General features: G+C 55.3%; 54 protein-coding genes and 1 riboswitch (1 of these 55 running past the window's edge). Of the genes, 32 read left to right on the top strand and 22 right to left on the bottom strand.

From position 1 onward, the window contains the following. Nucleotides 1-2,087: 2,087 nt before the first annotated feature. From trxA to EYR88_RS10780, 5 genes are all read right to left on the bottom strand, one after another. Complete coding sequence (trxA, locus tag EYR88_RS10800; protein ID WP_131089644.1) at nt 2,088-2,411, bottom strand: thioredoxin; 324 nt, start codon at nt 2,409-2,411, stop codon at nt 2,088-2,090. 29 nt (nt 2,412-2,440) lie between these two features. Continuing rightward, nucleotides 2,441-3,409: a thioredoxin-disulfide reductase gene (gene trxB, locus EYR88_RS10795; protein ID WP_131089643.1), complete on the bottom strand. Its 969-nt coding sequence runs from the start codon at nt 3,407-3,409 to the stop codon at nt 2,441-2,443. Between the two features lie 100 nt (nt 3,410-3,509). Then, nucleotides 3,510-5,252, bottom strand: coding sequence for a hypothetical protein (locus EYR88_RS16060; protein ID WP_165477327.1), 1,743 nt, complete (start codon nt 5,250-5,252; stop codon nt 3,510-3,512). 126 nt (nt 5,253-5,378) lie between these two features. Next, nucleotides 5,379-7,139 (bottom strand): lipid II flippase MurJ, encoded by a 1,761-nt coding sequence (locus EYR88_RS10785; RefSeq protein WP_242632524.1) that lies wholly within the window; start codon nt 7,137-7,139, stop codon nt 5,379-5,381. Then, nucleotides 7,123-7,662 (bottom strand): NUDIX hydrolase, encoded by a 540-nt coding sequence (locus EYR88_RS10780; RefSeq protein ID WP_131089642.1) that lies wholly within the window; start codon nt 7,660-7,662, stop codon nt 7,123-7,125. Before EYR88_RS10780 ends, EYR88_RS10785 begins: the two co-directional genes overlap by 17 nt. Nucleotides 7,663-7,786: 124 nt before the next feature. Between EYR88_RS10780 and EYR88_RS10775 the strand changes: the two genes are divergently transcribed. Both EYR88_RS10775 and EYR88_RS16375 read left to right on the top strand, forming a co-directional pair. Further along, a complete protein-coding gene (locus tag EYR88_RS10775) occupies nt 7,787-9,238 on the top strand; it encodes a CCA tRNA nucleotidyltransferase (protein WP_131089641.1) in 1,452 nt (483 codons plus the stop codon). A 584-nt stretch (nt 9,239-9,822) separates the two neighbouring features. Further along, nucleotides 9,823-9,945, top strand: a complete 123-nt coding sequence (locus EYR88_RS16375) for a hypothetical protein (protein ID WP_262198890.1) — start codon at nt 9,823-9,825, stop codon at nt 9,943-9,945. Nucleotides 9,946-10,084: 139 nt separating this feature from the next. On the opposite strand, the gene EYR88_RS10770 is transcribed toward EYR88_RS16375, so the two are convergent. The 7 genes from EYR88_RS10770 to EYR88_RS10740 all read right to left on the bottom strand — a co-directional run bounded on the left by EYR88_RS10770 (nt 10,085) and on the right by EYR88_RS10740 (nt 18,268). Then, nucleotides 10,085-11,170: an inositol-3-phosphate synthase gene (locus tag EYR88_RS10770; RefSeq protein WP_131089640.1), complete on the bottom strand. Its 1,086-nt coding sequence runs from the start codon at nt 11,168-11,170 to the stop codon at nt 10,085-10,087. A 295-nt stretch (nt 11,171-11,465) separates the two neighbouring features. Then, complete coding sequence (locus EYR88_RS10765; RefSeq protein WP_242632523.1) at nt 11,466-12,698, bottom strand: DUF6716 putative glycosyltransferase; 1,233 nt, start codon at nt 12,696-12,698, stop codon at nt 11,466-11,468. An 8-nt stretch (nt 12,699-12,706) separates the two neighbouring features. Further along, nucleotides 12,707-13,732, bottom strand: a complete 1,026-nt coding sequence (locus EYR88_RS10760) for a hypothetical protein (protein ID WP_131089638.1) — start codon at nt 13,730-13,732, stop codon at nt 12,707-12,709. After that, complete coding sequence (locus EYR88_RS10755; protein ID WP_131089637.1) at nt 13,729-15,075, bottom strand: polysialyltransferase family glycosyltransferase; 1,347 nt, start codon at nt 15,073-15,075, stop codon at nt 13,729-13,731. The genes EYR88_RS10760 and EYR88_RS10755 overlap by 4 nt, the downstream gene beginning before the upstream one ends. Further along, nucleotides 15,072-16,070 carry a glycosyltransferase family 2 protein gene (locus EYR88_RS10750; protein WP_131089636.1) on the bottom strand — a complete coding sequence of 333 codons (999 nt, stop codon included), beginning with the start codon at nt 16,068-16,070 and terminating at the stop codon, nt 15,072-15,074. The genes EYR88_RS10755 and EYR88_RS10750 overlap by 4 nt, the downstream gene beginning before the upstream one ends. Before the next feature lie 111 nt (nt 16,071-16,181). Continuing rightward, nucleotides 16,182-17,075, bottom strand: a complete 894-nt coding sequence (locus tag EYR88_RS10745) for an N-acetylneuraminate synthase family protein (protein WP_131089635.1) — start codon at nt 17,073-17,075, stop codon at nt 16,182-16,184. 11 nt (nt 17,076-17,086) lie between these two features. Further along, nucleotides 17,087-18,268, bottom strand: a complete 1,182-nt coding sequence (locus EYR88_RS10740; protein WP_131089634.1) for an acylneuraminate cytidylyltransferase — start codon at nt 18,266-18,268, stop codon at nt 17,087-17,089. 229 nt (nt 18,269-18,497) lie between these two features. Here EYR88_RS10740 and EYR88_RS10735 point away from each other — a divergent pair, with 229 nt between their 5' ends. The 6 genes from EYR88_RS10735 to EYR88_RS10710 all read left to right on the top strand — a co-directional run bounded on the left by EYR88_RS10735 (nt 18,498) and on the right by EYR88_RS10710 (nt 25,330). Further along, nucleotides 18,498-19,961 carry a glycosyltransferase 87 family protein gene (locus EYR88_RS10735; RefSeq protein WP_131089633.1) on the top strand — a complete coding sequence of 488 codons (1,464 nt, stop codon included), beginning with the start codon at nt 18,498-18,500 and terminating at the stop codon, nt 19,959-19,961. After that, nucleotides 19,958-21,391, top strand: a complete 1,434-nt coding sequence (locus EYR88_RS10730) for an NAD(P)/FAD-dependent oxidoreductase (protein ID WP_131089632.1) — start codon at nt 19,958-19,960, stop codon at nt 21,389-21,391. Before EYR88_RS10735 ends, EYR88_RS10730 begins: the two co-directional genes overlap by 4 nt. A 133-nt stretch (nt 21,392-21,524) precedes the next feature. Beyond that, nucleotides 21,525-22,451 (top strand): ATP-binding cassette domain-containing protein, encoded by a 927-nt coding sequence (locus EYR88_RS10725; RefSeq protein ID WP_131089631.1) that lies wholly within the window; start codon nt 21,525-21,527, stop codon nt 22,449-22,451. Nucleotides 22,452-22,456: 5 nt separating this feature from the next. Next, nucleotides 22,457-23,299, top strand: a complete 843-nt coding sequence (locus EYR88_RS10720; protein WP_131089630.1) for a hypothetical protein — start codon at nt 22,457-22,459, stop codon at nt 23,297-23,299. A gap of 34 nt (nt 23,300-23,333) precedes the next feature. Beyond that, nucleotides 23,334-24,629, top strand: coding sequence for a histidine kinase (locus EYR88_RS10715; protein WP_131089629.1), 1,296 nt, complete (start codon nt 23,334-23,336; stop codon nt 24,627-24,629). Further along, a complete protein-coding gene (locus EYR88_RS10710; protein WP_131089628.1) occupies nt 24,626-25,330 on the top strand; it encodes a response regulator transcription factor in 705 nt (234 codons plus the stop codon). Before EYR88_RS10715 ends, EYR88_RS10710 begins: the two co-directional genes overlap by 4 nt. 60 nt (nt 25,331-25,390) lie before the next feature. Here the strand turns inward: EYR88_RS10710 and EYR88_RS10705 are convergent, their stop codons facing one another. Beyond that, nucleotides 25,391-25,768 (bottom strand): LapA family protein, encoded by a 378-nt coding sequence (locus EYR88_RS10705; RefSeq protein WP_131089627.1) that lies wholly within the window; start codon nt 25,766-25,768, stop codon nt 25,391-25,393. A 230-nt stretch (nt 25,769-25,998) separates the two neighbouring features. Between EYR88_RS10705 and EYR88_RS10700 the strand changes: the two genes are divergently transcribed. From EYR88_RS10700 to rplI, 14 genes are all read left to right on the top strand, one after another. Then, nucleotides 25,999-27,279: a M18 family aminopeptidase gene (locus EYR88_RS10700; protein WP_131089626.1), complete on the top strand. Its 1,281-nt coding sequence runs from the start codon at nt 25,999-26,001 to the stop codon at nt 27,277-27,279. Nucleotides 27,280-27,370: 91 nt separating this feature from the next. Next, nucleotides 27,371-27,919 (top strand): LURP-one-related family protein, encoded by a 549-nt coding sequence (locus tag EYR88_RS10695; protein WP_131089625.1) that lies wholly within the window; start codon nt 27,371-27,373, stop codon nt 27,917-27,919. Nucleotides 27,920-28,111: 192 nt separating this feature from the next. After that, a complete protein-coding gene (locus tag EYR88_RS10690) occupies nt 28,112-28,603 on the top strand; it encodes a helix-turn-helix domain-containing protein (protein ID WP_131089624.1) in 492 nt (163 codons plus the stop codon). A 77-nt stretch (nt 28,604-28,680) separates the two neighbouring features. After that, on the top strand, nt 28,681-30,771 hold the full coding sequence (locus tag EYR88_RS10685; protein ID WP_131089623.1) for an acyltransferase family protein: 2,091 nt from the start codon (nt 28,681-28,683) through the stop codon (nt 30,769-30,771). Between the two features lie 348 nt (nt 30,772-31,119). Continuing rightward, complete coding sequence (locus EYR88_RS10680; protein WP_131089622.1) at nt 31,120-32,535, top strand: FAD-linked oxidase C-terminal domain-containing protein; 1,416 nt, start codon at nt 31,120-31,122, stop codon at nt 32,533-32,535. Nucleotides 32,536-32,575: 40 nt separating this feature from the next. After that, nucleotides 32,576-34,219, top strand: coding sequence for an ABC transporter substrate-binding protein (locus EYR88_RS10675; RefSeq protein ID WP_131089621.1), 1,644 nt, complete (start codon nt 32,576-32,578; stop codon nt 34,217-34,219). Then, on the top strand, nt 34,216-35,187 hold the full coding sequence (locus tag EYR88_RS10670) for an ABC transporter permease (protein ID WP_242632522.1): 972 nt from the start codon (nt 34,216-34,218) through the stop codon (nt 35,185-35,187). Before EYR88_RS10675 ends, EYR88_RS10670 begins: the two co-directional genes overlap by 4 nt. Continuing rightward, complete coding sequence (locus tag EYR88_RS10665) at nt 35,184-36,035, top strand: ABC transporter permease (RefSeq protein WP_131089619.1); 852 nt, start codon at nt 35,184-35,186, stop codon at nt 36,033-36,035. The genes EYR88_RS10670 and EYR88_RS10665 overlap by 4 nt, the downstream gene beginning before the upstream one ends. A 4-nt stretch (nt 36,036-36,039) precedes the next feature. After that, on the top strand, nt 36,040-37,722 hold the full coding sequence (locus tag EYR88_RS10660) for an ABC transporter ATP-binding protein (protein WP_131089618.1): 1,683 nt from the start codon (nt 36,040-36,042) through the stop codon (nt 37,720-37,722). Next, complete coding sequence (locus EYR88_RS10655; RefSeq protein ID WP_131089617.1) at nt 37,719-38,912, top strand: PLP-dependent aminotransferase family protein; 1,194 nt, start codon at nt 37,719-37,721, stop codon at nt 38,910-38,912. Before EYR88_RS10660 ends, EYR88_RS10655 begins: the two co-directional genes overlap by 4 nt. A 187-nt stretch (nt 38,913-39,099) precedes the next feature. Then, complete coding sequence (gene rpsF, locus EYR88_RS10650; RefSeq protein WP_060703203.1) at nt 39,100-39,396, top strand: 30S ribosomal protein S6; 297 nt, start codon at nt 39,100-39,102, stop codon at nt 39,394-39,396. Between the two features lie 55 nt (nt 39,397-39,451). Continuing rightward, on the top strand, nt 39,452-40,030 hold the full coding sequence (locus EYR88_RS10645) for a single-stranded DNA-binding protein (protein WP_131089616.1): 579 nt from the start codon (nt 39,452-39,454) through the stop codon (nt 40,028-40,030). Between the two features lie 61 nt (nt 40,031-40,091). After that, a complete protein-coding gene (rpsR, locus tag EYR88_RS10640) occupies nt 40,092-40,331 on the top strand; it encodes a 30S ribosomal protein S18 (RefSeq protein WP_013350683.1) in 240 nt (79 codons plus the stop codon). Between the two features lie 20 nt (nt 40,332-40,351). Beyond that, a complete protein-coding gene (rplI, locus tag EYR88_RS10635; RefSeq protein WP_131089615.1) occupies nt 40,352-40,810 on the top strand; it encodes a 50S ribosomal protein L9 in 459 nt (152 codons plus the stop codon). A 169-nt stretch (nt 40,811-40,979) separates the two neighbouring features. On the opposite strand, the gene EYR88_RS10630 is transcribed toward rplI, so the two are convergent. Both EYR88_RS10630 and EYR88_RS10625 read right to left on the bottom strand, forming a co-directional pair. Further along, nucleotides 40,980-41,366, bottom strand: a complete 387-nt coding sequence (locus EYR88_RS10630) for a hypothetical protein (protein WP_131089614.1) — start codon at nt 41,364-41,366, stop codon at nt 40,980-40,982. Between the two features lie 9 nt (nt 41,367-41,375). Further along, a complete protein-coding gene (locus EYR88_RS10625) occupies nt 41,376-41,678 on the bottom strand; it encodes a PadR family transcriptional regulator (RefSeq protein WP_131089613.1) in 303 nt (100 codons plus the stop codon). A 327-nt stretch (nt 41,679-42,005) separates the two neighbouring features. Between EYR88_RS10625 and EYR88_RS10620 the strand changes: the two genes are divergently transcribed. Beyond that, entirely contained in the window at nt 42,006-43,523 is a 1,518-nt protein-coding gene (locus EYR88_RS10620) for an acetyl-CoA hydrolase/transferase family protein (RefSeq protein ID WP_207306490.1), read from the top strand. Nucleotides 43,524-43,526: 3 nt separating this feature from the next. Here EYR88_RS10620 and EYR88_RS10615 read toward each other — a convergent pair whose 3' ends face one another. Next, nucleotides 43,527-44,288 carry a hypothetical protein gene (locus EYR88_RS10615; protein WP_131089612.1) on the bottom strand — a complete coding sequence of 254 codons (762 nt, stop codon included), beginning with the start codon at nt 44,286-44,288 and terminating at the stop codon, nt 43,527-43,529. Nucleotides 44,289-44,331: 43 nt separating this feature from the next. On the opposite strand from EYR88_RS10615, the gene EYR88_RS16055 reads away from it, so the two are divergent. Continuing rightward, on the top strand, nt 44,332-44,496 hold the full coding sequence (locus tag EYR88_RS16055) for a hypothetical protein (protein WP_165477326.1): 165 nt from the start codon (nt 44,332-44,334) through the stop codon (nt 44,494-44,496). A gap of 78 nt (nt 44,497-44,574) precedes the next feature. On the opposite strand, the gene EYR88_RS10610 is transcribed toward EYR88_RS16055, so the two are convergent. The 3 genes from EYR88_RS10610 to EYR88_RS10600 are packed head-to-tail and all read right to left on the bottom strand — an operon-like array spanning nt 44,575 to nt 47,246. After that, the gene (locus EYR88_RS10610) at nt 44,575-45,159 is read right to left on the bottom strand and encodes a dihydrofolate reductase family protein (RefSeq protein WP_131089611.1); all 585 of its coding nucleotides are present in this window, start codon (nt 45,157-45,159) and stop codon (nt 44,575-44,577) included. 45 nt (nt 45,160-45,204) lie between these two features. Continuing rightward, nucleotides 45,205-45,621 (bottom strand): PaaI family thioesterase, encoded by a 417-nt coding sequence (locus EYR88_RS10605; protein WP_131089610.1) that lies wholly within the window; start codon nt 45,619-45,621, stop codon nt 45,205-45,207. A 17-nt stretch (nt 45,622-45,638) separates the two neighbouring features. Continuing rightward, nucleotides 45,639-47,246, bottom strand: a complete 1,608-nt coding sequence (locus EYR88_RS10600; RefSeq protein WP_131089609.1) for an acyl--CoA ligase family protein — start codon at nt 47,244-47,246, stop codon at nt 45,639-45,641. Between the two features lie 342 nt (nt 47,247-47,588). Further along, nucleotides 47,589-47,706: riboswitch (SAM riboswitch) on the top strand. A gap of 96 nt (nt 47,707-47,802) precedes the next feature. Here EYR88_RS10600 and EYR88_RS10595 point away from each other — a divergent pair. The 4 genes from EYR88_RS10595 to EYR88_RS10580 all read left to right on the top strand — a co-directional run bounded on the left by EYR88_RS10595 (nt 47,803) and on the right by EYR88_RS10580 (nt 52,500). Further along, complete coding sequence (locus tag EYR88_RS10595; protein WP_131089608.1) at nt 47,803-48,303, top strand: flavin reductase family protein; 501 nt, start codon at nt 47,803-47,805, stop codon at nt 48,301-48,303. A 650-nt stretch (nt 48,304-48,953) separates the two neighbouring features. Next, nucleotides 48,954-50,309, top strand: a complete 1,356-nt coding sequence (gene dnaB, locus EYR88_RS10590) for a replicative DNA helicase (RefSeq protein ID WP_131089607.1) — start codon at nt 48,954-48,956, stop codon at nt 50,307-50,309. A 38-nt stretch (nt 50,310-50,347) separates the two neighbouring features. Continuing rightward, entirely contained in the window at nt 50,348-51,091 is a 744-nt protein-coding gene (locus EYR88_RS10585; protein ID WP_131089606.1) for a ZIP family zinc transporter, read from the top strand. Between the two features lie 23 nt (nt 51,092-51,114). Continuing rightward, nucleotides 51,115-52,500 carry an MFS transporter gene (locus EYR88_RS10580; protein ID WP_131089605.1) on the top strand — a complete coding sequence of 462 codons (1,386 nt, stop codon included), beginning with the start codon at nt 51,115-51,117 and terminating at the stop codon, nt 52,498-52,500. Here the strand turns inward: EYR88_RS10580 and EYR88_RS10575 are convergent. Both EYR88_RS10575 and EYR88_RS10570 read right to left on the bottom strand, forming a co-directional pair. Beyond that, a complete protein-coding gene (locus tag EYR88_RS10575) occupies nt 52,497-52,829 on the bottom strand; it encodes a GNAT family N-acetyltransferase (protein WP_131089604.1) in 333 nt (110 codons plus the stop codon). The genes EYR88_RS10580 and EYR88_RS10575 overlap by 4 nt on opposite strands. A gap of 17 nt (nt 52,830-52,846) precedes the next feature. Beyond that, nucleotides 52,847-53,848, bottom strand: coding sequence for a pirin family protein (locus EYR88_RS10570; RefSeq protein ID WP_131089603.1), 1,002 nt, complete (start codon nt 53,846-53,848; stop codon nt 52,847-52,849). 106 nt (nt 53,849-53,954) lie between these two features. Here EYR88_RS10570 and EYR88_RS10565 point away from each other — a divergent pair, with 106 nt between their 5' ends. From EYR88_RS10565 to EYR88_RS10550, 4 genes are all read left to right on the top strand, one after another. Further along, entirely contained in the window at nt 53,955-54,416 is a 462-nt protein-coding gene (locus EYR88_RS10565; RefSeq protein WP_131089602.1) for a MarR family transcriptional regulator, read from the top strand. An 86-nt stretch (nt 54,417-54,502) separates the two neighbouring features. After that, a complete protein-coding gene (locus EYR88_RS10560; protein ID WP_131089601.1) occupies nt 54,503-54,760 on the top strand; it encodes a hypothetical protein in 258 nt (85 codons plus the stop codon). 105 nt (nt 54,761-54,865) lie between these two features. Continuing rightward, nucleotides 54,866-56,092, top strand: coding sequence for a histidine kinase (locus EYR88_RS10555; RefSeq protein ID WP_131089600.1), 1,227 nt, complete (start codon nt 54,866-54,868; stop codon nt 56,090-56,092). A 46-nt stretch (nt 56,093-56,138) separates the two neighbouring features. Next, a complete protein-coding gene (locus EYR88_RS10550) occupies nt 56,139-56,810 on the top strand; it encodes a response regulator transcription factor (protein WP_131089599.1) in 672 nt (223 codons plus the stop codon). Between the two features lie 22 nt (nt 56,811-56,832). Here EYR88_RS10550 and EYR88_RS10545 read toward each other — a convergent pair whose 3' ends face one another. Next, nucleotides 56,833-57,465, bottom strand: the 3' portion of a protein-coding gene (locus EYR88_RS10545; RefSeq protein ID WP_131089598.1) for a hypothetical protein. It continues 285 nt past the right edge of the window; the window shows 633 of its 918 coding nt (coding positions 286-918); the start codon falls outside the window, past its right edge — the gene reads right to left on this strand; its stop codon occupies nt 56,833-56,835.

Genomic DNA, 57,465 nt, shown 5'->3' with positions numbered 1-57,465 from the left:
TTATTGGAGGCTCAGAAATTTCCTGTTCGATGATTATGTATTGGTGCTGATCAGTATCAGTGTCTCGTACTGTAAAGCTGAGCATCATGGGCGCTGCGGGTCTGTTGTTGAAACACGATCCATCCGTTGCCGCCTGTTCCTTGGCGTAGCAATGAACAGCAGGACTGTGAACAGAAGGGCGCGCCTCGAGTCGGTTCCATCCAGGCTGAGCAGTGCAAGTATTGGATGGGCACGACGAACTACATTGATGTTTCACGTGAAACAGTGGTGAAAAGTGCGTAATTGCGCAGGCACTTCCAGCGACGGATTGCCGTACGTTTCACGTGAAACATCCAAGCGGACTGGTGGCATAGTTCTTTAGAAATCCTGGAATGCAGTTTAGGTCGCCACGAGATTGGTATCCATCCAAGACAACATAGTGCTCACATTGTTCTGGGGAAGCCAAGTGAAGCTCAGTTAGCCATTCAACTGAGGACGGCAGGCTATATGGTGTCGAAGAATGAGAACAGGAAACGTGTCCAGAAGAGACGGCTTAGTACATAGAGACATGCGAGTATGTGACGGATGCGCGCTATGCCGAGCCCACGCTGAGTGACGGTCTCGCAGATCGAAATCGACGCCTGCCGCGCGATCAACGTTGTGGCCTCAGCGGTGGTCCCGACCTCATGTATTGACCCTTCAGAAGCGACAGGAGCTGATGCCGGAGTAGCCCCGGATCGGGCGACCATGATCGGGTGCGCCCAGAGAGACTTGCGCGGTTCATGGGCCGATAACTTCTGCTGTACAGCGTGACCTAGATAGAAGTTCGAGCTCGTAAGGAATGGATACCACTGGCCTGGTTTTATGCGAACAAAAGCGCCGAAGACACGTGTTTCAAGTGCCTAAATGCCCAACAGAACTCCTCTAGGGCAACCGAGCACCCCTTAGGTGCTCTACGGCCCCCTCAGGGGCCTCCAGAGCCTCCTCTCTCGTGAGAGGTTCCCCCACGTTTCCACGTGAGGCCCCTACGGCCTCTAGAGGCCGATTCTAGGCTGTCCAGTGATCCAGAGAGGTTCCGGGATGACTATAAGAACGAGTTTTGGGCCTATCGAGCGCATACTCTAGGCAATTGGTACCGCGATGAGTGCATGTCATGTCGGCAGAACGCATCAGGAGGCTGAACTCGCGGCGCTTGACGATGTATATCGAGCGTCGAAGGAAAGCTCACGAATTCTGGGGGAGAGCGAGCGGCTAGCTGACGTATGGCTCTCTAAGATCTAGTGAAGATCCGCTGAGTTTCAGGTGGGGTGTAGAGACTGTGTCCGGTCTTGAGGGAGAGCTCCTATGAGCGTGATGATCTCCTCGCCACCAGGTTGGTTGGACTGAAACTTGGACTAGATAGCTCCTATGGGAAATTTGAAAAGATTCGTTCAGTTGACTCTGTCCGTATGCTCCGTGTGGGTCGCGGACAGACACCGGGGCAGCAAGCTGAAGCTATAGACACTGAGGGCACGGACATTGCGAAGAGGATGTGTCTTTGACAGCTTGGGCGTTCAGGGGAGGAGCTATCGTTGTCAGCATCGGTGGCCAGGAACTCAAGATTCCATCTCGGTTCACAACATTTCCATGCGGGACTCGGAGAGCAAAAAAACCGACGTTTTAATCGATAACTACACATAGGTCTAACGCGTTGGTCTGAAAGAGTCGTGAATACAAAAACTGACGGGATCTACAAAGCAGACTTACACCGTGGAAGGAGGAGCTAGTTTTCCTCCCGAGGGAACCAACTGCAGTTCAAGGGGTTGCTCTGGCTGATTCGAGAGAAATGCAAATACCATTTTCGATCGTAGAGGATGCATCTTTGGCAATCACCGGCAGGCGCTTTGAACGAACCGCTCTCCTGAGCCCGGTGAGGACAGAATTCTAGTTTCAAGTAAGAATATCTAGAAAAACAAAGTAAATAACTTTCATACCGCATATCGTGCTCCAAATAGCTCTCAGGAGAGGCACCTAGTTCACCCTAACCCCAGCTAGGGTCTGAAAACATGCTGAGACAAGAAAAGGGGGATCGGCCGATGGCCGATCCCCCTTCTGGTAAAGCTAGTGACTTACAGGTACTCTGCAAAGTCCTTTTCGATGACAGCCTTTGGCTTAGCACCGATCGAGGTAGCTACGTGCTCGCCACCCTTGAAAACGTAAACAGCAGGGATGCTGGTGATGCCGTACTTAGCGGCGATGCCCTGGTTCTCGTCAACGTTGATCTTTACAACGTCTACCTTTTCAGCGTGCTCTTCAGCAATCTGATCCAGTACTGGACCAAGCTGGCGGCAAGGACCGCACCACTCTGCCCAGAAATCGACGATGACTGGCTTTTCGGAATCCAGAACTTCGCTCTGGAAGGTTGCTTCAGTTACTGCTTTTGCGTTGCTCATGAGAGACAACCCCTTTCTGAGAAATCTACTTAGACGGTAGCTACGGTTTCGGTGGTGATGTTGGCCAGGTAGTGCTCCACGTCCTGTGCAGCGGCGCAGCCGGAACCGGCTGCGGTGATTGCCTGGCGGTAAGTGGAATCGATGACGTCGCCTGCAGCAAATACGCCTGGCAGCGAAGTCTTCGAAGTACGTCCTTCGACGGCGATGGTGCCCTCGGAAGTCAGCTCGAGCTGATCCTTGACGAGATCAACGCGTGGGTCATTGCCAATGGCAACAAAGATACCGGTGACGTCCAGGGTGCTCTCGGCGCCGTTGACGAGGTTCTTCAGTGCAATGCTCTGAACCTTATCCTCGCCGTTGATGCCGACAACCTCTGAGTCCCAAACGAAGTCAATCTTCTCGTGGGCCAGGGCGCGATCTGCCATGATCTTTGATGCGCGCAGCTCACTGCGACGGTGTACAACGGTGACCTTGGCAGCAAACTTGGTCAGGAACAGTGCCTCTTCCATGGCTGAGTCGCCACCGCCGATGACGGCGATGTTCTGCTCGCGGAAGAAGAAACCGTCGCAGGTAGCGCACCAGGAGACGCCGTGGCCGGAGAGGCGCTTCTCGTCTTCTAGGCCCAGCTCGCGGTATGCGGAGCCGGTGGAGACGATGACGGCATGTGCACGGTAGGTGGTGCCATCAGCCAGCGACAAGGTCTTGATGTCGCCTTTCAGGTCCATTTCGGTAACGTCGTCGAACAAGATTTCAGCGCCAAAGCGCTCTGCCTGCTTCTGCAGGTTGTCCATCAAGTCTGGGCCCATGATGCCCTCTGGGAAACCTGGGAAGTTCTCCACCTCGGTGGTGTTCATCAGTTCGCCACCAGCTGTAACCGAACCTGCGATAACCAGAGGTTTAAGGTTCGCACGGGCGGTGTAAATCGCAGCTGTATAACCCGACGGGCCGGAGCCGACGATGATTACGTCGCGGATTTCGTCGTTCTGTGCTGAAGTCACGGGGATAGAACCCTTTCGTCCTAAAATTGCGAGGTGGATAGCGAGGCTTTACCTCACTATCCACCTCAACGTATGGCTTTGCTAAAAAATTCCGCTACTGTTACTTGGCGGAGAATTCACCGATTTGCAGACCGTATGGTCGCGATGAGTTGCTGCCCGATGCCTTACGAGGCAGGTCGGTGACATCGAGGAAGACGTAGGAGCCTTCCATGGAATCCTTATCCCCGTCCTTCACGGCCACGGAGACCGATGGGCCGGAGAATGAGCCCTTGGCTACAGACTTAGCATTGCCCAGATCATCGGAATCACCAACGAGGATCTCGTAGTCACCGCCGGTGCCATTCAAACCTTCCAAGTTCACCTCGGAGATGGCCGCCTTGTCCTTGAGCTCGAGGATGAAGACCATATTGGAGGCGAAGCCACCGAAGTTGCTGGTGGTGTAGGTGAAGGTGTCATAGGTGCTCGAGGCGTTGCCGTCGACCATGTTGGCCAGCTTGCCATCGGTTTCAGCATTCAACTGCTGGTTACCAGGAACCAGTCGTGAAATATCCGAAATTACAGGCTTTGGCAAGGCCGGCTCGGAGGATTCCTTCGGCTTGGCCGACTCGGAAGGAGCAGCGGACTGCTGAGGCTCGTTGGAGGTATCGGCAGTAGTTTCCTTATCGCCACCAAGGAAGTTGAAGGCGAAGACCACGGCAAGGATCAAGATGATCAGCAGAACCGCGCCAACCACAATGCGAGTGCCCTTGGACGTCGACTCATCATCTTCTTGCCCGGTGGCCGCAGCCTGGTTTGGGACGACAACGTTTTTGGCGGCGGCTGGGAAAGTTGATGCCTTGGCTGCAACAGCGGCTGCACCAGTAGCAACAGCGCCCGCGGCACCTGCTGCGGCACCGGCTACACCGGCACCCTTCTTCTTGGCGGGCTTCTGCTCGTCCTCAACAGGCTTGTTATCCGCAGCTGGCTTCTGAACTGGCTGCTGAGCTGGCTTTGCTGCAGCGGCACCTGCTGCGGTTCCGGCGGCGGCGCCAGCAGCGGCCTTAGGCTTGGTGGAATCTGATTTGGCGGACTCGGACTTGGCCGAATCAGACTGAGTCGAATCCGACTTTGCGTCAGCTGGCTTTGCAGCCGCTGGGGTATCACCCTTTGACTGGGCGGCGGCAGCTAAGGCTGCGGTGGCGGTGACGTTTGGCTCGTCGTCCTGATCATCAAGACGGGTAACCGCTGGCTGACCCTCGGTGGTCGGTGGCTCGGTGGAAGCCACAGGGTGGGCAGTGGTAGCCGGAACCTGCTCGTTAGGAGCGGTCTGGTCCGACTGCTGGCCATTGGCCTGGTCTTGGTTTTTCTTGCCGAAGCGGTTCTTCAGACCGGCAAAACCGCTGGAGAAGGCGGTGCCGAACTTGTTTTGTTCAGCAGGCTCGACCTCGTACTGGTTGTCGTCCTCGTAAGACTCTGGGGCGGACTGACGGGTCACGCCGAAGATCTCAGTGCCCAAGGTGTCGGTGAAGAACGGTTCAACGTAGGGTGCGTCGTCGGACTCGAGAACTAGGTCCAACAGGTCCGAAGAGCGTGCCACATTGGCCACGAGGTAGCTCTGGTTGGTGTCGGTGATGCCAAGGTCCAGTACCTGGACGTTGGAGGCGCGTTCACCCATCGCAATTTCGCGGGCACTAGCGGCCAGCTGAGAGGAGTTCTCGGCCGAAGCCACCATGATGCTGACGGAGCGATTAAGTACTTGGTCAATGCCTGCAAGTACCAAGTCACCTTCAGCTGATGAAAGGACGGTCTCAGTGACCTGGTAACGGCCGCTGAGGACAGAGCCGACATCGATTGGCTGCGCCACGTGCATCTCCAAGGGTTGATTGTTCTTCGGTAGCAGTACTCAGACCACCACCTGTCATGTTACCTGTCAGCGGGGCCGATTTGGTGCCAATCTTGCGCAGAATCACTGGCAAGTTTCCAAGGTTTTTTAGCGCTTGAATCCTGGGATTCTTCGAAGGATCGGACCGAGGAAGCCATCAAGCTCCGGCACCTTGGTTTTGTGGAGTAATCCGATGTAGACAACGCCCATGGTTCCGGCCACCGCAATGATCGAAATTATGGCGTTAATCAGCGAGGAGTAGGCAAATCCGAAGCTGAATCCACCCAGTAGCCACAGCACCAAGCAGCCCACTGCGCCGGAGAGCGTAGCCATCCAACCGATGCGAACATAGGTATCGATCACCGACTGCACACCGTAGTTTCCGTAGCGGCGCTTAACCAGGAAGTGGGTGCCGATGCAGGAGAGCACGTTGGTCAGGCCGTAGATGAAGGCAATGGCCGCAGCGATGTGCATTGGGTCAATCACGGCTGCTGCGGTGAAGGCCAAGATTAGGCCAACCGCCGCGGTGGCGGACTGGATCAGCATCGGGGTGCGGGTATCTTCTTCGGCGTAGAACACGCGCAGCATGAAGAACTGCAGGGACTTAAATGGCAGGCCCAAGGCGGTGAGAACCAACAACTGGCCCAGTGCTCCGGCGGCTTGCGCGGCGTTCTCCGAGGAGCCAGCAAACAGTCGACCCAGCGGACCGGCAAGCACGATAAACACGATGGTGCAGAAGACGATTGGGATGGCGGTAGAGCGCATGCCGCGGTTCAGTAGCTGGCCAACATCGGCGTAGCGCTTTTCGGTGAAGGCTCTTGCGAAGTCGTTAAACAGCACGGTGGCCACGGTCAGCGCGAACAGCGAGTGTGGCAAAACGGTGATCAGCTGCGAGGTATTCAGCGCGTACTCACCGGCCACCGACGCGGCCTGTTCGGGAGCCATGGAGGCACGAGCTGCGGTGGCACCAGAGACGATCTTGGAGTACAGCAACGAGGAGAGGTTGCCGATGACCATGGCGCCCAAGGTCCAGATGGCCAGCTTGCCCACGTGGCGCAGGCCCATGCCGCGCCAGCCAAAGTCAAAGCCCAGCTTAATGCCGACCTTCTTCAGTGGCCAGAAGAGCACCAAGGACTGCAACACAATGCCTAGGGTGGCGCCACCGGCAAGCCACATGGTTTTGACCGCGCTCCAGTCCTGCATCGGATCGCCCGAAGAGTAGGCGCCGAAGGTCAGGATGAAGGCGCCAATGACTAGTAGCTGAATGATGTTGTTGACCGCCGGGGCCCACATAAAGGCGGCAAATCGCCCGTTGGCGTTGAGTACCTGGCCTAGTACCGCGTAGAGCCCGTAGAAGAAGATCTGTGGAAGAGACCAATAGGCAAACGCGGTGCCCAGCATGATCATCGGGTCGGTCCAGTTGTTGGTCAGCGCGATGATCAACGGTTTAGCGCAGATGGTCAGAACCAGGGTGAGCAGCCCCATCACCACCACAACCAAGGTCAAAAGCTTTGAGGTGTACGCAGCACCTCGGTCTTTAGCTTTGGACGCCTTGATCAGCTGCGGGATCAGCACCACGTTGAAGACGCCACCGGCGAGCAACATGTAGATGATCGTCGGGATGACGTTGGCTTTTTCGAAAATATCGGCCACCGAGGTGACCGAACCAATAGCCATCGCCAGCAACGCGGTGCGAGCAAAGCCCAACAGACGCGAAACCATGGTTCCCGAGGCCATCAGGGCGTAGATCTTAGAGCGTGAGCGTCCCTGCTGGGTATGCAGCTGCTGGGGAGGTTCGGCGACTAAGTCCATGGCCCCGGTCATTGGCTGCTGATCGGAGCCCGCAGAAGAATTAGGAACCTGAGACATGCTTTGTAAGAACCTCGCGTGCCAGATCAGCGATCCGGCGTTCATTAGGGAAGGACAGGCGTTTGCCTAGGGCATCAAGAGGTACCCAGGCAACATCGACGGCTTCGTGATCGGGGTCGTTCTCGATCGTTAGTTGTCCGCCAGTAGCTTCCAGCAGGAAATGGTGCACAGTTTTGTGCACCCGGTAATTGGTCACGGTGAACCAGTAATCGACCGAACCCAACGGGGCAAGGATCTTTCCGGCGATGCCGGTCTCTTCCTCGATTTCGCGGATAGCCGCTTCCTCATTGTTTTCTATTCCCTCGGGGTGACCCTTGGGCAGGCACCATTCCAGCCGGCCGCCACGGTTATACCGGGCGATAATTGCGACGGGGAGTTTGGGTGCGTTGAAGTCGATCACAATGCCGCCGGAAGAGACTTCTTCCACCGTTGGCAAGCTTGTATGACCGCCAGTTGCCTGCGCACGAGCCATTGACGCAGTCAATGGGGTGCGCTTTGGGGCAGACGGGATCGGTCGGTTCATGGATCCACTCTATCGAGAAAGTGGCCTCGTTCGCTTTATCGACGTGGACAAGTAAGTTATATCGCAAGCAATTTCAGCGCATTTTCAAGCATTTTGCCCAGATTTCTGGCACGCTTAAGTAACTATGCATGCACTTCCCTCACCTGACGTATTACGTCAAATCCTGCCCTCGGTTATTTTCGACTTGGCCGACCGTTTTGTGGCGGCGGGCCATGAGTTGTCTCTGGTGGGTGGACCGGTCCGAGATCTCTACTTGGGTCGAGTATCCCCGGACCTAGACTTCACCACCAGCGCGCGCCCGGAAGAAACCATTAAGGTGATCTCCGGTTGGGCCGACAATATCTGGGATGTGGGTCGAGAGTTCGGCACTATCGCCTTCAAAAAGGGCGAGCATACTTTGGAAGTCACCACGTATAGGGCAGATGCGTACGACAGCCAATCGCGTAAGCCAATTGTTGCCTTTGGCGATAACCTGCACGATGACCTGTTCCGCCGTGACTTCACCATGAACTCGATGGCACTTCGATTGCCAGATCTTGAACTGGTGGACCCCTTTGATGGGGTGTCCTCGTTGAGAGATCAGTCGATCAGGACTCCAGGTGCTCCGGATATTTCCTTCTCGGATGATCCATTGCGCATGATGCGTGCAGCGCGTTTTGCTTCGCAGCTGCAGATTGAAGTCAGCGCCGAGGTTCGTCAGGCCATGAGCGAGATGACCGAACGTATTGAGATCATTTCCGCGGAGCGTGTGCGTGACGAATTGGTGAAGCTGATCAAGGGAGCAGATCCTCGGGCGGGCATCAACCTGCTGGTTGAGACCGGGTTGGCTGACAGAGTACTGCCTGAAGTTTCAGCACTGCGCCTAGAAATTGATGAGCACCATCGGCACAAGGATGTCTACCAGCACTCATTGACTGTGCTCGAGCAGGCCGTCTCGATGGAAACGGATCAAGATGGCCCAGTGCCTGGACCCAACTTTGTTCTGCGCTTTGCAGCGTTGATGCATGACATTGGCAAGCCGGCCACACGCAAGTTTGAACCTAACGGCGCGGTGTCTTTCCGCCATCACGACATGGTTGGCTCCAAGATGGTCAAGGCGCGCATGCGGGCCCTGCGTTTTGATAAGGAAACCACCAAAGCTGTGGCTCGGCTCGTTGAGCTGCACATGCGGTTTTATGGTTACGGCGAAGCAGGCTGGTCTGACTCTGCGGTGCGCCGCTACGTTACCGATGCCGGTGACTTGCTTGAGTACCTGCACCGCCTGACCCGTTCGGATGTCACCACGCGCAATCGCAAGAAGTCGGATCGACTGGCCTTTGCCTACGATGATCTCGAGGCACGCATTGCGCAGATTGCTGAGCAGGAAGAGCTGCAGTCGATCCGTCCAGACTTGGACGGGCAACAGATTATGGGCATCTTGGGCATTAAGCCTGGGCCGGTAGTTGGTCGTGCCTACAAGTTCTTGCTCGAGCTTCGTTTGGATGAAGGCCCGCTGGGTGAAGATGCTGCCATTGAGCAGCTACGAGCTTGGTGGAGCGAGCAGCCTGAAGCGCAGGAAGCAATTACCGAAGAGTAACTGCTGACAAGCACAGAGACAGAATGAGCACCCGGCACCCTCAAGGGGCCGGGTGCTTTTTCATGCTCGAAAAAAGTTCTTAAACTTTTTGACCTAATTAGTGGCGGAGCCTGTGCAATCAATGTATGCTGAATACTGTGATTGGGAAGTCTCAATGAGACTTGCGGATCGATGAAACTTATTAGCAGGCCCCGTGGCGATTCGCGGCTGGCCAACAAATAGATCTTAGGAGGTGGAGAAACGATGAATATCAATCTGGATATTTCAACTCATCGCACATGGCGAATTGACGGTGGCTTTATGTCTACCGGCAATCACGGCCTTTTCTCTCCAACCTCCGGAACAGTGGATTCCTAGAACACGGTGATCCCCACCCAAATTCCTGAGGTTGAAAGTCAGTAATCGACTCCCACCTTAGGAACTTTTTTCATGTCTAGCCTCCTGTTTTCCTCATCCGCTCAACAGGCTGTTCGCACCTCGGAACTTATCTTCGCAGGACCCGAAAGCCTCAAGGCTCGCGCAATCTCCACGACGCGACAAGATCTTCCCAACCCTTCGAAAGTTAACGAAGGGAGGGAAAACAAATGAAAAATCGACAAGCCAGTCGCAAGTTGAAAAACCTCGACAGCACAGAATTTAACCGTCGCATGCGTGAGCGTGAACTGAAAAACCATGTGCCCGTAGAGATGTACCTACGTATTCGTTGATCCGCGACAACGCCATTACCGTTGTCCGTCCGTCGAATCAGAGGTACCCCATAATGAACTCGCATATTAATGCTCAGAGGCCCGCCGGCCTGCAAGCCGGCGGGCTTCTCCGCATCTAAGGGTGTTTTGGTAGTGAGAACTAGCGTTCCACGTCGCCGCGGATGAAGGCCTCGACTTTGTTGCGTGCTGTTTCATCGTCGTACTGCTCGGGTGGCGACTTCATGAAGTAGCTCGATGCAGACAAAATTGGGCCACCGATGCCGCGATCCAGGGCGATCTTGGCTGCGCGTACCGCATCGATGATGACACCTGCAGAGTTTGGTGAGTCCCAAACTTCTAGCTTGTACTCCAAATTCACTGGAGCATCTCCGAAATTGCGTCCCTCGAGGCGAACAAAAGCCCACTTCCGGTCATCCAACCAAGCAACGTAGTCGCTCGGGCCGATGTGAACATCGTCAGCGGCCAGTTGAGCCGAAGTATTTGAGGTGACTGCCTGAGTTTTGGAGATCTTCTTTGATTCCAAACGGTCGCGCTCGAGCATGTTCTTGAAATCCATGTTGCCGCCAACGTTCAGTTGGTAGGTGCGGTCGAGCACTACGCCTCGGTCTTCAAACAACTTGGCCATCACACGGTGGGTGATAGTCGCACCGATCTGGCTCTTGATATCGTCGCCAACAATTGGGACGCCCGCTTCGGTGAATTTCGCAGCCCACTCGGGAGTGCCAGCGATGAACACTGGCAAGGCATTAACAAAAGCAACGCCGGCATCAATCGCGCACTGAGCGTAGTACTTGGCGGCCTGCTCAGATCCAACGGGAAGGTAGCAGACTAGGACGTCCACCTTGTTTTCCTTTAGCTGCGCAACGATATCTACCGGCTGCGCATCAGACTCTTCGATGGTCTCGCGGTAGTACTTGCCTAGCCCATCAAGGGTGTGACCGCGCTGCACCGTAACCCCGGTCGTAGGAACATCAGCGATTTTGATGGTGTTGTTTTCGCTGGCCAGAATTGCTTCTGCGAGATCGAGGCCGACCTTCTTGGCATCAACGTCAAAGGCAGTAACGAACTGAACGTCACCAACGTGGTACTGGCCGAACTGCACATGCATAAGACCTGGAACGCTGACCGCTGGGTCCGCATTTCGGTAGTACTCAACACCTTGGATAAGTGAAGTGGCGCAGTTGCCTACTCCAACGATGGCAACACGGATCGAGTTTGCTGACACATGGGCTCCTTTGAAAATGTGTAAGACCTTCGGACTTTAGGGCGCATCAAAAGCACATGCTGGAGATTGCCCTTGAAGCTATTAAGCCTTATGAAGACCAGAACATTCCCAACCAGCCAAGACATTACAAATCTAATGCTGAGTAGGGCGGACCCTGGCGACTACGGTCAACGGTTGATGGTCGAAGCTGAGCTAACAAGGACGGCCATTTTGTACAGAAGTAAAAAGACTTTTACTCGTGTCTCCTAGCTGGAAGTCAGGCCAAAATGTATGTCAGTATCAATTTAGCAGACACTCATGACATAGTTCTAGTGTTGCTACCACGTGAGCGTTGGTAGCTACGACGAACCTTCAGTAACACCTTGACCACCGGAGATGGCAAAGACGTGCGCAGGCGATGACGCAGAGGCTGTCGGCGAATAAAGGCCAACATCTCAGGGTCAGTGCGTAGCTTGCCCTCGTTCGCCCGCTGTGCCAACACCTCGAGGGACTGAATGAAGCTGCGATCCATGCGGTGGAAGTAGTTTTCCCTCAACCAAGCTTTGCTGGGTTCACCGAAATTCAAGGAAACAACGTCATTCAAATTCCCGATGATTCCCGAGGCAGTAAATACGGTATTGATCATCTGAGTACTGACGCCAAAATCAGAGAGCACCATCGTGGGTAAACCTCGATCAATGGACTCTAAAGCGGCAGTAGATGACACTGTGACCAATGCACTGCCCGGAACCAGGGCTTCGCTCATTGATCCCGCATCAAAGCGAATCCGTGATTCTGAACTGATCAGCTTTTGAGCTTTGAGGTTATCGAACAGACTGTCATAGGGATAGGCCTCCATATGCGTCTGCGGTTCACCCGCCTTGGCACGAAGCTTGATTAAAACCTCGAGGCCCGGATTCATCTGGCTAGCCTTTTCCAACGCTAACAAGATGGATTCACGCTGCTGTTCAGTCTCTGGAACCTTGGCCTGAGGTGCAAACACCAGACGACTGAACTGGTGCTCCTGGACCGGAGGGAAACCAATGGAGTGCAAGAACGGCAGCTTGCTGACCATGATGGTTGGCTGATGCCCCTCGCTTAGCTCGGTCATATAGGAAAAATCGCGAGCTTCGGCATGAGAATGACAAATAAACGCATCGCCGGCGCGACGGTAATTCCAGCCCTTACGAGTCGCAGGGTAGGCGACACCAGGCAGAGCAGAAATTAGTGCGGTGCAACGTCCGTCAATTGGTTCGGTACGTAGTATCCGTGAGTAAATTTCAGCGACAACAGGGCCAGTTGCCGAGGCAAAAACAAGGTTTTGCGCCACCGTATCGGCGTTGAGCTGAGAAAGCTGAATGACCTCGAGCGCAGCTGGATCTAAATCGGTTCCTTCGAAGGCTGCCGCGATTTGCTGCGCAGTTGGCATGACCGGGGTGCGTGCCAAATAGATTTTCCGGTCCCATTCAGGGCCTAGACGGTGCAAAAAACTTGTTGCCATTTTCAGATATGAATCTGAGTCGGCAATAGCAAGAATAGAGGGTTTCATTAGTGTCTTCACACCTTCAACGAACTGGATAGGTGCTCACGAAGTTCAAGTTCTGTATCGTCGGTCCACCAATGTTCAGGAACCGCCTGCGGGTAAAGGAATCGCGCATCAGATCCCAGCAGCAATCGCAGTGAAGGGATGACCGTGGAAGGAAGCGCCCGGATTTCCTGGCCGGGACGCAGCACACGAAGGCGCATTTCAATGGGCACCGTATGTTCCTTGAGTACTACTTGATCAATCTTGGCAATCTTTTCCAGCAACTGTGGGGTCTCACGTCGGTGCGGGAAATAGGCCACCGGACCTTCCGAAGCGATCTGTTCAACCCACTGCAGGTAGGGCTGTTCGTGAATCAACTGATCGGCAACCATGGCTGAACCGATCAAAAGGGTTGGTTCAGTGAAACTTTCGGCCACCGGCTGAGTAGCGAGCCACTCAAACTTGTGTTGAGCGAACTTGATTCCCAACGCGGTCATCTTCTGACGAGTCGGAGGATCAACAAAAAGCGCCGAGACGATCAACAGTCGCTCTTCACGTGCCAGCTGGCGCAACCGATGCCAGGTAGCAAGACCCATGGCAACCCGTGCTGCCGAATTCTTGGCTCGAGCGCGGACCAAGGGCACCGGAGTATCGCTAATGAGCTGCTTGATCAGTGCCAAGGTTGCTAGCCCGTCATCGATGATGATGATTTCTTTGGCTTTAACTCCGGCCAGCAAACTGCGCTGCACCTTTCCCGAATAGGCATCTCCGGTCACATAACGGTCCGAAGAGCTTTTAGGATGAGGTGGTTTGCGTGCGGCCGGTTCAAAGTGAACACCATCCGGTGCACGAGCCAGCAACGCTTCGGTGGTTGCCTCCAGAGGCATGCCCAAACGTGGGACGACCCTAATGTTCGTACCAAGGAGCCCTGCCGCGTGAGTTTCTACGGCAGAGAGTAACTGCAAGGGGGATTCAACCCACACGTGTGCCGTGCCAAAGCGAGGCCGTGGAACTTCGTGAGTATCATGCTGGGTCAGTTTCATCATGGTGAGGGTCATTTTGCCAGTCGGCCCAGGGATCTGGACAATTTATCAAGTCTCTTTGACCCTTTACGCAAGACTCGACGCGAGGCTGAACGAACCTTAGACGGCAAGGTACGTCGCGCAGGGGCCAGATGAACGAAGCGTGGTGGTAGATCCAACTTGGTGATGCGACGGCGCTTGAAGTGCTCAGAGAAATCAAGGTAGTTGGAAGCCAAGAACTCTTCAGCGGCCTCACGCAATTCAGACAGCTGATTAGGCTGCATGCAGTACGCCACGGCTGTCAGCAATGCCGAAAGTTGGTCATCAGTTTCGCTGTGTGTAGGAGCTGGCAGGCCCTGAACAAACAGGGCATGAATGATCGAGAGTGGAATACGGTTCGAATTCTCATAGGGAGCCAGCGCCTGGAGCATCATGCCGGTGCCCACGGCATGGACCTCGGTATCAAGAATGTATCTGGCCGTGGCCAGGCCGGTAGAGAAGCAAGAGATAACAACCTTCGGTCGCACCGCAGTGATCACCGTTTCTGCCAGATGATCTGTGTTCAACACTCGGAAATCTAATCCCAATTCGGCGCCGACAGTAGCCAACCGCGCAGCCGAGGTGGCACTGGCTGAAGGGTGCGCCTTAAACAAGACGGTACTCAGCCCACGGTCTATGGCAACTTGGAGCATCTGGACGTGAAGATCAAACTCCTCTTCGGAATCCATCAATCCAAGGGATCCGAGGTACTGTCCGAGGATCAGCGCCGAGGACGCAGGCAAATCAAAATGAGCATCGGTAGCGAGTTCAGTGAAAACTTGAGCCAACTGCTCGGTATGAAGTTCTTTGCGTGCTGGCTCGAGCTCGGCGAGCAGGTGCGGTTCCAATCCAGGAACTAGATCCACATGGATTGTTCCCATCAAACGTTGGCGCAACGGCATAGCTAGCCTGGAACGGGTTGGGCCATAGGACATGAGCCCGTCCGAGTGAACCCATAATTGTGCATCAAAGAAGATGCGAGCCAGGGCGCGGGCAGGGTTGACCTGAATCGATTCCAAAACCAAGGTCAGTGGTCCGTCACCGAGGTCCCACGCTTGGCGCAGCAGGCGCTCAAAAATGTGTAATTCGTCTTCACGCGGGTTGAACTGAAAAGGGCGGCGCGGGGCCAGCAGTGCAGCGAAGTCCACCACGCGATCAAAACGCGAGGCAAGTTTTTCGAAGCCTGGAACCTGATCTAACGCTGTGGTTAGCTCTGGAACCTGTGAGCCATTAACCAAAACTAAAACGTACTCATCTGCTTCTGGAAACAGTCCTGCATCGGCCATCGCGGCCAAAGAAGCGAGCTGGAAGTAGCTGCTGGCTTCAATCAGTGCGATCACTTGCTGACCCCGATCTTCCCTGGCTGGAGGTAGGAAAGGATATGCCGGCGCCGGGCAACATCCATTTCGAGTACTACTTGGTGGGCAACGGTGACGTCGATGTCGCTGAAGATTTCTCGCAGCTGCTGCTTGATGGTCAGTCGCACCTGCGGTGGATAGTTCTTGGAACGCTTCTCGTGGTGGCACACGATGGCGAAGAACTGCCGCAAAGCCTTGGGAAGATGGCGGGCGGAATCTGGGTGTTCTCGTACGGCAGCGAGCACTTGTTTGTAGGCCTCGAGGAAACCTAACTGGCGCTCGTCAAAAACCTGGCTGAGGGAACTTGGTAGTCCGCGTCGGTAGAAGACGCTGGGGGAGGAGATGACTGCATAGCGTGAGGTATCGAGGTGCAGCTTCCAGATCCACGGACGGTCCTCGGCAGATTGCAACTGCTCATCAAAGTAGAAGCAGCCGATGCTGCGCATGAGCTCGGTGCGGTACATCCCGGCCCATGAGTAGGGGTAGTCCACCATGGACGGTGAATCGATTGGCTCAATGTCATCAGCAGGATTTAGCACGATGCCACGCAAGGCTTGAGGAGCACGGAACATCACGCGGGTGGTGCCACTGACGCGGACGTGGTCGCAGCGTACAAAATCAACGTGCAAGTTGCTCAAGGTGTCCGCAAGGGTAGCCAGATGCTGCGGGCCATACCAATCATCTGGATCCAAGAAAGTGTAAAACTCGCCAGTGACCTGTTCCAACGCGATATTTCTGGCAGCTGAAACTCCGACGTTTTCTTCCAACGTGATCAGCTTAAGCCCGGGGACTGAGTCCAGGTACGACTGGACTAAGGCGTCGGTGGCGTCGGTGGAAGCATCGTCAACCACGAGCACTTCCATCTCCCAACGGCCCAGCTGTTGGCGTGAAAGGGAAGCCAGCGCGTCGCAGATGTACGCCTCCTGGTTGTAGGCCGGGATGACCACGGATATGCGGCCAGGGATCGGGCTCGTCATGGCGGGACTGGCTTCCTTTGGTTGGTGCTAAGTGATGAAGTGAAAACTAATGACACTCGGCGGCCGGACCGGGAAGGTTCGGCCGCCGAGAAGTCACGGGGAGAACTGAGATTATGCGTCGACGCGGCGCAGGCGGCTCAGTGGAGCCAACTCGCCTGGGAAGACCTTCTTCACGCCGTCACCCATGGCCTGCTCGAGGATGCGGATGTCGCGGATCAGCGACTCGAAGCCCTTTGGCTCAAGTGAGGAAGCCTGATCCGAACCCCACATGGTGCGGTCCAGTGTGATGTGACGCTCTACGGTCACAGCGCCCAGTGCCACGGCTGCCAGCGAGATCTGCAGGCCGCGCTCGTGGCCCGAGTAGCCCACTGGAACCTGGTAGCGATCGCGCAGGGTTTCGATCATGCGCAGGTTAGCCTCTTCTGGAGGCAGTGGGTAGGTGCTGGTGGCGTGCATCATGACCAGGTTGGAAGTACCCAAGGTCTCAACGGCCTTGTCGATCTGCTCGATGGTGGACATGCCAGTGGAGAGAATGATTGGCTTGCCGGTTTCTGCCAGGGCCTTGAGCAGCTCGATGTCGGTGACCGATGCCGAAGCTACCTTGTGGGTGACTGCACCCTGCTCTTCCATGAATTCAACCGAAGGAACGTCCCATGGGGAAGCAAAAGCGTGTAGACCCTTGGAAGCTGCGTAGGAGATGAGCTCCTTGTACTGAGCTGCATCAAACTCAACGCGGTAGCGGTAGTCCAGGTAGGTCATATCGCCCCATGGGGTGGAGCGGATCTTGTCACGCATATCGGTGGGGGTGGAGATTTCCGGGGTGCGCTTTTGGAACTTCACTGCGTTGGCGCCGGCCTCAGCCGAAACATCAATCAGCTGCTTGGCGATTTCGATGTCACCATTGTGGTTGATGCCGATTTCGCCGATGACGTAGACCTGCTGGCCTGCGCCGAGCTGGGATTCGCCGATGGCTACTGGCTTGATATCGGTGGTCACGGAGGTCATTGACTTGCCTTTCATTGGGTGAAACTTGGGAAATTTGTGGTGGAGCGTGCCGCGATCACTAGCTCTGCTAGTTCTCGCACCGCCCCATAGCCGCCCTTGCGGGTCAGGCGGTGGCGTGCAGCTTGGTGCACTTGGTTGTTGGCGTCGGCCACGGAAATGGGCCAGCCAACAAGTTTCATGGCGCCGAGGTCATTGATGTCGTTGCCGACATAGGCCACTCGTGCCGGGTTGATCGATTCATCGGCCAACCACTGGGCCAGGTATTCGGCTTTATTCTCGATACCGTGGGCCACTTCAACTTTTAGTTTGGCTGCACGGGCGGCAACCACCGGGTTGGCCTCCTTGGAGAGGATCAGGAACTTCACTCCTGCGGCCCGAAGCCGAGCCACGCCCATTCCATCGGAGCGTGAAACACGAACGGATTCGGTGCCGTGCTCATCCACATAGGCGGTATCCGGGGTGTGCACACCATCAAAATCGGTGATGACAGCGTCAACCTCGATCGGTGCCGGCTCATCGGTGACGCTGAGTTCGGCGAGCTTGAGATCTGCCTCGGTATCAATGTCGATACCGTGTTCGGCGGGAACCTCATGGACTCGAACCCGGCCGAAGAACCGGTGTCCGGCAGCTAAGAAGCCTGCGGTTTCCATCGCGTAGAACGCTCCGGTTTCAAGGAAGCGTGGTTCGCGGTCCTGGCGGCGTGGGCGGTGCAGCTTTTCGTGCCCGATGGCCACCGCCTCGCCCTGCTCATCAAGTCCCCAGTGGAATCCGTGGTCGGACACTGCTGCGAAGCTGACCTCAGCGCGCCCGGAGGTCACCGTGGTGATGGCAGCGTCGAGATCGGCTGGGTCGATAAACGGGCTGGTGCACTGAATGAACAGGGTCACCGCTGGCAACGTGTTGGTGTTTGCCAAGACATGTTCTAGGACTGACTCACTGCTGGCCGTATCCCCGGCGATATCTGCCGGTCGGTCAACAACTCGCGCCCCGTAACGAAGTGCTTCGGCTTTGATCTGTTCATGATCCGTGCTGACCACGACGTCGCTGACAGTCGCCGCAGCCTTTGCTGATTCAATGGCTCGACCGAGCAGCGACTTGCCGCCGATCTCACGCAGGTTTTTGAGCCGGATGCCCTTGGACCCTCCCCGTGCGGGGATGATCGCCATGGCACTTGGCTGATTGGTTTCGTTCACAAATACGACGCTATGGGCCTTAGTTAACTAGCCGGGAGTATTTAGGTAAACGAGGGGTGAAGTCACGGTGTAATCACCTGCAAATTTGCTGAATGTGAGGTCAGCAAGCGGTTTACGTGAATCTTATGACTGAGTTTTTGCCGCTTCGAACATCGTCGGCACTAGGTATTGGGATGAAACTTTGGTGTTCAAAGCTGTGAGCAAGGACAAAGCATTTAGGCTGGAGAGTATGCACGAGCCTAACCAGTCACCACCCAAGCGTGGACCTCTGCGTATCACCGTGCCATCACGGGCCGACGGTTTCCTTCGCCAATTCACCGCACTCATCGGTGGTCCCTTAGGACGGCGCAGTGATCCCGGACGAGTAGATCCAGGGTTCTTCAGCGTGGAAAGAGTCATCATTTTGATGACCACCGTGGGAGCATTGCTGATGCTGCTGGCCAAGAACCCCTGCCGAGTTAGCGGTTGGGGTGGCAATAATCCCTACGTTTATGCCTGCTACAGCGACTGGGTGCCACTATTTGGTGCTCGCGGCTTTGCCGATAATCCTTGGGCACCCTTTAGTTCCGGTGCCGAATTTGAATACCCGGTTCTAATGAGCGCGGTGGCTTCCGCCGTGGCTTCGATTGTTCCCCACTCGGTGGCTAACCGCTCATTGATGTACTTCGACATCAATCTCTTGCTGGTCGCGATTTTGTGGATGCTCACCGTGATTTGCACCGTGCGTATGACCGGACGCCGACCATGGGATGCGGCGATGATCGCCATTGCCCCGGGCATCATCCTGGCCGGAAGCATCAACTGGGACATGTGGGCTGTAGCCCTGCTAGCCGGAGGCATGCTTGCCTTTGCGCGTAAGCACACGGTACTTGCCGGAGTCCTGATCGGGCTTGGCGCGGCGATGAAGATCTATCCATTCTTTATCCTTGGAGCACTACTGGTTCTAGCCGTCCGCACCGGGAAATTCAAAACTTTCTGGGTTACCGCCGGTACTGCGGCTGCCACGTGGGTTCTGGTAAACCTTCCATATGCGTTGGCCTTCCCAGACTCGTTTATGCACTTCTTCAACTTCTCCTCAGAACGTGGTGCGGGTTTCTCTAGCTTCTGGCACGCCTGGAATGTAGTGGCAGGCAAGAACCCTGGTCTTCCAATCTTTGAAGCGGACCAGATCTCGCGCTACGGGCTGATCCTCTTCTTCCTGTGCTGCGTAGGGGTGGCACTGCTGGGGCTGTTGGCTAAACAGACCCCACGGCTAGGTTCCATGGCATTTTTGATCATTGCTTCCTTTGTCATGGTCAACAAGGTCTACTCACCGCAGTTCATCGTGTGGCTGATCCCGTTGTTCGTTCTGGCCTTGCCACGCTGGAGAGAATTTGTGATCTGGATGCTGGTGGAAATAGCGCACTTCTACGGGCTTTGGAACTATCTGGACTCGTTCTCCGCGGAAGATCCCATCAAGACCTTCCCGGAAACCGGGTACGTCTTCCTTGTGGCCGCGCATATGCTCATGCTCGCGTACTTGATGTATTTAGTGGCCCGCTCAATTCTGGACCCACGACGAGATCCAATCCGTGCCGTTGGCCAATTGGATCCGTTGGCCGGAGAGTTCGCTGGTGCACCAGACCGATTTACCCTGCGCGGATTGTTCCCGGGGGAAAAGAAAACTAAAAAATTTGCAGGGAGCCAACAGTGATTGACGTTGCCGTAATCGGTGCTGGTCCTAACGGGCTGGCGGCCGCCGCTGTGGCGGCTCGGGCTGGACTGAACGTTCAGGTGTACGAAGCTAATGAAACTATTGGCGGTGCTGCCAGAACCCAGAGTCTGGATGGCTCTGAAGCAAAGTTTGATTTGGGTAGCGCCGTGCATCCGATGGCGCTTCAATCTCAGGCCATGCGTGAATTGGGTGTTCACAACAAGGTGGACTTCATTGTCCCGGAGCTCTCCTTCGCCCATGTGCTTGATCAGGGCACAGCCTATGCCTACAAGGACTTGGACCGCACGGTGCAAGAACTGGGCGGCGAGGACGGGAAGTACTATCAAAAGCTAATTGCCCCGTTAGTTGAGCAGATCGACTCGCTCAGCGATACCTTGCTGAACCCGCTGCTCAAAGTCCCTTCTCACCCATCGTTACTGGCCACTTTTGCGCTTAGCTCGCTGGGCGGGATGGCGTTGAAGAACGTACGCTCCAGCAAATACGAGCGGGCTGCCGCCTTGTATGCCGGATGCGCGGCTCACGTTGCCGGTGGATCACGAGGGCCAGCCAATGCCGGAGCTGGGTTGTTCCTAGCTGCTACCGCGCACGCCAAAGGCTGGCCAATCCCACGAGGTGGCTCCCAAGCTATCAGCGATGCGTTAGCAGCCGAAGCCACGGCTCATGGCGCGCAAATTCACACCGGTGTACGAGTGAACCATATTGATGATCTGGCAGCACAGAACATTCTTTTTGATACCTCGGCCGAAGAAGCCGCAAAGCTCAGCGCAGGTCATCTTTCGGATCAGCTCTCTAGCGCTATGAGCGCCACCCGGCGCTCGCCGGGTAGTTGCTTGGTGCACTTTGTGCTCTCTGAGCCCGTGCCGTGGAGCGACCCGGCACTGGCAACGGCAGGCACCGTGCATCTCGGTGGAAGTGCAGCGCAGGTCGGCAGAGCAGAGCGTGCCGCGGCACGCGTTGGCTCGCAAAAGCCGTTTACCATCGTGGCCCAGCCTTCACTCTTTGATGACTCACGTGTGCCTGCTGGCCAGCACGTTATCTGGGCTTATTGCCACGTTCCGCTGAACTCACCCGCAGATATGAGTCAAGCGATTGAAACGATGATCCAACGGGCGGCCCCCGAGTTCTCTGACATCATCCACGAAAAACACTTGGTCAACGCGCAAGAACTTGAAAAGCAGAATCCAGCACTGATCGGTGGAGATCTCTCTGGCGGCACCATGGATCTTCTGGGCAGTATCAAACGCCCACGAATTTCGCTGGACCCGTGGTACTTACAATCCAAGGGACTGTATCTGATTTCCTCCGCAGCCCCTCCGGGACCATCGGTTCACGGCATGGGCGGATTCCTCGGGGCCAAAGCCATGCTCAAGCGCGAGTTTGGTATCAAAAACTGGAAGTCAGCAAAGTAAAACCTAGAGAAGGGCATGCACCATCTGGTGCATGCCCTTTTGGCTATCTGGCTGCGGTCTCACCCTTTGGAGGGAGACAAAGATCAGCACTCTGAGCGGTTCAATGCAACTGTATTTTTCGTAGGCTGGTTAAATGATCCAGGCACAGCAGTTGACGAAGACCTACGGTTCCAAAACCGTAGTAGATCAGGTGTCATTCACCGTCCAACCCGGACAAGTCACCGGTTTCCTCGGCCCCAACGGGGCTGGCAAGTCCACCACCATGCGAATGATCGTGGGACTGGCCGCGCCTACCCAAGGCCAGGTGCTGGTTAATAACCGGGACTTTAAAAAATCAAAACATCCAATCACCGAGGTTGGCACGCTGCTAGAGGCAAAGTCAGTACATAAATCGCTGACTCCTTCCTCGCACTTGCGTTCGATCGCCGCCACGGCCGGACTACCCAGCTCCCGTGTCAGCGAAGTCTTGGAATTGACCGGACTAACTGGGGTTCGCCGCAAGAAGATCGGCGGCTTCTCTTTGGGCATGGGGCAACGTCTTGGCATTGCAACCGCACTGCTAGGTGACCCGCAGGTCTTGATCCTGGATGAACCAGTGAACGGACTGGACCCTGAAGGTGTTGCCTGGGTGCGAAACCTAGCCCGACAGCAGGCCGCCGCCGGCAAAACCGTCTTCATCTCCTCTCACCTGATGAGCGAAATGGCGCAAACAGCTGATCATTTGATCGTTATTGGTCGAGGACGCATCATGGCTGATGCGCCGATTAGTGAATTCATTGATAACGGCCTTGCTCAGACCATCGTGAAATCGAGCGATATCGAAGTGCTGATGAACGCCCTGAGCAGCCAAGGTGTGCAACTTCGCCGGATTGACGCACAGACTCTGGAAGTCACCGGACCAGATTCTGAAGTTATCGGACGCCGCGCTTTAGAAACTGGTGTGGCCCTTAGCGAGCTACGCCCGCTGCAGCGCACTTTGGAAGATGCCTACATGGAATTGACCCGAGACGCCGTGGAATACCACTCGAACATTGTTGCCGAGAACAGCGGCGGGAAGTAATAGCCATGACAACTCAGATTCAAACCCCGCTACGCGGCAAAGTAACTCTGGCTGGAGTCCTGCGCAGCGAAGCTATCCGCATGTTCTCGCTGAAATCCACCGGGATCTTGATTGCCCTTTCCATCGTGCTCTATGTAGGCATTGCCGTCATCGCCACTTGGGCTATCGGATCTTTGCTTCAAGACATGAGCGATCCAAGCCAGATGGAAGGCATGGGAACTATGTCCCAGCCAGGCTTTGCCAGCGAAACGCTGGGCTCCGGACTGGTCTTCAACCAGTTGATTCTCGGAGTGCTCGGCGTACTACTCTTCAGCGGAGAATTCACCACAGGGTCCGCCGTCAGCACCTTTTTGGCCAGCCCGCAACGACTTCGGGTGATGACAGCAAAGATTATCTTCACCGTTGTGCTCACCGGTCTCACGCAGCTAGTCTCCACCCTGTTGGCGTTCATCATCGCCAAGCCGGTCGCTGAAAACTACAATCTGACCTTGGAGTTTAGCAGTTCTTCATTCCAATCTGTGCTCTGGTACGGCACCTTGGCCGTGATCATGGCGGCCCTGATCGGTTTGGCGCTTGGCGTTTTGCTCCGCAGCTCCGCCGGGGGCATTACGGTTCTGGCCGCAGTGTTCTTTGTCCTGCCGATCATCACCGCCATCTTTGGCTCATATGTGGACTGGCTACCAAACGTATCGGCATTCCTGCCAGACCAGCTGGGTCTGTCTCTGGCTACACCGCTGAGCGCGCCAAGCGATCTAGAACTGTGGCAACAACTGTTGGGCGTTGCCGGATGGATCATTGTTCCGTTGGCTCTAGGCGCGGTCTTGCTTGCCAAGCGAGATATCAAGTAATCAGCGGTTACTGAGAGAAAACTACACTGGAATCATGACCCAACAGACGCTGCAGGAAACTGTCGCTTCCTTTGATGCACTGACCGCCAAGCGAATGGGACGGTTGCGCCTCTACTTGCGCACCCATCCTCGCTTGGTGGTTGTTGGCGTCGTCGTCATCTATTTGTTGATCACGCTGCCTAGCGTCCTGATTATGGCAGCAATGCCGGACACCAACGCGACTGGTCTGTTGGTGGTCACTCTGGCCGTAGGCGCCGCACTGCTCTATCGGCGAAAAGCGCCGATGACCGTGATTATCTTGGTCTTCGTCTTTGAATGTGTTGCCCTGGTTATTGCCGGTCCGCAAGGCGGACTGGGCGGCGTGGGCATGATGATTGCACTGTACACGGTCGCCACGAGCTATTCGGCCAAACGCACCATTCCGTTGGCTATTCTTGCCGCCAGTTTTCAAACGGTCCTGATGGTATTGATGGGCTTCCCGGAAATGACCGACATGGATTTGGATCAAAGCGACGGAATTGATGAGACCACATTCAGCCGGATTCTCATTGGCGTTGCCGGAAGTTTCATCATCGGCTTCTATATCTCCGCAGCCGTACTTGGCTTGATTGTGCGCAATGCGCGAATCCATGAAGCAGAACTAAATCACTGGGCACGGCAGGTTTCCACCTTGGCCCAGGTTCAAGAACGAAACCGCATTGCCCGAGAAATGCACGATGTAGTGGCCCACTCACTCTCGGTGATGATTGCCCTATCCGAAGGTGCCCGCGTCGTGGCTAAACGGGATCAAACCCGCGCCGACGAAGTGCTCAATGAGCTCTCGGGCACCGGACGAGCCGCACTGGCAGATATGCGTCGCATGCTTGGGGTACTACGTCAAACCGAAACCGGTGAGCTGGAGCCACAACCTACCGGCGGAAATGTCGAGCAGCTCTTGGAGGGCTTTAGAACAGCGGGGCTTCCCATTACGTTTACCCAAACCGGGGGAGCACTGCCAGAAGACACCACTTTCCAGCTCACGGTCTTCCGGATGATCCAAGAGTCTCTAACCAACTCATTGCGCTATGCCCGTAACGTCAGTGATGTGCGAGTACGTTTGGAACGACGGCGTGATGAACTGAGACTGGAAGTCATGGACAACGGGGACGCCACCAGAGTTCCTAGTGTTGGTAGTGGTCGAGGGTTGCGCGGCATGCGTGAGCGCGCAGCGCTCTTTGACGGCACCGTAGAAGCTGGGCCGGTAGCCAGTGGCGGTTGGATTGTTAAAGCGGTACTGAAGCTACCCGAATGCAGCGTGAACAATGAGAAGCAGAAGACGGCGAAGGAATAGACGTGGACGAAAAAATTAAAGTCTTGCTGGTCGATGACCAGCCGCTGTTACGAATGGGATTCCGACTGATTCTCGAAGGCGAGGATGACATTGTCATTGTCGGCGAAGCCGCAGATGGGTTAGATGCCTTGACGCAGACGGCCGTGCTGAAACCTGACGTGGTGCTCATGGACGTACGCATGCCAAAGATGGACGGTCTCGAAGCGACCGAACGCATTGCCAAGGCGCATCCGGAAACCAAGATCATTATTCTTACAACCTTTGACCTGGACGAATACGCATTCTCCGGACTTCAGGCCGGCGCCAGTGCATTCCTGCTCAAAGATGTAGCCCCTGAAGAACTAGTGCAAGCTGTGCGTTTGGTAGCCTCGGGCGACGCGGTGGTTGCCCCGCGGGTGACCGCTCGACTGCTGGAAACCTATGTGCGTAATGGCGGTAAGTCAGCTGCTGGTCAGAAGCAAGAAATACCTCGAGATCCCTTGCTTGATGACCTGACTCCGCGCGAACAAGAAGTGCTCCGAGCGCTCGCCGAAGGACTATCAAATGCGGAAATCGCTCACCGCTTCTTCCTTTCAGAAGCTACGGTAAAAACTCACGTCCGCCGAATTTTGACCAAACTGCATTTGCGAGACCGTGTGCAGGCTGTGGTTTATGCCTACGAAACGGGTCTAGTGATCCCGTCTCAGGGTCTGGACTACTGATTCTGAACGCAAAAAATGGCCGCCAAACGTAGAACCTACGTTTGGCGGCCATCCGCGTTTTTAGCGTTTGCTAGTTTTGCGTTGCTTGCGTGCGGTGGCGCGTAATTGAATAACGCGGGCAACCCCGGCGATAGCCACGACTAGGGCTCCGCCGATCGACGCGATGAACAACGCCAGCCCTAGGTTAACTTGGCCCTCATAGGCGAAGTAGCGCAGGGTGACCTGATCTTGATTTTGCGCGATAAAAATAATCAGCAAGATCAGCACAATGATGCCTAAGACCGTGGCGGTCCAAATACGACCCAGCTTGGTTGCCGGAAGCTTTTCCTTAGCCGGTGGCACTTCCCGCTGGGAGTTGCTTGGCCTCGCCGTGCCCGGTTCGGCCACGGGCTCCACAGGGAAACGCTCCGGGTCCGGAGTTTGATCAGATGTAGCCATGATGATCTCGCTTTCGTAGTCTTCAAGTCTGCATTCAGCTTTGCCCACGCAAGGCGCCAAGTCAAGCATCAGATCAAGGTGTCCGGCTGGTTCGTCACCGGGCTGGCCGGAACTGAGCCATTAGTAATTACGCAGTGGGCTACTAAGCTGGAGAGCAACCCGAGAATTCAGGCGGGAACCGCATCCTGGATTTCAGTAAGACGATGACAGAAAGAAGTGAGTAACCAGCTATGGCACAAGCCGCAGCAATGGCCCACATTGCAGACCTAGCCGAATACGTCGCAACTTCACCCTCCAGCTACCACGCGGCAGCAACGGCTGCGAAGCGGCTAGACGCTGTCGGGTTCACCGGCCTGAACGAAGCTGATGCGTGGAATCTAGGACCAGGTTCTTACTATGTGGTTCGTGATGGTGCGATCATCGCGTGGGTGCAACCTGAATCGGCCACGGCTACCAGCGGATTCCATATCCTCGGTGCACACACCGACTCACCAGGCTTTAAACTCAAGCCCAAGCCGACCACCGGATCTAACGGCTGGTGGCAGGCAGGCGTAGAGGTCTACGGAGGACCGCTACTGAACTCTTGGCTGGACCGTGAACTCATCCTTGCCGGCCGTCTGGTGCTTAAGGACGGCACGGAGCACTTGGCTCAGACTGAACCGATCCTGCGCATCCCACAGCTGGCGATCCACCTTGATCGCCAGGTCAACGAGGGCTTGACCCTAGATAAGCAGACCCACACCAACCCCATCTTCGGAGCCGGGGATCTGGCTGATGCAGATATTCTTGCCGTCCTGGCCGAATCGGCTGGCGTGGATCCAGCTCAGGTAGCTGGCTATGACATCCTTACCGCACCAGCGCAACGTGGTGAGGTATTTGGCCAAGGCAAGAACTTCTTCGCCAGTGGCCGATTGGATAACCTCACTTCGGTGCATGCCGGAATCATCGCGCTGACCGATCATTCGAGGAAGCCGTCGGGTAAGCACATTGCCATGATGGCCGCCTTTGACCACGAAGAGTTGGGCTCCAGCTCACGCTCCGGTGCGTGCGGTCCTTTCCTTGAAGAACTGATCAACCGAATCCAGGCTTCGCTGGGTGCAGGGGTGGAAGACCAAGCGCGTGCGCTAGCCAATTCGGTGTGCCTCTCTGCTGATGCAGGCCACGCAGTGCACCCGAACTATTCGGAGCGCCACGACCCAGTCAACCGCCCGCAGGTTAATGCCGGGCCGTTGTTGAAGATCAACGCTAACCAGCGATACGCCACCGATGCGGTAGGCGCTGCGGCCTTCGCCAACTGGTGCGAGGCAGCCGGAGTTCCTTACCAAGAGTTTGTATCCAACAACCGCGTTCCTTGTGGCTCGACCATCGGTCCGCTGACTGCCACACGTCTGGGTATCCGCACCCTCGACGTAGGTGTCGCCCTGCTGTCCATGCATTCGGCCCGTGAAATGTGTGGCGTGGATGATCCTTGGTACCTGTCCAAGGTGACTCGTCAGTTCTTCGGAGCATAATCCCGATCTAGCTCAAGGCCAGCAGCGATGCTGGCCTTGAGCTTTCCCGGCAGGCTATCGGCGGAAGAATCACAATGGCATAATCATCAGCATGACGATATTTGCCCAAGATATGCTCATTTTTCAACAGACCCGAAACTTCTCGAAAAATGATTTTGCGATCCTTGACGCCGCTGGCATGCAGGTTGCTCATGTCGAAACCGGCGGAAGTACGCTGGGACGGATGTTTGCTGGTGCGCGTGAGCTGACGGTCTTTGACGGACCACAGCGACCGGTTATTAAGGTCAAGGACACCATGACCATGGGCCGCGACCGCTTTGAAATCTTTGATGGAAATGACGCTCCGCTGGCGAGCTTGGTCAAGCGGATCACGTTTTTCAAAACGCGCGTCACCATTTCAATGCTTGGCGAAGAACTGGATCTATTGGGCAGCATCTGGGATTTTGATTTCCAGATCACCAACTCCCAGGGCGTACTTGGCACCGTTACTCGTCAATGGTCAGGTATGGGCAACGCACTGATGGGTAAATCGACGTATGCCTTGCACTTGGCCAGCGAGTTAAGCACACAACATCGCCAAGCAATTATCGGTTCTGTCCTGGCCTTGGACCTTATTCGCGAAAAGCAACAGCGCAATTGATGTCCACGGTGAAGTCGTTCCTCCGAAATAACCTGCGACAGGCAAGAACAATAGTATTCCCTGTTTGGAATATTCCATCAGGACAGGTCAGTAGCCTGTTTAGCAATCTGTCGTGCGCTGTCGGGAAACAGTCGTGCGACTGTCGTGACAATGTCATGGTGCTTTCGTGCACTTCATCGATAGCTTTATGCCATGAATGAATCACGGGTTGCAGAACTTCGCCGCACTAAGGGCTGGACTCAAGAACGACTGGCCAAAGAGAGCGGAATTACTGTCAGAACTATTCAACGACTTGAAGCCGGCAATGATGCCAGCTTGGAGTCAATCTCGCTTGTAGCCAGGGCATTGGACGTACAAGTTGGTGAACTATTCCAAAGCGTTCAAACGCCCAATTTCTCCCAAGCTGTTGAAGGGCTTGAATCCAGAACTCGTATCGAACAGGAACGGCGAGACTCAATCAAACAGGGGATCATGATGATCTTCCGTGGCGTAGGTCTTTTGGTTACCTTTGGAACCGTCATCCTAGGCACAGCGGGAGGAGTCGGCTGGTACGTCTGGCTGATCATTCCTATCTACTGGGGCGCTGGCAAGGTCCTTCTTGACGCGTTGATGCGGTTGAGTCTTGATCCCAAATTGGATGCCAAATATCCACTGTCCGTGCCCAGCAGGGACGAAGATAGCTAAGCTTCCCATCAGTAGTTTTCTCCGCGGATACCGTTTGATTACCTGCTGTTCATCCCGAACTGGTCAGATCGAACAATATGAGTTCGAATTCCGTGCAGGTCAAAAATTTCAGACCAGAAATCCAAGCACTCCGTGCGCTGGCAGTCCTGCTAGTGGTTGCCTACCATCTGGAGCCCAACGTGGTCCCGGGCGGCTATATCGGCGTAGACATCTTCTTTGTCATTTCTGGTTTTCTGATTACCTCCCACCTGTTGCGCGAAGCCGAACGTAGCGGACGAGTGAAACTGTCGGCGTTTTTTGCCGGTAGAGCTCGACGCATCCTGCCCGCCGCCATGCTGGTGATTCTCGTCGTTGTGGCGGCCGGGGTCATGATCCTGCCGAAGACCCAGTGGGGCACACTGGGTACCCAGGCATTGGCCTCAGCCTTCTCCGTGCAGAACTGGGTGCTGGCCGCTGATTCTGTTGACTATCTGGCCGCCGAACAAGCGGCAGGACCGCTGCAACACTTCTGGTCCCTTGGAGTTGAAGAACAGTTCTATCTGTTCTGGCCATTGTTGATCTTGGCGGTGTGCTGGCTGGTTAAGCCCAACCTTCCCGGATCACATTCGGATCAATTTGCCACTCGCCGCAGATGGCTGTGGATGGTCTTTGGGACGGTGGCACTCTTATCCCTGGGGTACTCGGTGTACGCCGGATACTCGGGGGACGCCGCCGGGTACTTCCTGACCACCACCCGAATCTGGGAGTTGGCCATTGGCGGGTTGCTGGCGTTGGGTGCGCAAGCACATGCCAAAGATGCCCTTCGTCTGCCACGATGGGTCACCGCTTGGTCCACACGGAATCTGGCGGTACTACTATCGCTGATGGCCATCGGTATCGCCGCCTTTAGTTATGACGGCGCAACGGTCTTCCCCGGCATTGCAGCAGCCGTGCCAGTGCTGGGCTGTGCGGTAATCATTGCCGCCGGCAGTACCCGTGGCCCAGGTTCTTTGCACCAGCTCGTGAATTGGGCGCCGGTGCAGTGGGTTGGTCTCGCCTCGTATTCGCTTTATCTCTGGCACTGGCCACTGATCGTTTTTTACACCGAACTCTCCGGTGGCAAACCAAAACCCTTGCAATCCCTTGCGCTGTTGGCTGGGTCCCTGATCTTGGCATGGGGGAGCCTAAAAATCGTGGAAACTCCGATGCGCCGACTTCGCTTCTTGGCAGTTTCTCCGAGACGGTCATTGGTCGCCGGGGTGGCCATGGTTGCTGTGGCCGCTTCGGTGGCACTACTTCCTGGCCTGGCTCAAGAACGCATGGTTCAACAGGAGTCGCGCGTGGCAGCAGCACTGGCCGAGAAACCTCCCGAGGGTTTTGGCGCAGCATCCCTGTCGCACGGTGCTCCTGCCTTTATCACCGATGAGCACCAAGTAGTCCCGGTTCCCGCGGAAGCCGCCAATGACCTGCCTGACATCGGTAGTTGTGTGCAGAATCCACAGTCGACGCAGATCAAAGAATGCGAGTTCGGGAGCAAGGACGGGACCTTCACCGTGGCGTTGGTGGGAGACTCGCACGCGGCTCACTGGTTCGAAGCGCTGAACGACTACGCACTGAGTAAGGGGTGGAAAGTAGTCACTTACCTGAAGAACTCTTGTCCCTTTAACGCTGCTCAACGCAAAGCCGATCAAGACGGAAGCATTAACTGCCAAGAGACCTTTGAGCAGAGTATGGATGCGCTGACCAAGCGGAACGACATCGACGCGGTAGTGACCTCAAGCTGGGGTGGATCCACCTTTGTTTCTGATCCAGCAAAGGGTTTAGCTGCCGCCTGGGCTGAACTCGAGGACGCCGGAAAGCCGGTTTACGCAATCGTTGATACTCCGCGGCCTCCGAAAGATTCCTACGCCAGGGACTGCGTGGAGCAAAACATTAACAACCCGCAAGCCTGCTCGTTCCCGCAAAAGGGCGCCTACGAAAAGGGCGATGCCACCAAGGCCGCTGCCAAACTGGAACCGCGAGTGAAAGTCTTGGACTTCAGCGACCAGTTCTGCGTGAACGGCACCTGCCCAGCGGTGGTTGGCAACGTCCTGATCTACCGGGATAAGCACCACATCAGCGACACCTACATGAGCACACTGGTGCCGGTATTTGGGCAACGACTGCAACGAGCCATCGACTCCAAATAGGTAGTCCAGCCACAGCTGCGACATGCTTCAAGCCCCAAGAAACGTGCACCACCACTAGATCTGAATGCTGAGCTCAATCATTGGCCAGAGGCTAAAAATCGGCCAACCACGACGGCTAACACGCAACAGGAAACTTGTGAAGACTGGAGAAATAGCTCGTTGATTAGTACGTAAAGCAACGAAGTATATGTCGTTTTGTTGACCTGAGACTCCGTCTCATTCACGACATAGAGTCGATTCGTGACCTTGTAATGAGCTCTAGCATCGTCGCCGGTCATAAAGGCATCATTGGAAATTTCGATCATCAATACTCGGTGGAAAGCAAACAGTTTCCATCGGAGTCCAACATTGAGCCACGTAATTTTCGAGATTGACCAACAGGCGGGCCAAAAGTTCCGCGACGAGCTTTTGACCCATGACTCAGAAATTGAGGTTGTGGCAGGATCAGCAGCGACTGTTCCTTATCTCCACGACCGAACCGCGGATCCCACGCGTTCAGATCATCCTGAACAAGGACCCACAGTCGTTTTCCCAACCTCGGCATCGCAGGTGCAAACAATTGTCGCAGCGGCTGCGAAGCACGGGTTAAGCGTCGTTCCGCGCGGTGCAGGAACGGGGCTGTCTGGCGGTGCCAGTGCCACTGAATCACAAGTTGTATTGAGCACTGAAAAGCTTAATCAGATCATCGAGATCTCAGCTGCTGACGGTGTCGCTGTTGTTGAACCGGGAGTCCTGAATGGGGATCTGAACCGAGTCTTGGAACCGTTGGGATTGTTCTACGCCCCGGATCCTGCCAGTGCCGCCATCTCCTCCATCGGCGGAAATATCGCTACCAACGCCGGCGGGATGCGTTGCGCCAAATATGGGGTGACCCGCCAGTCCGTGCTGTCTTTGCAGGTAGTGCTCGCAGATGGTTCGTTGATCTCCATCGGGCACCGCTCGCTGAAAGGTGTCACCGGGCTTGACCTAGTCTCTTTGTTTGTCGGCTCAGAAGGAACCCTGGGAATTGTTGTTCAGGCGACCGTTCGGATCCTCCCGATCCCTGTCGCTCGTAGAACCCTTAGTCTCTTTTTTGATCAGACCCTTGATGCTGCCCGAGCCGTGGAACTGATCAAAACCTCCACGGTTCAGCCAGCAGTCCTTGAACTTATTGACGGTCCAAGTCTGGCGGCAATCGATGAGCATTCAGGCAGCTCGTTGCGTCAGAACGGGGCCGGACTGTTGCTCGTTGAGCTGGACGGCTACGGAATTGATGAGCAGGTTCGCGACTTACGAAAGATTGTCCTTCACTTGGGTGGCCGACTCAACGAGGTCAGCGATGAAGAAGGACAAGAGCTCTGGGAGCTGCGCCGTTCTGGTCGAGGATTCCCCACGCATAAGTGGCATATCGGAGAAGATATCGCCGTTCCGTCATCCAAGCTGGCTGACATTTTCGAGTTCTTCCCTGAAATTGAACGCCAATTTGGGGTGAGCGTCTCCGCGGTAGCCCATGCCGGTGACGGAAATCTACATCCGCTTCTTACCCAAAACCGCGACGAGGCCGACATCTCCAACCAGGCCCCGCCATCACTTGCACAGGCTGCCAATGCCTTGGTCAAAAAGACGCTGGAGCTAGGCGGAACGATCACCGGCGAACACGGTGTAGGCAACGTCAAGCTGCACTGGTCCGAATGGGAACTCGCCGAACGCGTCCGCAGTCTTCAGTTTGACCTCAAACATGTCTTGGACCCTTCGTCCCTGTTCAACCCCGGCAAAGCACTCTAACTTTCATCTCACTCACACACTTGATCCAAGGATTTTTACTATGAACTCACCTATCGTTAAGCGGCGCAGTTTCCTCACCGGAACCGGCGCACTGGCAGCATTGGCAATACTCACCGCCTGCGGCAACAAACCTGACGTTGAATCGACTGGGTCAACATCCCCAGTTCGTGGCGGAGCGCTAACCTTCCTGATCCAAGGCTTTGACGCTGGATGGATCTCTAGCAAAACTTCAATCTCCAGCTACGAAGGCAACCTGTGGGGGCACCTGACGGACAAGCTTGTCTATGTCAATGAAAAGGGTGACGTGAACCCGTGGATTGCTGAAAGTTGGGATGAAAATTCGGATGCTACCGAATTTGTTCTACATCTAAAGAAAGGCGTGACATTCTCCGACGGCACCGCGGTGGATGCGAAGGCAGTAGTCGAAAACATCAATGCGTGGGCCGTGGGAGATGCTGATCGGGGTATCGCCAAGGTCGGATTGTTCCCATCGGCCAGTTTTGAATCGGCCAAAGCTACGGATGCAGCCACTGTTAAGGTCCGCTTCTCTTCGTCGACCCTAGGATTTATTGCAACCCTGGGCTACCACGGTTGCATCTTACTTGCGCCGGCCACGCTGAAGAGCAGCACCGAAGAACAAGCAGATCTTGCCAAGAATATTGGTTCTGGACCATTTATGCTCAAGAGCTGGCAACAGGGAGAAAGCTACGTCCTGCAGCGTCGCGAGGACTACGCCTGGGGACCCAAAGCCCTCGGATATTCGGGCCCAGCCTATCTAGATACCCTGACCTACAAGGTGGTTCGGGACGCTTCGGTTCGTACCTCCACGGTTTTGTCGGGCCAAGCCGATGTTTCCTTCAATGTTGAACCTCAGGAAATTGATTCGCTCATCTCTCAGGGCTTCTCAGTTTCCACTCCGCGTTACTTGGGATTCGTCGATGGCTTCCAAGTAAATACTCAAACCTTCCCGACCAACCAAGCCAGCGTACGTCAGGCGCTTCAGCACGGTATCGACCGCCAAGAGATTCTCTCCACGATTTATACCCAGGACTGGCAAGCGGCTTCGACGTTTATTCAGGGCACTGTTCCCGAGGCAGGCGACTTTGCTGACCACTTCAACTTCGACCTGAAAAAAGCAACCGACGGTCTAGAAAAAGATGGTTGGACGTTGGAATCTGATGGATTCAGGCATAAAGATGGAAAGCTTCTTGAGATCACTATCGCTGCAAATCCTTATGTCCCATCAGATAAGGCGATGGATGAGCTGATTGCTCAGCAACTACAACGGGTGGGCATCAAGCTAAATCTGAAGGTCATTGATGTTGCCAACTATTCAGCGTGGCAGAACAACGAGCCACCTTTGCTTCACACCTCTCGTAGTTTTGTTGACGTCGGTACTGTCGCGGGGATCCTGACTAACCGGAATGGCGGCGAGGACTGGTTCAAGCTTGGAGACAGCGACGAAAAGCTCAACAAGCTCTCCGACCAGATTGCCCAGGCCAAAAACCGTAAAGACCGGGCAAAGGTAGCTAACGAACTACAGAAGTATGTTTTGGATCAGGCGTACTTCATTCCGCTGGTCCAGCTTGTTCAGCGGCTCTACTTGAGCAGCCCAAAGGTCCAAGGTATTCAGTACAACGGTCTGGCCTACGCGAACTTCTACACTGCATGGGTTACACAGTGAGCGTGCGGTTATCTGGTTATCGAAATCTGGTGCTTAGCCGCTTGGGGCAGGGAGTTCTTGTCATCTTCCTGGCCTATGTGCTGAGTTTTATTGTTGTGTCCGTGCTGCCTGGGGACGCAATCACCAACGCGTTGCACGACCCGCAGTCTGGGCTCAGTGAGGAAGACATTGCTCGTATCGTGGCGTTTTACGGGCTGGATAAGCCCGTGCTGATCCAGCTGTTGCTGGCCTTGGGCCGCTTTGTCACCGGCGACTTGGGGATTTCTTTGCAATCCGGTTTGCCGGTAACGGATCTTGTCTTTGACGCGTTGCCTTCAACGACGTTCTTAGCCTTGACCGCGTTGATATTAGCGCTCGTTCTTGCCGTGGCGATTGCTGTAGGGGTGCATTTACTACCTTCGGGCGCCGCAGGAATTTTACGATCCGTTCCCTCATTTTTCCTCTCGGTTCCGAACTTCGTCATAGGGCTGGTGCTGATCAGTGTTTTTGGATTTACCTTGCACACATTCACCATCACCGAACCGAATGCTCCAGTTGCGACCTTCTTTGCTGCGCTCACCCTGGCAATTCCGGTCAGCGCACCGTTAGCCGAAGTGTTGATTTCGAGTCTTGATGTTGAAGCACGTCAGGACTACGCATTGGTCGCTCGATCCCGAGGATTGAGTCGAGTAAATGTCTTCGCCCAGCATCTGCTTAAGCCTTCAGCCTTACCCTCAGTGACCATGGTGGCGCTGCTCATTGGTGAGCTGTTGGGAGGAGCGGTGATCACCGAAACGATCTTCGGACGTAACGGTGTGGGCACTTTGGTGCAGCGATCAGTGGGAGCCGGTGACCAGCCAGTCTTGCTTGCGGTTGTGGTGCTTTCTGCCGTGGTTTTTGTGCTGGTGAACCTGATTGCTGATTTGAGTGTTCCGCTGCTGGATCCAAGAACCTCCGTTACCAAGAAGAAGAAAGCGGTAGTTTCATGACTGGGATTGTTCAGCTTCAAACAGCTTTGGAAACTAAGAGCACACCCTCCGGCAATCGAAGCTCACTACCGGTCAGCGTTCTGCTGTCCTTTGCGGTGATTGTTTTTGCGGTGCTCTTCTCCGCATTCCCGTCCCTCTTTACCTCGCATAGTCCGGAGCTGGGGGATACCTCAGCGAAACTAGTGTCGCCCGGATTGCACCATTGGTTCGGAACCGACTACCTGGGCCGAGATGTCTTCACCCGAGTCGTTTATGGGTCGCTTTCATCGGTTAGTAGCGCACTGGCTGCGGTGATCATTGGGTTGGTTGTTGGGAGCGGGATTGGACTTCTAGCGGGCTTCCTTGGTGGATGGGTTGACTCCGCCCTGGGACGAATTGTTGACGTGCTTTTGGCAATCCCCGGATTCCTTCTGGCCGTTGTCATTGTCAGTTCGCTCGGCTTTCAGACCATCAATGCAGCCATTGCCACCGGTGTTTCGGCCATCGCAGTCTTTGGCCGACTGATGCGCGCAGAAGTTATCAAGATTCGCGGTGCCGCCTTTGTGGAGTCCTCATTCCTCTCTGGTGGAAACCGGTTACAGGCGCTGATTTTTCATGTGCTCCCCAATGCAGGGCGTTCAGTTTTAGTTCTGGCGATCTTGCAATTTGGAACCTCCATCATGGTGATCGCCTCACTAGCGTTCCTTGGTTATGGTGACCCACCGCCGTCCTCAGACTGGGGACTACTCGTAGCTTCAGGCAAGGAATATCCCACCGCTCCATGGCTGATTTACGCCCCAGCTGCAGTCATCGTGGCCACGGTGTTATCGGTCAATCGAATCAGTCGTTGGCTCAAGAAAGTGAGATAAGGACATGGTCAATCAAAGTCATACCGAGTCAGAGGACCTCTTGCTACAGGTCGATGGCCTGAACGTTTGGTACGGCTCGAACCAGGTTGTTCGGGATGTACATTTTCAGCTACGGCGAGGTCAGGCGCTGGCATTGATCGGTGAGTCTGGTTCTGGGAAATCAACGATTACCAAGGCCATTTTGGGGTTGCTTCCGGAAGGTCTCGGCCACGCGGAAGGTCAGGCTATTTTTGAGGGGCAGAACTTACTAAAGCTGTCTCAACGTGGCCTACGCCAGTTCCGTGGCACCGAATTGGGTTACATTCCACAGGATCCTGGCACGGCACTTAACGCGGTGCGAACTATCGGATCGCAGGCTCATGAAGCAGCGAGCCTGACTGGCGTGACGGATAACAAAGAGCAGCGGCAACTTATTCTTCAAGCTTTTGAACAGGTAGGTCTGCCGGAACCACAACGTGTTTATGACTCATACCCGCATCAGCTCTCGGGTGGCATGCTGCAGCGGGTGCTGATCGCACTGACGGTGCTGCCTAGGCCTGCACTGATTGTTGCTGATGAACCAACTTCGGCGCTGGATGTGACGGTACAGAAAATCATCTTGGATCTTCTTGATGAGTTGCGTACTTCTTTGAATATTGGGCTTCTGCTGATTACCCATGATCTAGCGCTTGCAGCACAGCGCACGGATCATCTGGTTGTACTTCGACAGGGTCAGGTTCAGGAATCTGGCACCTCCTCACAGATCTTTGAAAATCCTCAAACCGAATACGCGAGGAAATTGCTCGCAGATGTTCCGTCACTCAATACCGAGCGTTATCGAGATGCTCGTGGGCCCTTAAACGACTCAAGTGCGCACAAGAAAGATGCGATCTACGTTGAAGACGTAGTACGACACTTTGGCCACTCCGCTGAATTGGTGAAGGCCGTTGACGGGGTCAGTTTTGAGGTCAAACGGGGCAGTACCCATGCGTTGGTAGGTGAGTCGGGGTCCGGTAAGACCACCACGGTACGGATGATCGTGGGGTTGGAAACTCCTACTGCCGGCAGGATTTTCTTATCCGGGCAGGATCTAACTAAGCGCAGTACCAAAGATTGGCGCGAAGCCAGGCGCCAACTGCAATTGGTCTACCAGAACCCGTTTGCCTCACTTGACCCGGCCTGGTCGGTAGCCAAGATCATCGCAGAACCATTGGCCCGGCTGAAATATGGATCGCGGGCGCAGCAGAAGGTAAGAGTACGCGAGGTTCTGGCAGAAGTCGGGCTGGATGAATCTTTCCTTTCCCGCCGTCCAGCCCAACTCTCCGGAGGGCAACGCCAGCGTGTGGCCATTGCTCGAGCGCTGAGCCTGCGTCCTGAGATTCTCGTGCTGGATGAACCAACCTCAGCTCTGGATGTTAGCGTTCAGGCGGACATTCTTGACCTGCTAGCAGTTTTGCAGCGCGAACACTCGTTGACCTACTTGTTTGTCTCCCACGACCTAGCTTTGGTTCGTCAGGTGGCAGACACGGTATCGGTCATGCGTCGTGGAGTTGTTGTGGAAAGCGGAACGACGCAGAAGATCTTTGAGAATCCAGAACATAGCTATACCCAAACCCTTATTTCCTCCGTTCCTAGTTCACGTGGTGATGTCACCCAAGGTGTCCAGGAACAGAGCCCAAGCCACATTTACGCAGGAGCCATCGCATGACAACCGCTACCGCACTACCTGCCTCGGAACTCGTTGGACGGTTCTCCAAACCGCAAGGGTTTGGTGATGCGACCCTGCGCAGTCCTCGCGCTGATTCCATCGAACTCTTAGGTGGCATTCCTGACCCTCACGTTCTTCCTGTGGCCCAGTTGGCTGCCGCCACGGAACGTGTGCTGTTCAGATCCGGAGTCCCAGCACTGCAGTATTCAAGAACGGAGGGAATAGCCGAACTTCGCCAGTGGATAGCTGCTCGCGAAGGGGTTGCGGTTGATCGCATTATCATCACCAATGGAGGGTTCCACGGCTTGTCGCTGGCTATCCAGGCACTGATCAATCCGGGAGATCTTGTTGCCGTAGACAACCCGATATTTCCACTTTTCCTGCGCGGATTGGAACTGGCTACTACCAACATCCTGCCGATTCCGGTAGGGGCCGCAGGACTAGATCTGGACGCATTGGAAAGCCAACTGCGCGCTGGCGCACGGCCAAAGGCGCTCTATACAGTGCCAGACTTCCACAACCCAACGCAAGGCTCACTTTCGCAGGCGGACCGGCAACGACTTGTTGACTTGGCCGCCCACTATGGCTTTGTGCTCTTGGCCGATAACCCATACCGCGAGCTTTACTTTGGGTCAGCAGGTGCATCACACCGAGAATTTAATGACTCTGAAAACGTCATTCACATCAACACCTTCACCAAGACGCTTGGCCCGGGATTGCGTTTAGGTTGGCTTGTGGTGCCGAACTGGCTGAAGTCAGATATTTCCGCGTTGCGAAGCCGGCAAGATTCTCACTCCTCAACGTTGGTGCAAAGTATCGTTGCGGAGGCGTTGACCAGCGATGAGACTCTATTTGATGCAACCCTCGACAAGGCGCGAGCCACCTATGGCAACAGAGCTCAGATTCTCGCAACGGCCATCGAGGTCGAGACCCAGGGAGGACTGGAAGTACAAATTCCGGACGGAGGACTGTTCCTATGGCCCCGAATCGCCAGTGATCGGATCGATCCCGCTAAGCTCTCAGAATCCGCGAAAAGCCATGGTGTGGACTACCAGCAAGGTGCCTTCTTCCCCAGCGGACCGGGCACCGACGCTGCACGGCATCTCAGGCTCTCCTTTGGCCACGTCTCCGAAGAAAATCTCAAAGAGGGCGCTCGCCGGATTGGTTTGGCGTTTAAGGAGCAAAGCTAAAACCCGGAGAAAGTCAGCCTTGTCATGATGTGCACCACCATGACTACAGCTCAGAGCAACTCTGGGCTAAACTAGATAAGTCTGTGCAACCGCATGCCCGAATGTTGGGTGTCTGGTGCTCAGATAACGCAAGAACCTCCTGTTGCGGAAATACCGCGACCGTTTAGCCCAAAGGAGGTGGGTTCACATGCGTGCTTATGAACTTATGGTCCTCATTGATCCAGAGGTCGATGACCGCACCGTAGAGCCAACCATCGAGAAGTACCTCGAGGTTGTCCGCTCCAACGGTGGCACTATCGAAAAGGTTGATGTCTGGGGACGTCGCAAGATGTCTTACGAGATCAAGAAGAAAGCAGAAGCCACCTACGTAGTGGTGAACTACACCGCAGAACCAGCAGCTTCGGCTGAGCTTGAGCGTCAGCTTAAGATCAACGAACTGATCCTGCGCCACAAGGTCACCCGCCCGGAAGAGGCTCGCGTTTAATTACGCCAAACCTTCAGTCGTAAGAAATAACGTTCAATCTTTTTAAGGAGAGTCAATGGCAGGCGAGACTGTTATTACCGTTATCGGAAACCTGACCGCCGATCCGGAGCTGCGTTTCACGCCGTCCGGCTCAGCCGTAGCGAACTTTACGATCGCTTCGACTCCTCGCACCTTTGACCGCCAGTCCAATGAATGGAAGGACGGGGAAGCCCTGTTCTTGCGTGCATCGGTTTGGCGCGAGGCTGCAGAGAACGTTGCTGAAACGCTGACCAAGGGCATGCGAGTCATGGCTCAGGGTCGTTTGCGTTCACGTTCTTACGACACCAAGGAAGGCGAACGTCGCACCGTAATGGAGCTTGAAGTCGATGAAATCGGCCCATCACTCCGTTTTGCGTCCGCCAAGGTTACCCGTACCCAGCGCTCCGGCGGTGGCAACGGTGGCTTCGGCAATGCCAATGGTGGCGGTGGAGGATTCTCCAACGCACCACAGCAAGGTGCCCCAGCGCAGCAGCCGCGTCAGCAGCAGCCGCAACAGGGTGGTGGCTGGAACGCTCCAGCCGCTGACCCATGGAGCACCGGCGGAAACAACGGTGGCGGCTGGGGTAACCCAGGCGCAGACGAACCACCTTTCTAAAAATTATTTATTCACCATCCCGCAGATCACTCTGCGGGCTCCAAACCTAAGGAGCTCCACGATGGCTAAGGCTGAAATCCGTAAGCCCAAACCAAAGTCCAATCCATTGAAGGCCGCTGACATCACCGTCATCGACTACAAGGACACTGCATTGCTGCGCAAGTTCATCTCTGACCGTGGAAAGATCCGCGCTCGTCGAGTGACCGGCGTTTCCGTTCAGGAACAGCGCAAGATCGCACAGGCAATCAAGAACGCACGTGAAGTAGCCTTGCTACCTTACTCCGGCGCAGGCCGCGGCTAAGGAAGAGGGGATATAACATCATGGCAAAGATCATTTTGACTCACGAAGTATCCGGTCTCGGTGCTGCTGGCGATATTGTTGAGGTAAAGAACGGCTACGCCCGTAACTACCTTCTGCCACGCGGTTTCGCAATCGTCTGGACCCAGGGCGGTGAAAAGCAGGTGGAGTCGATCAAGGCTGCGCGTGCTGCTCGCGCCGTTGCAAACCTTGAGGATGCTCAGGCAATTGCAGCTAAGCTGAAGTCCCAGCCGGTTAAGATCACCATCAAGGCTGGTTCTAACGGACGCCTATTCGGCACCGTCAAGACCACCGATATCGCTGACGCCGTTGAGGCAGCCGGTCTGGGTAAGATCGACAAGCGCAACATCGAGGTCAACGACCACATCAAGTCGACTGGCAACTACACCGCAACCGTTCGCGTTCACGCTGACGTTGTTGCAAACCTGCGTCTGCAGGTTGTTGCTGCCGCAAAGAAGTAAGTCTTTTAGACTCACCTTCTGATCAACAGGTGGCGTGCATTCCTTAGGGAATGTACGCCACCTGTTGGCGTTTAATACAGTGTTCTGGCGTGTTTGCTCTGCGAAGTAGTTCAGTCTAGGCAAATGTCGCCCATGCGCGAGCTCCGAGCTTTCCACGCAGTTGCTGAACTTACCGGCTGGCCCGTGAACGGAGCAATGATCGGGAGAAGTCGACAATAATTCCGGCCGCGATCAATCCGAAGACTGGTAGCCAAGTGATTGCCCAACCCGAAAAGGCATTCGCCTGGCGGTCCCGGAAAATGATTGTCAGTACAGCCCAAAGGGCGGCCAGTAGTACGCCGACCACGAGGAATGCCGAGTGGCTCTTTGGGGATGCGGTGGAGGGGAAAGACGTCGCGTAGTGTTCGGGGGTTCCGAAGCTGGCGACGGCATCTTCGTAGCTAGTGGCTTCGGATTCCACTTCCCTAGCGATGTCGCGGATAGTTGCGGGCTCCACGTTGCGTAGTGAAAGGCTGTAGCGCAGCTCATCGATGTAGGTCTTGAGGGTGCTTTCCATGAAGGTCTCCTAGGTGAACTGTCGCAACCAGCTATTGAGGGAAGTCAGAGTCTGGTGGCCCTGGTCGGTGATTTTGAAGATCTTGCGTGCTGGTCCACGGTCAGCAATTTGCCAGTCGGAGATGATGTCCCCGGACTCTTCCATCGATCGAAGTAGTGGGTAAAGAGTCCCACTCTTGACGCCTGATACCCCGAGTTCTTCGAGTTTGTTCAGCATGGAATAACCGTGAACGGGTTCCTCGGCCAGTTGGCTCAGAAGAACAGCCGGAAGCATGGAACGCTTAATCTGTTGAAGTAGTTTGTTTTGTTCCATGAGCTAAGTATGAATTCTACATAGGTTCATTTCTATACTCCTTCAGGATGATCTTCGCTGATCAGCACTGATTGCAGTGCCATTCCTTGGTTCAACTGCGTGGAACGAAGAGCTCTGCGGCCAGACCGACTACCAGTTGAGCTAGCCGACCACAGTGCGCAAGACGTTGACCGGCCACCGCAAATAGCGCGCAACTCATCGAGAAAAGCGCCATCTACCGCTCTGAACGCCCGGACGTGGTCTCAGTGACAGGCGAGAACAGCTAAGGTAATCCGGTGAGATGCGGGTTATAGACCTACGTCACAAAGATGTTTCGAAGGGGTAATTTTGCACGAACGTATTCAACACCGGGCCTTTGCTGATCTCTTGATGAGCGCCGAGCAAGCGGCAACATTCATCAAGCCAGGCATGACCGTCGCCATGAGTGGCTTCACCGGTGCGGGATACCCGAAGGCCGTGCCCGGTGCACTAGCAGCGCAGATGGAACGCCAGCACGCTGACGGCAAGGACTTCAAAATCAACGTGCTCACCGGTGCTTCAACCGCACCAGAGTTGGACGGTGTGCTTGCCAAGGCTGAGGGCATGAATCTGCGCCTTCCTTACATGTCTGACCCAGAGCTGCGCCGCCGCATCAACGAGGGCAACATGGAATACATGGACATCCACCTGTCCCATGTCGCCCAGCACGCCTGGTTCGGCTTCTACGGCAAGATCGACGTGGCCATCGTGGAAGTTGTCGGCGTGACCGCCGAGGGCGACCTGATCCCTTCCAGCTCGGTAGGCAACAACAAGACCTGGCTGGAGATGGCCGACAAGATCATCATCGAGGTCAACTCCCAGCAGTCCGCCGCCATGGACGGCATGCACGATATCTACTACGGCACCGCCCTGCCGCCGCACCGCAAGCCAATCGACCTGACCACGGTGCGCGACCGCATCGGCCAGAAGTACCTGGACGTCGACGTGAACAAGATCGTCGCGGTCGTGGAAACCGACGCACCGGACCGGTTGAGCCCCTTCGCACCAGTAGACGAGACCAGCGAGAAGATCGCCGATCACCTGCTGGGCTTCCTGGACTCCGAGATCCGCGCCGGCCGCCTGTCCGAGAAGCTGCTGCCGCTGCAGTCGGGCGTCGGCAACATCGCCAACGCGGTGCTCGCTGGCCTGGCCCGCGGCGGCTACAAGGGCCTGACCGCCTACACCGAGGTGATCCAAGACGGCATGCTCCAGCTGATTAAGGATGGCACCATCGAGTTCGCCTCCGCTACCAGCTTCTCGCTCTCGGCCGACGGCATCGAGGAGTTCAACAAGAATGTTGAGCACTACCGCGAACGCATCTTGCTGCGCGCTCAGGAGATTTCAAACCACCCGGAAATCATCCGCCGACTGGGCTGCATTGCGCTGAATGGCATGATCGAAGCCGATATTTACGGCAACGTGAACTCCACCAACGTGCTCGGTTCGCACGTGATGAACGGTATCGGCGGCTCGGGCGACTTTGCCCGCAACGGTTACCTGTCGGTGTTCATGTCCCCATCTACCGCCAAGGGTGGCAAGATCTCGGGCATCGTTCCTTTTGCCTCGCACGTAGACCACACAGAGCACGACACCATGATCCTGATAACCGAACAAGGCTTGGCTGACCTTCGTGGGCTGTCTCCGAAACAGCGCGCTCAGGTAGTCATCGATAACTGCGCCCACCCGGACTACCGCCCAATGCTGCAGGACTACTTCGATCGTGCCCGCAAGGACAGCTACGGCAAGCACACCCCGCACCTGTTGGGTGAGGCCTTGAGCTGGCACCAACGGTTCCAAGAAACCGGTGACATGCGCCCGGCCAGCTAGGTCTTACTTTCCCTGACGGACAAAGACCTCATGGGTTTGATTGTTGTACAGCCGATCCTTCTGTAGCTGCGACGTAGTTACCGAAGGATTGGCCGGATCCTGGATCTTGACTCCTGATGAATAGATCATGCCTAGCGGCGCATCAAAGTAGCTCAGCACCGTGAAGCCATTATTTGTTGAGAAGGATAGGGTCTGCGCGTCTTCGCCTTTTCTGGTGGCATTTGGATAGTCGATAGTCAGACAGTCTTTTGTTGTGGACTTCCCCTTGCCGTCCAGCAGACACCAAGTCCCGTTGACCGTTGCAGTCTTCAACGTGCCATTTTGTGGGACTGCCAGATCCTGAATTGAGCTGGCCGCTAACTTCTTACCGTTCCATTTCAGTGTTGCTTTGATTTTTCCTGAGGCAGCCGCCGCGGCTTCCATCGGTAGCAGAGCTTGATCGATCACCACCAGCTGACCGTTGGCGTATTTTAGTGAGCTCGGTAGGGCGCGAGCGCCACCATTAACGTCACCCATTTGGAAGGGCTGGCCCAGCGGGGCGATGCCCTTGGCCGTGTTTTGGAACAGCTGGATATGGGTAGGCCAAGCAACACCACCCTTGTCGCAGTAAAAGGTCGCCGCCAGTTCTTTAACCCCATCACCGGTCAGGTCACCTGCCACCACTAACTTTTCAGAAACGAGCGATGGTGGGGTGGCGTTGGGATATTCGGAGTGCTCTTCCTTCAGGACACCGCCGACCAATTTCCCGGCCGGAAACTCGCACATTGACGGGATGCTGGCGCCCAGAACCATATTTGGTGTGAGGTCCTTGAGCGCTGTGGGAGACGGGGATGAACGGGGTGAAGAGGCAGAGGCTGAGGCGGACGAAGAAGTCGTCAGGGATGATGTGGAACTCTGGGCCGTTGATTCAGAAGCCGAGCAGCCCGTCAGCGACAAGGCTGCAATGACCGCGATAACTGTTGGGAATCTTTGATGCACTCTCAATGTCAGTCTCACCTTCAAATATTCAAACATGCAGAATGAATGGTTATTACCTAGAGCTCTGAAAAGCTCAGAGAGTTACGTGTTGAGTTGGCCGATAGGTCAATTCTTGGATACTGCCATCTAAAAGTCGCGAATCAATGAGTTCTAGATCGTAGTCTTCGCCGACATCCAGCACAGGGGAGTCTCCGTGAGCTCCGGTGAGTACCGGGAAAATGGTTATTTGAATAAAGTCCACCAGACCGGCGGCGAGCAGGGACCGGTTCATCGCCAAGCTACCGTGAGATCGCAGGGGCAACGCTGAGGTGGCCTTTAATTGCCTGACCACCTCCACGGCATCGGCCCGCTCCAAGGTGGCCTGTGGCCACTTCAGTGGGTCGCTAAGCGTTGTGGAGATGACCGTGGCGGGTTGCTCATGCATGGCAACGCCCCAAGGATCTTCAACTTCAGGATTCTGTTCAATCTCCTGCCAAAACTGGGAGAACAAACGAAAAGTATTCGCCCCAAAAACCATGTGGCACTCCTGGCCGTAGAGCTCAAGGCGTCGAGCAAGTAGCTCCGGTCCTTGTTTGCCCCAGTATCCTCCCCAGTCGCCACCGGCACTGCCGAAACCATCAAGACTACTGAACACATCAAAGGTATAGGTGGCACTCATAATGAGCCTCCCGAGGCTGATCCGCTAGATGCCATCAGATTACGCTCAAGATTTGGGCAAATCTACGTTCTGGGTGCGCAATTGTCCGCGCGAAAGTACTTTGCCCGTAGCCGTATCGGTAATAACAACGTCCCAGAGCTGCTGAGTTTTGCTTTGGAAAAGGGCCTTGGCCTCGACCTGCACATGTGCTCCGGTGGAGGGGCGGAGGAAGTCGGTGGCATTATGAACACCAACGGCAAACTGCTGGCGCTCGGCCACCGCGTAACTGGCTCCCACACTGCCAGCGCTTTCAACCATGGTGGCGTAAATGCCTCCGTGGACCACTCCCCAAGGTGTGTGGTGGTCTTCGTTCAGCTCCGCGTGCCCACGGACAAGTGTGGCTGAGACTTCATCAAAGATAAGACCGACACTATCGGTGAACCGGCTGGTCTTATCGGTGGTTGGTTGGTTGGTGGAACTCATAGCTGACTCCAAAACATTTAGTTCCTATTAAGCTGTTCAAGCGCTTGGGCTCGTAGTACGTTCTTTTGCACTTTACCCGTTGAAGTACGCGGCAAATCCTGCGGGAAAACGATGGTGCGCGGAACTTTGTAGCCAGCAAGTTTCTGCTTGGCGAAATCGATCAGATCTTGCGCGCTCAAGGTGGAGTCGCTGGCTCGGATCACGTAGGCCACGGGACGTTCGCCCCACTTCTCATCGGCGATGCCAACGACGGCCAGATCCAGTACCTCGGGGTGGGAAGCCAAAGCTTGTTCCACTTCGATGGTTGAGATGTTTTCGCCACCGGAAATGATGATGTCTTTGGCCCTGTCGCGCACCTGAATGTAACCGTCGGGATGCATGACACCTAAGTCGCCGGTGTGGAACCATCCGCCGGCAAAGGCCTGTGCGGTTGCTTCTTCGTCTCGGTAATAGCCGATCATGACGTTGTTACCGCGCAAGACGATTTCGCCCATAGTCTGGGCATCGGCAGGAACGTCGAACATGTTCTCATCAACAATGCGTGCCGACTCCGCGGTGATCATTCCGACGCCTTGGCGGGCTAGCTTGGCCGCGCGTTCGGCCGGCTCTAGCTGATCCCATTCTTCTTGGTATTCGCAGACTGTGTAGGGGCCATACACTTCGGTCAGCCCATAGACGTGAACGACTTCGATGCCCAGTTTCTGCAACTTGGAAATGATGGCCGGGGACGGTGGAGCTCCAGCGGTGGTGATGCGCAGCGGAGCCTGAAGTTGGTGCGCCCGAGTCGAGTCGGCGATGATCGAGCAAACAGTCGGGGCACCGCACAGGTGAGTAGTTCCGAGGTTCTCGATGGCATCCCACACTGCATCTTCACGCACTCCACGCAGGCATAGATGGGTGCCACCAACTGCGGTCACTGCCCAGGGTGTACACCAGCCGTTACAGTGAAACATCGGTAGCGTCCAGAGGTATCGGGTCGCTGAGCTAAGGCCCTGATGGTGCGCTTCACCCAGAGAGTTTAGGTAGCTGCCGCGGTGCGAGTAGAGCACACCCTTGGGCTTTCCTGTGGTCCCCGAGGTGTAGTTCAAGGCGATGGCAGAGCGCTCGTCCGCGATCGCATAGGGCAGTTTCTCGTCGCTGGCGGTAGACAGCAATTGCTCCAAGGTTCCATCAACTTCCACGTTCGGGCGTGGGGAGGTGAACTGGTCGTCGGTGATCTCAATCAGTGCCTGCAGGCCGGGGTTTTCGCCTCGCAGGGTTTTGGTGTTCTCCAATAATTCGGTATCGGCCAGGAGGAGCTTCGCTCCCGAATGGTCGATGATGTACTGCAGCTCGTGGGCGGAGAGTCGCGTGTTCAGAGCGATGAGCACACCCCCAGCTAGCGGCACGGCGTAGTGAGCCATCAACATCTCAGGAGTATTTGGTGCCAAGACCGCTACTCGGTCACCGGGTTCGATGCGCTCGGCTAGTACTTGAGCAAAACGGTGCACCCGAGTTTCGAATTCTTTGTAGGTATAACTACGAGTCCCATGAATGATGGCGGTCTTGCTGGGGTAGGCCTCGGCCGAGCGTTCAAGGAAACGCAACGGGGTTAGTTCTGAATGGTTGGCCTGAATTTCTACCATGGAGGCATCCTTCACTCATCATCTCTGGCAACGGCGGCAGGCAATGAATGGCGTGACCCATAACACTGCATCTTTTATCGTGGCATGAACCTGAACGCCAGAGAAAGGAACCCGGTTTCATTACGGTGGGCGGCCCCAGAAAAGCGTTGAAGTGGCCTTGGTGACCGAGCTGGGCAGGATGTCACCGATAAGCGGATTGCGTTATGGATCACACATCTTCTGAATAATTGACTGCCAGACACCTCGATGTAGGCCTATGCGTCGAATGAATCATTGAATATTGCGATTTACGAAGTGATTTGTTTGACGATACTTCGTCATGACCCATATCGTTTTAAACAGAATCAAGAGCATCAGCTATAAGCCCTGGCTTGCTGATCGGCAACCCTCTCTACGGTAGTGGGGTGCTCCAGGTGAGGATTCGGTTTCGCGCTAAATGGTGTTGAAACAAGTACCGCGCACTGCGTGAATGATCAGTGAGAAGTGGATTCGGGGACGCCGAACCGTTTGCTCGGGTCTCTTCAGCGCCGTGGGCAAGACCAGAAGGAATCGAGCCATGTCATTGAATCGTGAACTTGACCCGCTGACGCTCCGCAAGGTTTTCGCTCAGCACCCCTCAGGCATCGCAGCTCTTTGCGCCGAGATTGACGGTGTAAAAACCGGAATTATCGCTTCGTCGTTCACCGTTGGTGTTTCGTTGGAACCTGCGCTGGTGATGTTTGCAGTACAGAAAACTTCTAACACCTGGCCCAAATTACGCGAAGCTGGCCACATTGGCGTCTCAGTGCTCAGCGACCGCAATGGGGGAGTGTGCGCGCAGCTCGCCTCAAAGACCGGTGACCGCTTCCGTGGTGTAGACACTGCCGTCACTGATCGTGGCGCGCTGTTTATCGAGGAATCCACATTGTGGCTGGAGACTTCCATCTACAACGAAGTTGAAGCTGGAGATCACTGGGTCGTCTTCTTGGAAGTGCACGGGCACCACGCCTCCGAACATTCGCCACAGATCTTCCATGATTCACGATTTCATTCAATCCCAGTTCCTGAACTCGTCTAAAACTTCAGCTAGCTAGTTGCTCAAACGCTCCGGACGGAACACACGGTGTTCCACCCGGAGCGTTTTTGCGTGACGGCAGCATTTTGATGATGTGGTGAGTTATCCACGGGGACAAAAGATGCCTTGGGGCAAAGAAATGTGGACGACGTCGTTTTTGAGGGTCAAGTGAACCGCTTAACCTACGGTGACTAAGGGTTTTAGGAGAATCTCACTATCCACAGGGTTATCCACACGCTTGTGGGTGATGTGTGTAGAACTCTGTGCATATCGCTAATAACCCCGAATTCCGGGTGTTTTTGGCTGTTGATAACTCTGCGAAGGGTGCCGCAAGCTTCAACAAAATATTTTTCTGTCCACAGCTGTGTAAACACAAACACCCAAGTCAAAACATATTACCGAATGGTAATAGTTATTAATCCACAGGGTTCTCCCCAGTTAGTGAACAGGGCAGTCCACAAGTCAGGCCATGTTATGCACAGGCGCTGTGGATAACGAGGTTTACGTGAGCAAATAACGGTCTTAGTGTTGACTTTGGGACAGAAATATCCACAGACGCTTTTTCAGTTGTCGGTATCGACTGACATGATGGAGCGTTGCCATCTGGCAAGGAAGTTTTTCCCAGCGGTTCAATAGGGATGGAAGTGGCTGTAATGAGTGCTGAGCCGGTTTACGAGGCACGGGAATCCGACGCGGGGCGCAAGCCGCCACAGGACATCGAGGCGGAAATGTCCGTGCTCGGTGGCATGATGCTCTCCAAGGACGCCATTGCAGACGTAGTTGAAGCACTGCGTGGCACCGATTTCTATCGTCCCGCTCACGAATCCATTTACGAAGCAATCATCGATCTTTATGGTCGAGGAGAACCAGCCGATGCGGTGACCGTTGCTGACTTACTGACCAAACGTGGAGAGATCTCACGTATTGGTGGAGCCGCATATCTGCACAACCTCATCCAGCAAGTCCCAACCGCTGCGAACGCTGGATACTACGCAGAAATCGTACGAGAACGCGCAGTACTTCGTCGTTTGGTGGACGCCGGTACCCGCATTGTTCAGATGGGTTACTCGCCAGACGGTGAAGTTGATGCCATCGTCAACGAAGCTCAGGCTGAGGTCTACAAGGTTGCCGAAAACCGCAGCAGTGAAGACTACGTACGCCTTTCGGACATCATCGAAGGCACCGTTGACGAAATCGAAAACGCAGCCAACGCAGGCGACGGCATCACCGGCGTACCTACCGGTTTCTACGAATTTGATGAGCTGACCCAGGGCCTCAAGGGTGGTCAGATGATCATCATCGCGGCCCGTCCCGCCGTCGGTAAGTCGACCTTCGCACTGGACTTCGCACGCTCTGCAGCCATCAAGAACAATATGGCTACCGTCTTCTTCTCCTTGGAAATGGGCCGCAACGAGATCGCGATGCGCCTGCTTTCGGCAGAAGCCTCCATCCAGCTTCAGGACCTGCGAAAGGGTTCGGTGGAAGACTCGCAGTGGACCAAGATTGCAACCACCATGGGTCGCTTGAACGAAGCTCCACTATTCATCGATGATTCGCCGAATATGTCCATGATGGAAATCCGTGCCAAGTGCCGTCGACTCAAGCAGCGCAACGAGCTGCGTATGATTGTTCTTGACTACCTGCAGCTGATGAGCTCGGGTAAGCGCGTTGAATCCCGTCAGCAGGAAGTCTCGGAGTTCTCGCGTAACCTGAAGTTGCTGGCCAAAGAACTCGACGTTCCACTGATTGCACTGTCTCAGCTGAACCGTGGTTCCGAACAGCGAACCGACAAGAAGCCAATGATTTCCGATCTTCGTGAATCGGGCTCGATTGAGCAGGACGCCGACATGGTTATCTTGCTGCATCGTGATGATGTTTACGACAAGGAAAACCGTCCGGGTGAAGCTGACGTGATCATCGCTAAGCACCGTGCGGGTCCAACTAAGACCATCACCGTAGCCTTCCAGGGTCACTACTCACGCTTTAATAACATGTCCTCAGAGGGCTAGTTCCAGCCAGATTCGATTTGCTGGCTATAGTGAGTTCCATGATTGCTTCTTTGCAGGCTCTGCTGTGGGGTACGGTGGCCGGCTCGGCACTTTTGCTGGGTTCCGGTGCGGCCTGGTGGTTCAAGATCCCAAAAGTTTGGGTCTGCGCGATCATGGCTTTCGGCGCCGGAGTATTGGTTAGTGCGCTGAGTTTTGAGTTGGTGTTAGAAGCCTTCGAAACCGGTGGCCTGCTAGCTACCATCGCTGGCGTGCTGGTAGGTGCCGGACTATATTTCTTAGCCAATCGATTACTGGATTGGCGTACGAAAAAGCGTCAAGTGAAGTCAGGTAAAGGCAGCCAAGGGGAATCGTCAGGCACCGCCCTGGCCGTTGGTGCACTGATTGACGGTATCCCGGAGTCGGTGGCCCTGGGCCTAACTGTGGTTACCAGTGCGAGCATCAACCCAGCCATGCTTATCGCCATCTTCATCTCGAATGTTCCCGAAGGTCTGGCCAGCACAGCTCAAATGAAAGACGCCGGGCGCCAAGGCAAAACGATTGCCGCGCTATGGGGATCCATCGCAATTTCCTGTGGGCTGGCTGCCTTCTTTGGCGCACTTGTTATGCAATCCATGCCTGGGCAGGCTCTGGCTTTCGCTACAGCAGTGGCCGCTGGTGGCATCCTGACCATGATTGCCGACACGATGATCCCCGAAGCCTATTCCGTTGAGCATGACTACACCGGGTTGTTGGTTACCGCCGGTTTCCTCTCGGCCTTTGCCTTGCACGTGCTAGGCGGCTAACCACAAGCTGGCAAGATTGGACTATGCCTTCAAACCGTAGTTCCCGCCTGTCTGGACCCACTACAGAATCGATCTACGCACCGCAGTATCTTGCCACCACCATCGGCATGTTTATTCTGGTGTTCCTTGTTGCCTTTGAGTCCATGGCGGTTACCACCGTCATGCCGTTGGTCAGCGAACTACTGCACGGGCAACGCTATTTTGCGTTAGCCTTTGCCGCTCCGATTGCCAGTGGCATGCTGGGCATGGTCGCAGCTGGCGAGATTACCGACCGCTGGGGGCCAAAGTTTCCTCTGCTGATCAGTGTCACGATCTTCTGTGTGGGCTTGGTAGTCTGTGGTTCGGCCGCGAACATGCAGGTGCTTATTACAGGTCGCATCCTGCAGGGCATCGGTGGTGGCGCCATTACCGTAGCCATTTACGTGCTGATTGCACGCGCCTATCCCGGACACTTGCACTCTAAAATCTTTGCGTTGTTTGCTACCGCCTGGGTACTGCCGGCGATGATCGGTCCATGGTTGGCAGGTCTGATGGCGGTGCACCTGGGCTGGCGCTGGGTCTTTACTGGTGTCGCCGTTTTGGTGGTCGTAGCGTTCTGCGGGATCATTCCGGTGCTCAGAGCCCTGGGGTCTGAACGCAACGAAGACCTCGGCCCGATCTCGATGAAGCGCCTCGGGTTGGCAGGTCTCACCGGTCTAGCGGTGATCTCCATGAACCTGTTAGGAAATTCGCGCAGTAGCTGGTCACTGATCGGACTAGCGTTAGCCCTGGTGGTGGCACTTGTGGCCATTCGCCCGTTGTTGCCCGTCGGTACCTTCACCTTGCGGCGCGGTCTGCCAGCCACCATCATGACCCGGATCTTTGTCACCGGTGCCTTCTTTGGTGTGGAGGTTTATCTCCCCTACCTGTTGCGACAGGACTACCAGCTTGCCCCGGATAAAGCGGGGCTGATTTTGACGGCTTCGGCCTTGTTCTGGTCGGTAGGTTCGTGGTTGCAAGGCAAGCTGGGGGAGAAGGTCCAAGCCTCAACCTGCATTACCCTCGGGGCAGTGGCGGGCGCTGTGGCCATAGCCACCGCCCTGGCCACCGCAATCTTCCACCCGCCGGTGATCGTGTTGGTGTGCGGTTGGGCCGTGGGAGGTTTTGGTATGGGGATGATTTTCCCGCGGCAAAACGTCAATATGTTGGCACTGTCAGCCAAGGACGAGCAAGGGTTTAACTCCTCGGCGATGTCAGTGGCAGACTCCCTTGGCAATGCCGGTGCCACGGCGATTGGCGGCGTGATCTTTGCGATGGCAGCTATCGGCACGGGATTCATCTCGGTCTTCAGCTTTAGTTTGCTCCTGATCCTGATCTTGATCATTATTTCTGGGCGCACCAAGGGGACTGCCACCACGGTTGACTACTAATCGCGCGGCAAGATTCCCAGGTGGGCTTTTGTAGGCTCAACCAGATGCGCGTCGTAGTCGCTGTGCTTGGCCACATAAGCCTTGACGTAGGGGCAGACCGCTACGATCTTAGCGCCACTGGCAATTGTGTTCTCCAAAGCGTATTTCACCATCACGCTAGCTAGTCCCTGTCCACCGTATTCTTCATCCACGGTGGTGTGGAAGAAGATTCGCTCAACGCCGTCGGATCCTTCAAAGTCGCGGTAGTGCGCCTCGCCGATCAGCTTGCCGTCATCATCCAGGGCGAAGCGGCGACGCTCGGGCAGGAATACTGGCTTGATCTCACTCATGGGTGGTGTCCTTTGATTTAGGCAGGGTTTACCCGCGGGCGCAGGCGAACGGTAGGTAGGGCTGGGGCCGGTAGTGCTGCTGGAGTATTCGGCGGGAAGGGGCCAAAGCGGTCCTCTGAGGTGTCTGCTGGTTCTGCGCCAATTTCTGCTTGCCACTGAGCACGGAATGCGAGGACTTCCTCGTGGGTGCGTCCCACGAAGTTCCACCACATCAAGATGTCTTCATTCAACGGCTCCCCGCCGATGAGCAAGGCTAATACCGGTTCATCGCCTGAAACCAGGCGCAAGGTTTTACAACCGGCCCGGACAAAGCCGAGGTCACGCGCGGCCAATGGGTGCCCGTTGACCTGCAAGGAACCCGAGTCTAAAAGAATTCCGTGCTCAAAATGCTCCGGGACCAGAACCTCGATTTCGGTGTTCGGCTCCAAACGTAGTTCGGCGCCGCCCAGCTCGGTGTGAGTTGTTACCGGGGAGGCCGAGTGCTGTCCGAAAATTTCGTAGCTGCCCAGGAAGACTGACAGGCTCCAGCCTTGACCGAGCAATGGCTCAGGCCGGTAGTTCTCAAAAGTAGGGTCCATGTTCCTGGCCTGTTCCGGCAAGGCAACCCATAACTGAGTACCGTGCAGGGTGGCGGTGTCCTCGGTGAGAATTTCGGAGTGGCTGATGCCGCGCCCGGCGGTCATCAGGTTGAGTTCTCCGGGACGTACCGTTGCCTTAAAACCAGCTGAATCTAGATGGTTGATTTCACCGGTGAACAACCACGAGACTGTTTGAAGTCCGGTGTGCGGATGGCGAGGTACGTTCATTCCACCGGTAACTTGGACATCATCTGGACCGTAGTGGTCCAGAAAGCACCAGGCTCCGATGAGGCTACGCTGTTTTTGCGGCAGGGTGCGGAAGACGGTCATTGCCCGAGGCCCACCCAGAGGGACTTCGCGAGGTGTCAAGATTTCAACTTCAGCAGGGGATAGGGCGTTGCTGCAGTCGATTTCTTCTGGGCTTTGATCGGGGTTGCTCATGAGCCAAGGTTATTCACTGCGAGGGGCTTTGGCCACAAGCAACCCGCGCTCCGGGCGGTACGATCGAATCACCGGTATTGCCCCCATTCAAGGAGTTTGCAACAACGTGGACAGCGCTATTCTTCCGGAAGATGATCTTCTCAAGCTGGAAAAGCAGGTGTGCTTCGGTTTGGCGGTCGCTTCTCGCTCGGTGATCTCTGCCTATAAGCCAGTGTTGGATCCGTTGGGCCTGACCCACCCTCAGTACCTGGTGATGCTGGCACTGTGGGATTCTGGAGCGCTCAGCGCCCGCGAACTGAGCGATCAATTGCACCTAGATCCGGGTACTCTTTCCCCTCTGGTCAAACGCTTGGAAGCTGCAGGGTTGGTAGACAAGACTAAAAATCCGCAGGATGAACGGTCGGTCATCATCGAGCCCACCAAAAAAGGCGCTGATTTGCGCAAAGAGGCGTTGAAAGTACCGCTAGAAATGATGTCTCGACTCCAATTATCCGAGAAGGATGTTCTTGAGTTGAGGGGCATCCTGGACCGCCTGATCGATGCTGGTGGTAGCGCGCCAAAAGCGTAGCCACGAATTTAGTTGGTGCACCAACTAATGCAGTATGCTTGGAAAAGAAGAACTAAATCCCACGGATACTGCAGAGGACTATGAGCATGGATGAATCTCCGTTGCCTATCATCGCCGATACCACTGGCTTGAGTATCGGTTACCGCGTTCTCTGGCGTCTGAAGTACTTGGGTTTGAGCATCTTTGGCCCGGCGGAACGCCGCATAGAAGCCAGCCCTCGCGAGCGCATCAAGTGGGATCGAGCCATGAGAGTTAAGGCTGCGCATGACGCTGCCGGAACCCAGCCCGATGAGCAGACGTTGTACACGGTCAGCCGTCTGGAATCACGCCGTCGGCCCCAGTAGATGGCAAGCTAGTCGATCATTACTCTGGCAGTCACGCATTCTGAGTCGGTCACGGAATTCACGACGATGCCAATAACCCGCATTGGCGATGGAACAATGTCAGATATGAGAAAGTGGACTGCCTGGACCGCCGATATTAAGCCGCTACCCGGAGGTGTCGTTGGTCGCCTGGTGCCGATTCTGCTGGCCCTCGTCATGTACGTGGGGGACGTTTGGGTAGGCTCCGGGGACTCTTTTGGAAAATATGGGACGCTGAAATTAGCGTTACCCTATTTGCCGCTCGCGGCATTATTTCTTGGCGCTCTACCTGGCGCTATTCTCTGGCTCGCGTGTATATGTGTAATCGCTGCGGTGGGTATGCCAGGCGTCCTCTTGGCGGGACTGGTGTTCCCCTCAGTAATTGTCGTTGCAGGATGTTGCTACCTTTTGCCGTGGCGTCAGGCAGTGCTTTTTCCCTTGTTGTGTGAGGCCGTCCTATTCTTCCTGTATTTGTTGGTTCCCAATGCTCCGTTGTTCGCGGTGGTCATGGTCGGAGTCTTTGTTGCCTTCGCTGGTGCCGCGGGGCTCAGCTTGAATGCGTTCCGCCGTCGTCACGAAAACAGCGCTAAACGCATTGAGGCTTTGGAGGTCGAGCAGGCAAAAATTCGAGCCAACGAACGAACCTTGCTTGCTCACGAGTTGCACGACATCGTTGCCCATGACGTCACTATTATCGCGATGCAGGCGCGTCGCGCAGAGTTCGTGGACGACCAGAAAAAAACTTCAGAGATTCTGGCGGGAATCGGCAATTCTGCACAACAGACACTGCAGGATCTTCGGTCGCTAGTACTGCTGCTCAAGGAAGAAGATAAAGTATCTGACGCAGCTGGCGAGAGCGCGACAGTTGGTCCGAGTATTATCGATCCGGCAGAACTTTCTGGAGAAACTACGACAGCCGTGGGTCTGGTACATGATCTGGACGCGGTGGCAGATGCGCTTCAGAGTTCAGGATATGAAGTGAATCTCACGGTGCAGGGCGAAGTTGCCCGTATTCCAGCTAGTTTGCGACAGGCCCTCCGCCGAACCATTCGTGAGCTGGGCACCAACATTCTCAAACACGCGGTCCCCGCGAGCAGTGTGGAAGTGGGCCTATATGTTCGCGAAGGTAACGTTCAACTCGTAGCTACGAATAACATATCGGGCGAAAAGCCGATCATGTCTTCAAAAACTGGACTCGAGGCCATGCGTGCGCGTTGCGGGGTCTTCGGTGGGTTTGTGGAAGCGGGAGAGACTGAGGGAGTGTGGACAACCAGCGTCACAATTCCATTAGAAGGACTTTCTAAGGCAAACTAAGGGTGTAGCGCCGTGTTGTCATGGCGCCAGGTAAGAAGGAGAAGCCTTGAGCACCGTATTGCTCGTTGACGACGAAACTCTGACTCGCGAAATTTTGCGTGACTATCTTTCCTCGGATCCCACCATCCAGATCATTGGAGAAGCTGCTGACGGGAAAGCTGCGGTGCTTCAGGCCGCCGGGCTACGTCCGGACGTGATTCTCATGGACATGCAGATGCCGGTAATGGACGGGGTTGCCGCCACTGCGCAGATCCATCAAAACAATCCAGAAATCGCGATTCTTGGGCTTAGCACCTTTTCTACGGACCGTTACGTAGTGGACCTACTCCGTGCCGGAGCTAGTGGATATCTTGTCAAGGACGCTCAGCCCAAAGAGATCACCGAAGCAATTCACAAAGTAATGGCTGGCGAATCGGTGCTTTCCGCTGAGGTAACTCGCCACGTCGTTTCCGGGTTGGCAGACTCGATTCCAGCGCAGGTTGAACCTGATGCAAAATTATCTGAGGCCTTAACTGACAAAGAGCTTGAAGTCATCGTGTTGCTTGGTAAAGGGATGAGCAACAAGGAAATGGCTGAAGAGCTGTACGTTACCGAATCGACCGTGAAGGCGCGTTTCGTTAAGGTAATGGAAAAGCTCGGCGTTCGCGACCGCGTGCAAATTCTTGTTAAGTCTATGGAATATGGGCTGTTAGATATTAGAAGAGCGCCACGCGTCTAGTTAGTGCGTGCAATACATACCCTTAGCTTCGGCCGAGAACTTCCAATACGGGGCGTAGCAATTGATCCATTGCGTGATTCAAGTCTTCGCGCGTTACTCGATCAAGTTCTGACTGTGGGCTAGTGATCAAAGACTGTCCCCAGTCCATAATCTGGTACAGATTCGCGGTTTGTGCTAGTTCTATCGGTGAGCGCCACGCGCGACTAAGGTTGGCCAGGCCGAAGTGCTTCAGGCGTTGCACCTCGGCGTCATCCATGGCGTTGAGCTGCACTGGCAGGGTCTGGACGATCCTTTCGAAAATCTGCAATCCGCCGCTCCCTCGGCAAATTCCTTGCCAAGTGATGGCAGCACGGCGTTGTATGAGACCTCGGGAAATTTGGACTGTAGCCCCGTTCCCTATGCTCGCCACCGAGCTCGGTAGCAATGCCGAAGCTCCTCCCGATAGTAGGCACAGTGCCAAGAAGCAGGCAGCCTCTCCGACCTGCTGGCTTGGGTCTTGGCCGGTAATCAGTGTCTGCTGGTAGCCCTGAACCATGTTTTGCTGCATTCGGCTCGGTAACGCCGCAGTTTCTGAGTCATTTCTTGGGAACAAATCGCTAGCAGTGGCAAGGAAATTTTCGGCATCAATGAAGGTTCCGACCACAGCAATCGTCGG

Origin of the sequence: Arthrobacter sp. S41, from assembly GCF_004320535.1 — a bacterium.
Taxonomy (GTDB): domain Bacteria; phylum Actinomycetota; class Actinomycetes; order Actinomycetales; family Micrococcaceae; genus Glutamicibacter.
This window is presented reverse-complemented; position numbering and strand designations above follow the sequence as displayed.

Excerpts from the sequence above, each read along its gene's own strand:
- EYR88_RS10750 (WP_131089636.1), bottom strand. The coding sequence starts at position 16,070 with ATGACGAGCCCGATCCCTGGCCGCATATCCGTGGTCATCCCGGCCTAC.
- EYR88_RS10585 (WP_131089606.1), top strand. The coding sequence starts at position 50,348 with ATGATTGCTTCTTTGCAGGCTCTGCTGTGGGGTACGGTGGCCGGCTCG.
- EYR88_RS10690 (WP_131089624.1), top strand. The coding sequence starts at position 28,112 with ATGAATGAATCACGGGTTGCAGAACTTCGCCGCACTAAGGGCTGGACT.
- EYR88_RS10555 (WP_131089600.1), top strand. The coding sequence starts at position 54,866 with ATGAGAAAGTGGACTGCCTGGACCGCCGATATTAAGCCGCTACCCGGA.
- EYR88_RS10615 (WP_131089612.1), bottom strand. The coding sequence starts at position 44,288 with ATGTGCGAGTTTCCGGCCGGGAAATTGGTCGGCGGTGTCCTGAAGGAA.
- EYR88_RS10630 (WP_131089614.1), bottom strand. The coding sequence starts at position 41,366 with ATGGAAAGCACCCTCAAGACCTACATCGATGAGCTGCGCTACAGCCTT.
- EYR88_RS10665 (WP_131089619.1), top strand. The coding sequence starts at position 35,184 with ATGACTGGGATTGTTCAGCTTCAAACAGCTTTGGAAACTAAGAGCACA.
- EYR88_RS10745 (WP_131089635.1), bottom strand. The coding sequence starts at position 17,075 with ATGACCTCCGTGACCACCGATATCAAGCCAGTAGCCATCGGCGAATCC.
- EYR88_RS10610 (WP_131089611.1), bottom strand. The coding sequence starts at position 45,159 with ATGAGTGCCACCTATACCTTTGATGTGTTCAGTAGTCTTGATGGTTTC.
- EYR88_RS10785 (WP_242632524.1), bottom strand. The coding sequence starts at position 7,139 with ATGTCTCAGGTTCCTAATTCTTCTGCGGGCTCCGATCAGCAGCCAATG.
- EYR88_RS10580 (WP_131089605.1), top strand. The coding sequence starts at position 51,115 with ATGCCTTCAAACCGTAGTTCCCGCCTGTCTGGACCCACTACAGAATCG.
- EYR88_RS10660 (WP_131089618.1), top strand. The coding sequence starts at position 36,040 with ATGGTCAATCAAAGTCATACCGAGTCAGAGGACCTCTTGCTACAGGTC.
- EYR88_RS10655 (WP_131089617.1), top strand. The coding sequence starts at position 37,719 with ATGACAACCGCTACCGCACTACCTGCCTCGGAACTCGTTGGACGGTTC.
- EYR88_RS10725 (WP_131089631.1), top strand. The coding sequence starts at position 21,525 with ATGATCCAGGCACAGCAGTTGACGAAGACCTACGGTTCCAAAACCGTA.
- EYR88_RS16375 (WP_262198890.1), top strand. The coding sequence starts at position 9,823 with ATGAAAAATCGACAAGCCAGTCGCAAGTTGAAAAACCTCGACAGCACA.
- EYR88_RS10575 (WP_131089604.1), bottom strand. The coding sequence starts at position 52,829 with ATGAGTGAGATCAAGCCAGTATTCCTGCCCGAGCGTCGCCGCTTCGCC.
- EYR88_RS10735 (WP_131089633.1), top strand. The coding sequence starts at position 18,498 with ATGCACGAGCCTAACCAGTCACCACCCAAGCGTGGACCTCTGCGTATC.
- EYR88_RS10595 (WP_131089608.1), top strand. The coding sequence starts at position 47,803 with ATGTCATTGAATCGTGAACTTGACCCGCTGACGCTCCGCAAGGTTTTC.
- EYR88_RS10780 (WP_131089642.1), bottom strand. The coding sequence starts at position 7,662 with ATGAACCGACCGATCCCGTCTGCCCCAAAGCGCACCCCATTGACTGCG.
- EYR88_RS10560 (WP_131089601.1), top strand. The coding sequence starts at position 54,503 with ATGGATGAATCTCCGTTGCCTATCATCGCCGATACCACTGGCTTGAGT.
- EYR88_RS10705 (WP_131089627.1), bottom strand. The coding sequence starts at position 25,768 with ATGGCTACATCTGATCAAACTCCGGACCCGGAGCGTTTCCCTGTGGAG.
- EYR88_RS10775 (WP_131089641.1), top strand. The coding sequence starts at position 7,787 with ATGCATGCACTTCCCTCACCTGACGTATTACGTCAAATCCTGCCCTCG.
- EYR88_RS10685 (WP_131089623.1), top strand. The coding sequence starts at position 28,681 with ATGAGTTCGAATTCCGTGCAGGTCAAAAATTTCAGACCAGAAATCCAA.
- EYR88_RS10765 (WP_242632523.1), bottom strand. The coding sequence starts at position 12,698 with ATGAAACCCTCTATTCTTGCTATTGCCGACTCAGATTCATATCTGAAA.
- EYR88_RS10715 (WP_131089629.1), top strand. The coding sequence starts at position 23,334 with ATGACCCAACAGACGCTGCAGGAAACTGTCGCTTCCTTTGATGCACTG.
- EYR88_RS10695 (WP_131089625.1), top strand. The coding sequence starts at position 27,371 with ATGACGATATTTGCCCAAGATATGCTCATTTTTCAACAGACCCGAAAC.
- rpsF (WP_060703203.1), top strand. The coding sequence starts at position 39,100 with ATGCGTGCTTATGAACTTATGGTCCTCATTGATCCAGAGGTCGATGAC.
- rpsR (WP_013350683.1), top strand. The coding sequence starts at position 40,092 with ATGGCTAAGGCTGAAATCCGTAAGCCCAAACCAAAGTCCAATCCATTG.
- EYR88_RS10605 (WP_131089610.1), bottom strand. The coding sequence starts at position 45,621 with ATGAGTTCCACCAACCAACCAACCACCGATAAGACCAGCCGGTTCACC.
- EYR88_RS10720 (WP_131089630.1), top strand. The coding sequence starts at position 22,457 with ATGACAACTCAGATTCAAACCCCGCTACGCGGCAAAGTAACTCTGGCT.
- EYR88_RS10570 (WP_131089603.1), bottom strand. The coding sequence starts at position 53,848 with ATGAGCAACCCCGATCAAAGCCCAGAAGAAATCGACTGCAGCAACGCC.
- EYR88_RS10760 (WP_131089638.1), bottom strand. The coding sequence starts at position 13,732 with ATGACCCTCACCATGATGAAACTGACCCAGCATGATACTCACGAAGTT.
- EYR88_RS10675 (WP_131089621.1), top strand. The coding sequence starts at position 32,576 with ATGAACTCACCTATCGTTAAGCGGCGCAGTTTCCTCACCGGAACCGGC.
- EYR88_RS10700 (WP_131089626.1), top strand. The coding sequence starts at position 25,999 with ATGGCACAAGCCGCAGCAATGGCCCACATTGCAGACCTAGCCGAATAC.
- dnaB (WP_131089607.1), top strand. The coding sequence starts at position 48,954 with ATGAGTGCTGAGCCGGTTTACGAGGCACGGGAATCCGACGCGGGGCGC.
- EYR88_RS10600 (WP_131089609.1), bottom strand. The coding sequence starts at position 47,246 with ATGGTAGAAATTCAGGCCAACCATTCAGAACTAACCCCGTTGCGTTTC.
- rplI (WP_131089615.1), top strand. The coding sequence starts at position 40,352 with ATGGCAAAGATCATTTTGACTCACGAAGTATCCGGTCTCGGTGCTGCT.
- EYR88_RS10645 (WP_131089616.1), top strand. The coding sequence starts at position 39,452 with ATGGCAGGCGAGACTGTTATTACCGTTATCGGAAACCTGACCGCCGAT.
- EYR88_RS10625 (WP_131089613.1), bottom strand. The coding sequence starts at position 41,678 with ATGGAACAAAACAAACTACTTCAACAGATTAAGCGTTCCATGCTTCCG.
- trxA (WP_131089644.1), bottom strand. The coding sequence starts at position 2,411 with ATGAGCAACGCAAAAGCAGTAACTGAAGCAACCTTCCAGAGCGAAGTT.